50 protein-coding genes, 1 tRNA gene and 1 pseudogene are annotated in these 49847 nt (G+C 72.2%); 18 read left to right on the forward strand and 34 right to left on the reverse strand.

Annotated elements, in window-relative coordinates:
- From Pta02_RS36430 to Pta02_RS36440, 3 genes and pseudogenes are all read right to left on the reverse strand, one after another.
- Positions 1-712, reverse strand: a pseudogene (locus Pta02_RS36430) (cell division protein FtsK); the annotation flags it as partial.
- Positions 713-993: 281 nt separating this feature from the next.
- A complete protein-coding gene (locus tag Pta02_RS36435; RefSeq protein WP_203879576.1) occupies positions 994-1263 on the reverse strand; it encodes a hypothetical protein in 270 nt (89 codons plus the stop codon).
- Positions 1260-1676, reverse strand: a complete 417-nt coding sequence (locus Pta02_RS36440; protein WP_203879577.1) for a plasmid replication, integration and excision activator — start codon at positions 1674-1676, stop codon at positions 1260-1262. Before Pta02_RS36440 ends, Pta02_RS36435 begins: the two co-directional genes overlap by 4 nt.
- A 205-nt stretch (positions 1677-1881) precedes the next feature.
- Here Pta02_RS36440 and Pta02_RS36445 point away from each other — a divergent pair, with 205 nt between their 5' ends.
- Both Pta02_RS36445 and cutA read left to right on the forward strand, forming a co-directional pair.
- Positions 1882-2514 carry a helix-turn-helix domain-containing protein gene (locus Pta02_RS36445; protein ID WP_203879578.1) on the forward strand — a complete coding sequence of 211 codons (633 nt, stop codon included), beginning with the start codon at positions 1882-1884 and terminating at the stop codon, positions 2512-2514.
- The gene (gene cutA, locus Pta02_RS36450) at positions 2511-2834 is read left to right on the forward strand and encodes a divalent-cation tolerance protein CutA (RefSeq protein ID WP_203879579.1); all 324 of its coding nucleotides are present in this window, start codon (positions 2511-2513) and stop codon (positions 2832-2834) included. The genes Pta02_RS36445 and cutA overlap by 4 nt, the downstream gene beginning before the upstream one ends.
- Before the next feature lie 916 nt (positions 2835-3750).
- On the opposite strand, the gene Pta02_RS36455 is transcribed toward cutA, so the two are convergent.
- From Pta02_RS36455 to Pta02_RS36480, 6 genes are all read right to left on the reverse strand, one after another.
- On the reverse strand, positions 3751-4368 hold the full coding sequence (locus Pta02_RS36455; RefSeq protein WP_203879580.1) for a PTS-dependent dihydroxyacetone kinase phosphotransferase subunit DhaM: 618 nt from the start codon (positions 4366-4368) through the stop codon (positions 3751-3753).
- Positions 4365-5006, reverse strand: a complete 642-nt coding sequence (dhaL, locus tag Pta02_RS36460) for a dihydroxyacetone kinase subunit DhaL (RefSeq protein WP_203879581.1) — start codon at positions 5004-5006, stop codon at positions 4365-4367. The genes Pta02_RS36455 and dhaL overlap by 4 nt, the downstream gene beginning before the upstream one ends.
- A gap of 1 nt (position 5007) precedes the next feature.
- Complete coding sequence (gene dhaK, locus Pta02_RS36465; protein WP_203879582.1) at positions 5008-6000, reverse strand: dihydroxyacetone kinase subunit DhaK; 993 nt, start codon at positions 5998-6000, stop codon at positions 5008-5010.
- Positions 5997-6425 (reverse strand): STAS domain-containing protein, encoded by a 429-nt coding sequence (locus Pta02_RS36470; protein WP_203879583.1) that lies wholly within the window; start codon positions 6423-6425, stop codon positions 5997-5999. The genes dhaK and Pta02_RS36470 overlap by 4 nt, the downstream gene beginning before the upstream one ends.
- 263 nt (positions 6426-6688) lie before the next feature.
- On the reverse strand, positions 6689-7111 hold the full coding sequence (locus Pta02_RS36475) for an ATP-binding protein (protein ID WP_203879584.1): 423 nt from the start codon (positions 7109-7111) through the stop codon (positions 6689-6691).
- Between the two features lie 72 nt (positions 7112-7183).
- On the reverse strand, positions 7184-7408 hold the full coding sequence (locus Pta02_RS36480; RefSeq protein WP_203879585.1) for a hypothetical protein: 225 nt from the start codon (positions 7406-7408) through the stop codon (positions 7184-7186).
- A 338-nt stretch (positions 7409-7746) separates the two neighbouring features.
- Here Pta02_RS36480 and Pta02_RS36485 point away from each other — a divergent pair, with 338 nt between their 5' ends.
- Entirely contained in the window at positions 7747-8493 is a 747-nt protein-coding gene (locus tag Pta02_RS36485; protein ID WP_203879586.1) for a GAF and ANTAR domain-containing protein, read from the forward strand.
- 56 nt (positions 8494-8549) lie between these two features.
- Here the strand turns inward: Pta02_RS36485 and Pta02_RS36490 are convergent, their stop codons facing one another.
- On the reverse strand, positions 8550-10409 hold the full coding sequence (locus tag Pta02_RS36490; protein WP_203879587.1) for a CheR family methyltransferase: 1860 nt from the start codon (positions 10407-10409) through the stop codon (positions 8550-8552).
- A 30-nt stretch (positions 10410-10439) separates the two neighbouring features.
- Complete coding sequence (locus Pta02_RS36495) at positions 10440-11450, reverse strand: chemotaxis protein CheB (RefSeq protein WP_203879588.1); 1011 nt, start codon at positions 11448-11450, stop codon at positions 10440-10442.
- Between the two features lie 97 nt (positions 11451-11547).
- On the opposite strand from Pta02_RS36495, the gene Pta02_RS36500 reads away from it, so the two are divergent.
- The 3 genes from Pta02_RS36500 to Pta02_RS36510 all read left to right on the forward strand — a co-directional run bounded on the left by Pta02_RS36500 (position 11548) and on the right by Pta02_RS36510 (position 13746).
- Positions 11548-12261 (forward strand): STAS domain-containing protein, encoded by a 714-nt coding sequence (locus Pta02_RS36500; RefSeq protein WP_203879589.1) that lies wholly within the window; start codon positions 11548-11550, stop codon positions 12259-12261.
- 69 nt (positions 12262-12330) lie between these two features.
- Positions 12331-13074 (forward strand): lysophospholipid acyltransferase family protein, encoded by a 744-nt coding sequence (locus Pta02_RS36505; protein WP_203879590.1) that lies wholly within the window; start codon positions 12331-12333, stop codon positions 13072-13074.
- Between the two features lie 120 nt (positions 13075-13194).
- Positions 13195-13746, forward strand: coding sequence for a hypothetical protein (locus tag Pta02_RS36510; protein ID WP_203879591.1), 552 nt, complete (start codon positions 13195-13197; stop codon positions 13744-13746).
- Positions 13747-13780: 34 nt separating this feature from the next.
- On the opposite strand, the gene Pta02_RS36515 is transcribed toward Pta02_RS36510, so the two are convergent.
- Genes Pta02_RS36515 through Pta02_RS36545 form a run of 7 tightly spaced genes read right to left on the reverse strand, consistent with a single transcriptional unit; the run spans position 13781 to position 23310 of the window.
- Positions 13781-14602 carry a glutamate ABC transporter substrate-binding protein gene (locus tag Pta02_RS36515; RefSeq protein WP_203879592.1) on the reverse strand — a complete coding sequence of 274 codons (822 nt, stop codon included), beginning with the start codon at positions 14600-14602 and terminating at the stop codon, positions 13781-13783.
- 11 nt (positions 14603-14613) lie between these two features.
- Positions 14614-16128: a GlnX family signal transduction membrane protein gene (locus tag Pta02_RS36520; RefSeq protein ID WP_239131508.1), complete on the reverse strand. Its 1515-nt coding sequence runs from the start codon at positions 16126-16128 to the stop codon at positions 14614-14616.
- Positions 16125-17114, reverse strand: a complete 990-nt coding sequence (locus tag Pta02_RS41645) for an FHA domain-containing protein (RefSeq protein ID WP_239131509.1) — start codon at positions 17112-17114, stop codon at positions 16125-16127. The genes Pta02_RS36520 and Pta02_RS41645 overlap by 4 nt, the downstream gene beginning before the upstream one ends.
- 13 nt (positions 17115-17127) lie before the next feature.
- Positions 17128-18447: a vWA domain-containing protein gene (locus Pta02_RS36530; RefSeq protein WP_203879593.1), complete on the reverse strand. Its 1320-nt coding sequence runs from the start codon at positions 18445-18447 to the stop codon at positions 17128-17130.
- Positions 18448-18476: 29 nt separating this feature from the next.
- The gene (locus tag Pta02_RS36535; protein ID WP_239131510.1) at positions 18477-19718 is read right to left on the reverse strand and encodes a PP2C family protein-serine/threonine phosphatase; all 1242 of its coding nucleotides are present in this window, start codon (positions 19716-19718) and stop codon (positions 18477-18479) included.
- Positions 19715-22066 (reverse strand): serine/threonine-protein kinase, encoded by a 2352-nt coding sequence (locus Pta02_RS36540; RefSeq protein ID WP_203879594.1) that lies wholly within the window; start codon positions 22064-22066, stop codon positions 19715-19717. The genes Pta02_RS36535 and Pta02_RS36540 overlap by 4 nt, the downstream gene beginning before the upstream one ends.
- The gene (locus Pta02_RS36545) at positions 22063-23310 is read right to left on the reverse strand and encodes a hypothetical protein (RefSeq protein ID WP_203879595.1); all 1248 of its coding nucleotides are present in this window, start codon (positions 23308-23310) and stop codon (positions 22063-22065) included. The genes Pta02_RS36540 and Pta02_RS36545 overlap by 4 nt, the downstream gene beginning before the upstream one ends.
- A 208-nt stretch (positions 23311-23518) precedes the next feature.
- On the opposite strand from Pta02_RS36545, the gene Pta02_RS36550 reads away from it, so the two are divergent.
- From Pta02_RS36550 to Pta02_RS36560, 3 genes are read left to right on the forward strand one after another with little or no spacing between them, the layout of a single operon-like run.
- Positions 23519-23938, forward strand: a complete 420-nt coding sequence (locus Pta02_RS36550) for a hypothetical protein (protein ID WP_239131511.1) — start codon at positions 23519-23521, stop codon at positions 23936-23938.
- A 2-nt stretch (positions 23939-23940) separates the two neighbouring features.
- Positions 23941-24174, forward strand: coding sequence for a helix-turn-helix transcriptional regulator (locus tag Pta02_RS36555; RefSeq protein WP_203879596.1), 234 nt, complete (start codon positions 23941-23943; stop codon positions 24172-24174).
- Complete coding sequence (locus Pta02_RS36560; protein WP_203879597.1) at positions 24171-25139, forward strand: NAD(P)-dependent alcohol dehydrogenase; 969 nt, start codon at positions 24171-24173, stop codon at positions 25137-25139. Before Pta02_RS36555 ends, Pta02_RS36560 begins: the two co-directional genes overlap by 4 nt.
- A 21-nt stretch (positions 25140-25160) precedes the next feature.
- Here Pta02_RS36560 and Pta02_RS36565 read toward each other — a convergent pair whose 3' ends face one another.
- The 3 genes from Pta02_RS36565 to Pta02_RS36575 form a co-directional block, all read right to left on the reverse strand.
- Complete coding sequence (locus Pta02_RS36565) at positions 25161-26321, reverse strand: hypothetical protein (RefSeq protein WP_203879598.1); 1161 nt, start codon at positions 26319-26321, stop codon at positions 25161-25163.
- A gap of 65 nt (positions 26322-26386) precedes the next feature.
- Positions 26387-28012 (reverse strand): L-glutamate gamma-semialdehyde dehydrogenase, encoded by a 1626-nt coding sequence (pruA, locus tag Pta02_RS36570; RefSeq protein WP_203879599.1) that lies wholly within the window; start codon positions 28010-28012, stop codon positions 26387-26389.
- Between the two features lie 2 nt (positions 28013-28014).
- Complete coding sequence (locus Pta02_RS36575; RefSeq protein WP_203879600.1) at positions 28015-28941, reverse strand: proline dehydrogenase family protein; 927 nt, start codon at positions 28939-28941, stop codon at positions 28015-28017.
- A 93-nt stretch (positions 28942-29034) separates the two neighbouring features.
- On the opposite strand from Pta02_RS36575, the gene Pta02_RS36580 reads away from it, so the two are divergent.
- The gene (locus tag Pta02_RS36580) at positions 29035-30102 is read left to right on the forward strand and encodes a PucR family transcriptional regulator (protein ID WP_239131512.1); all 1068 of its coding nucleotides are present in this window, start codon (positions 29035-29037) and stop codon (positions 30100-30102) included.
- Positions 30103-30181: 79 nt separating this feature from the next.
- On the opposite strand, the gene pdxR is transcribed toward Pta02_RS36580, so the two are convergent.
- Positions 30182-31747: a MocR-like pyridoxine biosynthesis transcription factor PdxR gene (pdxR, locus tag Pta02_RS36585; RefSeq protein ID WP_239131513.1), complete on the reverse strand. Its 1566-nt coding sequence runs from the start codon at positions 31745-31747 to the stop codon at positions 30182-30184.
- Positions 31748-31919: 172 nt separating this feature from the next.
- Here pdxR and Pta02_RS36595 point away from each other — a divergent pair, with 172 nt between their 5' ends.
- A complete protein-coding gene (locus Pta02_RS36595) occupies positions 31920-32840 on the forward strand; it encodes a DMT family transporter (protein ID WP_203879602.1) in 921 nt (306 codons plus the stop codon).
- Between the two features lie 37 nt (positions 32841-32877).
- Here the strand turns inward: Pta02_RS36595 and Pta02_RS42100 are convergent, their stop codons facing one another.
- From Pta02_RS42100 to Pta02_RS36625, 6 genes are all read right to left on the reverse strand, one after another.
- Positions 32878-33609 (reverse strand): glycoside hydrolase family 16 protein, encoded by a 732-nt coding sequence (locus tag Pta02_RS42100; RefSeq protein ID WP_203879603.1) that lies wholly within the window; start codon positions 33607-33609, stop codon positions 32878-32880.
- A gap of 128 nt (positions 33610-33737) precedes the next feature.
- Positions 33738-35255: an AAA family ATPase gene (locus Pta02_RS36605; protein ID WP_203879604.1), complete on the reverse strand. Its 1518-nt coding sequence runs from the start codon at positions 35253-35255 to the stop codon at positions 33738-33740.
- A 149-nt stretch (positions 35256-35404) separates the two neighbouring features.
- Positions 35405-36049 (reverse strand): FMN-binding negative transcriptional regulator, encoded by a 645-nt coding sequence (locus Pta02_RS36610; RefSeq protein WP_203879605.1) that lies wholly within the window; start codon positions 36047-36049, stop codon positions 35405-35407.
- A 115-nt stretch (positions 36050-36164) separates the two neighbouring features.
- On the reverse strand, positions 36165-37307 hold the full coding sequence (locus Pta02_RS36615) for a glycosyltransferase (RefSeq protein WP_239131514.1): 1143 nt from the start codon (positions 37305-37307) through the stop codon (positions 36165-36167).
- Between the two features lie 115 nt (positions 37308-37422).
- Entirely contained in the window at positions 37423-38376 is a 954-nt protein-coding gene (locus Pta02_RS36620) for an anti-sigma factor RsbA family regulatory protein (protein WP_203879606.1), read from the reverse strand.
- A 148-nt stretch (positions 38377-38524) separates the two neighbouring features.
- Positions 38525-40387, reverse strand: coding sequence for a SpoIIE family protein phosphatase (locus tag Pta02_RS36625; protein WP_203879607.1), 1863 nt, complete (start codon positions 40385-40387; stop codon positions 38525-38527).
- Between the two features lie 125 nt (positions 40388-40512).
- On the opposite strand from Pta02_RS36625, the gene Pta02_RS36630 reads away from it, so the two are divergent.
- Positions 40513-41229, forward strand: coding sequence for an ANTAR domain-containing response regulator (locus tag Pta02_RS36630; RefSeq protein WP_203879608.1), 717 nt, complete (start codon positions 40513-40515; stop codon positions 41227-41229).
- Positions 41230-41343: 114 nt separating this feature from the next.
- On the opposite strand, the gene Pta02_RS36635 is transcribed toward Pta02_RS36630, so the two are convergent.
- The gene (locus Pta02_RS36635) at positions 41344-41724 is read right to left on the reverse strand and encodes an STAS domain-containing protein (protein WP_239131515.1); all 381 of its coding nucleotides are present in this window, start codon (positions 41722-41724) and stop codon (positions 41344-41346) included.
- Positions 41725-41925: 201 nt separating this feature from the next.
- Between Pta02_RS36635 and Pta02_RS36640 the strand changes: the two genes are divergently transcribed.
- The 3 genes from Pta02_RS36640 (at position 41926) to Pta02_RS36650 (ending at position 44637) form a co-directional block, all read left to right on the forward strand.
- Entirely contained in the window at positions 41926-42702 is a 777-nt protein-coding gene (locus tag Pta02_RS36640; protein ID WP_203879610.1) for a SigB/SigF/SigG family RNA polymerase sigma factor, read from the forward strand.
- A 119-nt stretch (positions 42703-42821) separates the two neighbouring features.
- Complete coding sequence (locus Pta02_RS36645) at positions 42822-43277, forward strand: ATP-binding protein (protein ID WP_203879611.1); 456 nt, start codon at positions 42822-42824, stop codon at positions 43275-43277.
- A 28-nt stretch (positions 43278-43305) separates the two neighbouring features.
- The gene (locus Pta02_RS36650) at positions 43306-44637 is read left to right on the forward strand and encodes an NAD(P)/FAD-dependent oxidoreductase (RefSeq protein ID WP_203879612.1); all 1332 of its coding nucleotides are present in this window, start codon (positions 43306-43308) and stop codon (positions 44635-44637) included.
- Positions 44638-44796: 159 nt separating this feature from the next.
- Here Pta02_RS36650 and Pta02_RS36655 read toward each other — a convergent pair whose 3' ends face one another.
- The 4 genes from Pta02_RS36655 to Pta02_RS36670 all read right to left on the reverse strand — a co-directional run bounded on the left by Pta02_RS36655 (position 44797) and on the right by Pta02_RS36670 (position 47192).
- The gene (locus tag Pta02_RS36655) at positions 44797-44982 is read right to left on the reverse strand and encodes a hypothetical protein (protein ID WP_203879613.1); all 186 of its coding nucleotides are present in this window, start codon (positions 44980-44982) and stop codon (positions 44797-44799) included.
- A gap of 3 nt (positions 44983-44985) precedes the next feature.
- Entirely contained in the window at positions 44986-45675 is a 690-nt protein-coding gene (locus Pta02_RS36660; RefSeq protein WP_203879614.1) for a hypothetical protein, read from the reverse strand.
- A 5-nt stretch (positions 45676-45680) separates the two neighbouring features.
- Positions 45681-46367 carry a hypothetical protein gene (locus Pta02_RS36665; protein ID WP_239131516.1) on the reverse strand — a complete coding sequence of 229 codons (687 nt, stop codon included), beginning with the start codon at positions 46365-46367 and terminating at the stop codon, positions 45681-45683.
- A 381-nt stretch (positions 46368-46748) separates the two neighbouring features.
- Positions 46749-47192: a helix-turn-helix domain-containing protein gene (locus Pta02_RS36670; protein ID WP_239131517.1), complete on the reverse strand. Its 444-nt coding sequence runs from the start codon at positions 47190-47192 to the stop codon at positions 46749-46751.
- Between the two features lie 111 nt (positions 47193-47303).
- Here Pta02_RS36670 and Pta02_RS36675 point away from each other — a divergent pair.
- Positions 47304-47380, forward strand: a tRNA-Pro gene (locus tag Pta02_RS36675).
- Between the two features lie 82 nt (positions 47381-47462).
- Here Pta02_RS36675 and Pta02_RS36680 read toward each other — a convergent pair.
- Positions 47463-47996 carry a tyrosine-type recombinase/integrase gene (locus tag Pta02_RS36680; protein WP_203879615.1) on the reverse strand — a complete coding sequence of 178 codons (534 nt, stop codon included), beginning with the start codon at positions 47994-47996 and terminating at the stop codon, positions 47463-47465.
- A 42-nt stretch (positions 47997-48038) separates the two neighbouring features.
- Here Pta02_RS36680 and Pta02_RS36685 point away from each other — a divergent pair, with 42 nt between their 5' ends.
- Entirely contained in the window at positions 48039-48878 is an 840-nt protein-coding gene (locus tag Pta02_RS36685; protein WP_203879616.1) for a helix-turn-helix domain-containing protein, read from the forward strand.
- Between the two features lie 66 nt (positions 48879-48944).
- Positions 48945-49526, forward strand: a complete 582-nt coding sequence (locus Pta02_RS36690; RefSeq protein WP_203879617.1) for a dihydrofolate reductase family protein — start codon at positions 48945-48947, stop codon at positions 49524-49526.
- The last annotated feature ends 321 nt before the right edge of the window (positions 49527-49847 follow it).

Genomic DNA, 49847 nt, shown 5'->3' on the forward strand with positions numbered 1-49847 from the left:
GCACCCGCAGCATGAGCGGCCGGCCGTCCTCTCGCAGGCCGGTCTCGGCGAACTCCGGATCAGGGGCACTCTTGATCGGGATGGCGGGCAGCGGGACGGCCAGCGGATCGGTCCGCGGGAAGGTCAGCACCAGCCATCCCGGCTTGCCCACGGTGATGCGGCAGGAGGCAGCGCCGAAGGTGTGCGCCAGGTTCGGAGCCTTCTTCTCCCACTCCTCATGCGACTGACCCGACAGCATCTTGACCCGCACCGCATCGGCCCAGCCGTCACAGGTGACCTTGCGCAGGCGCGGCAGGTACTCCCGGCCGCCCACCGAGCGCCCGAGGCCGGAGATGACCATGGCCGGTTGCCAGTGCCGCCGGTAGATCCACATCCAGCGCCACCAGGCCAGCAGCCGACGGCCGACGATCGGGGAGAAGGTCTCCCGGTCGATCAGTCGCCAGGCGATGAGCCACAGCAGCAGGAAGCCGAGCAGGCCCGCCGCCTGCTGCCAGCCGTACACGCCGCCGGCGACGACGGAGACGATCGCCACCAGGCAGGCGATCGGGTGACGGTAGATCGTGCGGACGGTCCCGACGCCGAAGCGCCACAGCGCGATCATGATCGTGACGATGGCGGGAACCTGCACCACCGAGGGACGGAAGACCACGGCGGTATCCGGTGTCGTGGACACCAGGTCCCGCGAGGGGTCACCGGGCAGTTTACGGAACATAGACTGAACACCTCTTCCTTGATCCGTTGGAGCGGTTGGGGTGGAGATCAGGGGCCACCGGGAGCGGCAACTTCCAGTGGCCCCGCCTGATCGTTACTGCGGACCGATTCCGCGACAGATCGCGGCGTGCTGGTTGGCTTCGGCGCGATCAGCCCTTCCTCGCTGGCCGCAGCCTGCGCACTCCAGCTCACCGAAGCGACATCTAGGGCTGTCCGGAGTCCAGATGACGCGCTGACCGGTGAGCGTCTCAAATCCGTACCTCGTGGCCATGGCAACCGTCCTCACACCGCGTCCCGACGAGCCGGAGCCAGCCCGCGCCAGCGCCGCTCGATCTCCATCGCGAAGTCGGCAGCCGCCTTGGCCAGCTCTCGTGCGAAGTCCACCGACTCGGCGGTGACCGTGTCGGCGTGCAGGCACACGCTGACGATTGAGTTACCGGCCCCCAGCGCCAGGACCGGAGTACGGTCCGGGTAGGTGGTGCAGGTGGCCTGTCCCTTGCCGTCCACATGCAGTGCCGTTCGCTGCCAGGAGCCGCCCTTGCGCGCCATCACGCACCGTCCTTGGGAGCCGGAGCCGGAGCCGTCTTGAAGCCGTTCGGCTTGACCATCCCGGACGCCCGCAGCGAGTACTTCAGCCGCTTGGTCTTCTCTTCGACGTACGCCGTCACCGTCATGTCGGTGAACTCCACCGGCTCGAACATGCCGTTCGTCGGCGGAACCGGCTGGACCTCAGCCAGGATCTTCACGGCCACCTCGCGGGAGCGCGCGCCCAGCTCGGGGTCCAGGTCCATGACCCGGCACTGCCAGACGCGACCCTGCGTGATCTTGTCCTTGGACGGGGACCGCTTGCCCGTCTTCTCGTCGTAGTCCTCCGCCTGGGCGATCGTTCCCGGCACCAGCACGCAGCCAGCCGGGAACACGTCCTCGAAGCGAACCGAGAACCTGTGACCTCCTGAAAGAGCCATTTCGTACCCTCCTTCTTTGCTCTGTCCGGCTTGCACCGGCTACTGTTGAGGACCTATGAGTCCTTCTTGTGGACTTCTATGTCCCCAAGATAGGGACTAATCAACCCTCTGTCAAGGACTTATTAGTCCCTATCTTGGGGACAGACATTGCCCCCGGTGGGGACTAGAGTGTCCTTATAAGGATCAAGGAATCGGGGCCATCGCCATGGAAATGCACGAGATCATCCGACAGCGACGCACAGAGCAAGGGATGTCTCAGGCGGACCTCGCTGCACGAGTCGGCGTAGACAAGCGTCAGATTCGCCGGTACGAGTCAGGCGACACTCAGCCAACCCTCTCGGTCGGAAAGGCCATCGCCCGTGCTCTCGGAATCACTCTCGATCAACTCGCGGGAGAAGAGAGCCACCGCCTCGATCTCTCGGGCCAGTGGTGGGCTTCCTGGCAGACCTCCATGCAGGGCCAGGAGGTCATCACGGCCCAAGAGGTTCTCTTCCGCCAGCAGGGCGAACTCATCCATGTCGAGACCATCACGCGTGGTATCGACGTTGAAGAGGGCGGCTACATGTGGCGCGGAGAACTACGCCTGTGGGACAACGAGATCCTCATGGGGTGGTACGCCGCCGCAGACGGGGCCGTCCGCTCCAAGGGAACGATGTACTTCGTCCTCCACCCGCACGGCGTCAGCATGAAAGGTCGCTGGGTCGGCCTCAGCTATGACGGCGAGATCATGACTGGATGGGGCGCGATAGGCAAGAACGAGGAGGACGCTCGCGCCTTGATCGAAGAGCTGAAGCGCGATCCTGCCGCAGCCAAAGCCCTGGAAACGGCTATGTCATGACGGAAACCTGCGAAGTGATCATCACTGCACCAGATCCCACCTGGTTGGCCGACTTCACTCGCCGCCTTGTCGAGGATCGTCTTTGCGCGTGTGGCCACAACATCCCCGAAATCCGCTCCATCTACCGATGGCAAGGCAAGGTCGAGGACACCTCAGAAGCCCGCGTAGCACTCCACACGCGTACCTCGCTGGTTTCCGCCATCATCGACCGTGTCAAGGCTGAGCATCCCTACGAGGTGCCGTGCGTCATTGCGATGCCCATCGCCGAGGGCAACCCTGATTATCTACGCTGGATCAAAGCTGAGACGCGGACCCCGTAACCGGATCTCTTGCCGAATTGCCATTGTGAGGATCAAGGGCGGCGGCGCGCGCCGCGCCGCCGCCACGGCCCCACGTCGCGGACCCCGGCCGCGCATGCGGCCTGGGGGCCGGTCACGGCCGGGCCGCACTCGGGCCGCCCGCCGCACACCCACCACGCCGTATCCAAGCGATCCGCCGCACTCAGGCCCACGCCGCCGCCCAGGTCGCTTCGACCACCGGCCCCGACCGCTACGCGGCGCCTACGGCGTCCTTCGGATCGGCGCCGGCCGCTCCGCTCCCCCAGACACGCGAAAGCCGCCACGGGCTACCGGACTCGAACCGGCTCATCCCCGCAAAGGGTGTTAGCGCGAAGCTAATACGAACTTTCCCATTCGCCTTTGCCCGTGACGGCACCCGAAGGATAGGCCACCGAAAGCAGTGGTCGAAAAGCCTGCCTCCGGCGGGGGCCTCGGCTCCGGGATGATCGCGATTACCGAGCCGATGGCCGTAGATGGCTGAGGGAGCCTGATCGTCCAGCCTGCCACGTCCCAGGCAGAGCCCAGCAGCCCGACTCCTCCGGCTCAAGCCCGTCCGTACTCGTTGGCATCTAATGATCGAGGAATGGCGATCGGTGAAGGGACACGCGAAGACGGGCTTGATCCTCCGTCGTCGGCCCGCTGCCCTTCGGGTGGGACGAGGCAGACGGGAAGATCAGTCAGGGGAAGGCGTGCGCGTCCGCGCAGGGCACAATCAGGGCACACGAGGCGCGGAATCAGCGAGAAACACTGAGATCCACCAAGGGGCGGAATCCAGCTCAGGGCAACGTCTCAGGATATCGACGCAGGTCTACAGAGTGCCCTGTTTCTTCCGCTACAAGTGATCCGGCCCACGCCCTCCGGGTCAGGCGTGGGCCGGGGTCTGAAAAGGGGGGGCGGGTCAGAGTTTGCGGAAGGTCCGGGCCTCCTGTGCGGCGGCGAGTACGGCCTGCAGGGGCGCGCCCGAGCCCGCCGCGACGGCGGCGGCGATCGCGCCCTCCACGAACGGCACGTCGGCGATCACCGTCCGCGGTCCCTCGAACAGCCGCGCGGTCAGCACCGAGCCGCCCAGGTCGGGGATGAGGACCACCCCGTCGCCCCGGTCGGCCTTCTGCACCGCCGCCGCGACCAGGTCGGCGCTGGTGCCGAGCCCGCCGTCCTCGGTGCCTCCGGCGGGCACCAGCGGGACGTCCAGGCCGCAGATGCCCGCCACCAGCGCCGCCACCTCCACGGCCAGCGGGCCGCTGTGGGAGACGAGCACGATGCCCACCGCCGCGGCGGCCCGCCGGTGCTCCGGCCCCCGTGAGACGGAGCCCGACGGGCCGCCGCGGGGAGGATCCGCCGGGGCGTCGCCGTTCAGGTGGTTCGCAGCGGGAGTGCCGCCGTTCAGATGGTTCGCAGCGGGAGTGCCGCCGTTCAGATGGTGCCCAGGGCCGTCGCCGTTCAGGCGGCCCTTCGGGGCGTTGCCGTTCCGGTGGTGCGCCGGGACGGCGTGGGGGTCGTGGGGACGGCTACTCATCGGGCCACCGCCCGGTGCAGGGCCGAGACGATGAGGGCGGCGGAGGTGGCGCCGGGGTCCTGGTGGCCGACGCTGCGAGGGCCCAGATAGCTGGCCCTGCCCTTGCGCGCCTGCATCGGGATCGTGGCCTCGGCCCCTTCCCCGGCCGCCTCGGCGGCGGCCCGCAGGGCCTCGGCCAGCTCCCGCCCGGTGAGGTCCTCCCGTTGCCGTACGGCCCGCGCCAGCGTCTCGACCGCCGGAGTGAGGGCGTCCACCATGGTCTTGTCGCCCTCGGCGGCCGACCCCAGCTTCACCACCCCCGCCAGCCCGGCCTCCAGCGCCCCGGCCAGATCGGCCGCGGAGACGGAGGGCGCCTCGCCAAGCGCCCTGCCCGCCTCGCGGAAGGCCGTGCCGTACAGCGGCCCGGAGGCCCCGCCGACCTTGCGGATGAGCGTGGTGCCCACCAGGGTCAGCAGTGCCCCGGGGGTCGCCGGAGCCCGGTCCCGCACCGCCTGGAGCGCCGCGTCGAAGCCCCGCTCGAGGTTGGCGCCGTGGTCGGCGTCGCCGATCGCGGAGTCGAGCCGGGTGAGCGTGTCCTTCTCCGCCCGGACGGATCCGGCGATCTCCTCGATCCACACGCGGAAGGGCTCGGTGTCCACCTCAGCGGCCCCAGCGCAGGGCCGGTGTCCGGACGGGGGCGTCCCACAGCCGGGTGAGCTCCTCGGTCAGGTGGCAGACCGTGACCGAGAACCCCTGCATGTCGAGGCTGGTGACGTAGTTGCCCACCAGGCTCCGCACGGCCCGCGCCCCCCTGTCCGCCAGGGCGTCGGCCACCTCGGCGAAGGCGACGTAGAGCTCGATGAGCGGCGTGCCGCCCATGCCGTTCACCATGACCAGGAGGTCCCCGGAGAGGGGCAGGTCCTCGTGCAGGGCGTCCACGGCCAGGCGGACCAGCTCCCGGGCCCCGCGCATGGGGCCGCGGGAGCGGCCGGGCTCGCCGTGGATGCCGACGCCGAGCTCGACCTCGCTCTCGCTCAGCTCGAAGGTGGGCTTGCCGGAGACGGGGGTGGTGCAGGCGCTCAGCGCCACGCCGAAGGACCGGCTGCGGGCGTTGACCTCGCCGGCCACCCGCGCCACCTCGGCCAGCGGCGCGCCGGTCTCGGCCAGGGCGCCGGCGATCTTCTCCACGAAGACCGTGGCGCCGGTCCCGCGGCGGCCCGCCGTGTGGAGCGAGTCGCGGACCGCGACGTCGTCGTCCACGAGCACGCTCGCCACCTGCACGCCCTCCTCGGCGCACAGTTCGGCGGCCATCTGGAAGTTCAGGACGTCGCCGGTGTAGTTCTTCACGATGTGCAGCACTCCGGCCCCGCCGTCCACGGCCGCGCCGGCCTCGATCACCTGGTCGGGGACCGGGGAGGTGAAGATCTCGCCGGGGCAGGCCGCGTCGAGCATGCCGTACCCGACGAAGCCGGCGTGCAGCGGCTCGTGCCCGGAGCCGCCACCGGAGAGCAGGCCGACCTTGCCGGGACGCGGTCCGGAGGCGCGGAAGACGATGCGGTTGCCCGGGTCCACCCGGAGGTCGGGATGCGCGGCGGCGATCCCGCGCAGCGCGTCGGCGACCACCGACTCTGCGCTGTTGATGAGCTTCTTCACAGATTGAACCTGTTTCCGCCGACGATGAGGTACAAGCCGGATCCGCCGGTACCGGTGGAGACGTGTTCGGGCGGAGGGCGGCGCTGGGGCCCGTCGAACGGGGCGGCGGCCTCCGGGGACACGGGGAAGAAAGGCGTCAACCCGGTCATGGAGATGACGGAGGAGACGGCGGATGAGGCGCCGCAGATCGCCAGCCGCGTGCCCCGCTCGGTGGCGTGCCGGCGCAGGATGATGAGCGCGCCCAGGCCGCAGGCGTCCATGAAGGTGACCTCGCTGAGGTCGAGGACGAGCGTGCCGGGGCGGGGCCGGAGCAGGCGATCGACGTAGTCGCAGAGCTCGGGCCTGGTGGCGATGTCGAGCTCGCCTGTGATCGTGACCAGAACAGAGCCGTCCGAGTGCTGCGCCGCCATCCGGAAGGTTTCCATGGGCATGTCCCCGCGTGTTACTGAGGGTGAAGACGCTTGGAGAGAGGACCTCCGGGCACCCATCCCGGATGGCGATCTCGTCTCGCCGCGTCGCTTGCAGGCCGCGGGGTCTGGACGGCTGAGGGGTTGCGATGTCTGGAATGCACTGAAACGCGCAAATTATCGCATTGAGTAATCAACTAGCTCCGGAACGGAGTATAAGGAGTCCAGGTCGGATCGGCCAGCCATTCCACGAAACCTCGCAACGATTTGACGCTTTTCCGTCAGGCCGGAACTCGCAGGTCATCCGGAGGGGGACCGTCCAGCCAGAACGCTATGCGCAGGGTCGTCCCCCCTGGCCCGGTCGTGAAGTCGGCCGAATCGCTCAGGCGGCGGATCAGCCAGATGCCGCGGCCGCCGGGCTCATGGTCGGAGGGCGGGTCGTCGTCGAAGGAGGTGACCGGTATGCCGGGGCCGCTGTCGGCTATGTCGCACACCAGGATGCCGTCGGCCGCCCACATCCGGATCAGGCCCCGGCCGCCGGCGTGTTTGACGGCGTTGGTCATGCCCTCGTAGACGGCCAGGACGAAGTCTCCGCGCCGCACGCCTTTCAGTCCGTGCGCCGAGGCGTAGTCGGTGACGGAGCCGCGCACGGTGTTGATCTGTTCCCGGGTGAACTCCCAGGTCGTGACCGTGTAGGCGATCATGTGTCCACGCTCGTCCGAAGGGGCGGGGCGCCGGGCCGGATGCCCGCCCCCGCGGGGCATCCGGCTGCGCGATCACGCCTGCAGGTCGCCGGTCACGAGCCGTTCGGCGGCGTGGTCGCTCCTACGGAAGACGAAGGGGATCCCGCGCATGCGCGTCGGCGACGTCGCATGGAGGTCGGGATCCGGCGGGAGGGCGTCGTCACGGAGATCGTGGGGGAAGGTGTCGTCGCGGACGGATGTCCTCGATTGTCGTCCGGACGCGTGGTCCTGGACCCGGACGGTCGGCTTGCTGGTCATCGAAGCGCCACTCCTCGCCGGCATTCAGTGGAGGCTCTGAAAGCGGCCATGGAAGGGCTGTGGGATCCGGCACGCCGGGTCCGTCCATGACCGCATCGCCTCGACGCCGCGGGGTCTGGACGGCTCCAAGGGTGCGACCTTCGCAATCATCCAAATGGTGCGAATTGTCGCATAACATCCTGAATTTACTTTGAAAACCCTATTTTATGCGCTGATATTGACATTTGCCACAGATGCCGACGTAGGATCGGCACGTTTCGTGCAAGAGGCTGCTGCATCCGGTTTCATTGAGGGTACATAGAGCGTACCCCTCCAGCCTCAGCTCCCGAGGAGACGAGATGAGATTCTCCGACCGGCGTGCGGGCCGAGTCCTCGTGGAATTGGCCGACACCCTGGTCGATGACTTCGACATCATCGACTTCCTGGACGCCCTCGCCCATCACAGCGTGGACCTGCTCGGCGTCACCGCCTGCGCGGTCCTGCTCGCCGACCCCGAGGGTCCGCTGAGCATGGTGGCCGCCTCCAGCGAGGAGGCCCGGGTCCTGGGGCTGTCCCAGCTGAACCGGAAGGAGGGTCCCACCCTGGAGGCCTACCGCGGCCGCGCCCCGGTGCACTGCCCCGACCTGCCGGCCGCCGGCGGCCGCTGGCCGGTCTTCGCCCCCGCGGCGGCGGAGGCCGGGTTCGCCGCGGTGGACACCCTGCCGATGCGCCTGCGCGACCAGGCCATCGGCGCCATGAGCCTCTTCCGCGCCTCGCCGGGCCCGATGGACCCGGAGGCGGCCGGGTTCGGCCAGATCATGGCCGACATGGCCACCATCGGCATCCTGCACCGCCGCGCCGTACGGCACCACGAGTCGGTCACCGAGCAGCTCCAGCTCGCCCTGAACAGCCGGATAATGATCGAGCAGGCGAAGGGGCTGCTGGCCGGGCGGCTGGACCTGGCGCCGGAGCAGGCCTTCACCGTGCTGCGCGGTTACGCCCGCGCGCACAACCTCAAGCTCACCACCGCCAGCCGGGCCCTCATCCAGGGCGAGCTGTCCATCCCCAGATCCGACGAGGCGGTCGGATCGCGCTCACCCGGCTGACGCAGGGACGGCGGAGGGACGGCGCCGGTCACCCGCGTCGTCCCCACCGCGTCCGGTCACTCCTCGGCGACCAGGTTCATCACCATGATCACCCCGTGCAGGGCAGTTCCCTCGGCGTTCATGCGGGAGAACTCGACGTCGAGCCGGGTGACCCGGCCGCGCCGGTTGACGGCGTTGACCACCGCGCCCCCGACGCGCCCGTTGCCGGCGCTCTGCGCGCTCTCCAGGGCCCGGTGCAGGTGGGGGAGGACGTCCTCGACCGGCATGCCGATGTCGAGACCGGTGAGCTGGCGGCCGATGGCCTCCTCCGGGCGCAGCCCCCACAGGTCCTCGGCCCCCGGGCTCCAGACCAGCACGCGAAGGTCGCTGTCGACCACGACGACCGCGTCGCCGAGGCTGCGCACCACCGAGGAGATGAAGTCGTTGGCCCGATCCAGTTCGGCGCTGCGGGTGTTCAGCACCTCGTTGATCTGCTGGAGCTCGTCGTTGGTGGACTGCAGCTCCTCGTTCATCGTCTCCAGTTCCTCGTTGGTGGACTGCAGCTCCTCGTTGGTGGTCTCCAGTTCCTCGTTGGTGGACTGCAGCTCCTCGTTGGTGGTCTCCAGTTCCTCGTTGAGCGACTGCAGCTCCTCGTAGGCGTGCTCCAGCTCCCTGTTGGCCTGCTCCAGCTCGTCGCGGAGCCTGCTGTAGCGCGTCACGTCGTTGAAGTTGATGCCGATGCCGAGCATCTCCCCGCCGGGAGCCAGGAGCGGGACGACGGAGATGTCGAAGGCGCTGGTCTCGGCGGAGTTGGGGCGGCGCCAGGTGACGTCCTGCAGCTCGGCGGTGCGCAGCTCGGTCTCCACCTGCTCGATCACCGAGCGGAGCTCGACCGGCCGGTAGGAGACCTCCAGGTCCTGGAAGGGGCGCCCGATGTCGCGCGGGTTGAGGCTGAACAGCATCTCGGCCCGGGAGTTCATCATGGCCAGGCTGCCCGACCGGTCGAGCACGATCTGGGCGACCGGTCCCGAGACCAGCGCGGCGCTCTGCAGTTCGGCGTTGCCGGTGTACGGCCCGCTCGTCGGGTTGTCCGTCGTCAGAGGAGCGCGCATGCCGGCCGTGGAGGAGCCGATCTTCCTGAACAGCCGCATGCGCAGGTCCACGGGTTCGAACTTGTCGCCGTGGTTGAGCAGCATCTCGGCCTTGCCCAGGAACAGGTAGCCGGGATCGGCGAGGGCGAAGTGGAACCTGCGGACGATGTTGAGCTGCGTCTCGGTGTTGAAGTACATCAGCGTGTTGCGGGCCAGCAGCAGGTCCACCCGGGAGATGGGGGCGTCGCGGGTGAGGTCGTTGCGACCGAAGATCAGCTGTCGGCGCAGGTCGCGCCGGAAGGCGAAACCGCTCTCCACCGGCTCGAAGTAGCGTTCCCTCAGCTCGGCCGGCATCTCCGCCAGGTGGCGCTCGGTGTAGACGGCGGTGCGCGCGACCTGAAGAGCCTTCTCGTCCAGGTCGGTGGCGTATATCTTCACCCGCTCGCGGAACTCGTTCAGGCCGAGTTCCTCGGCCAGCGCGATCGCCAGGCTGTAGGCCTCCTCGCCGGTGGCGCAGCCCGCGCTCCAGACCCGGATCGGTTTGCCCGGCCCCTTGGCGGCCACCAGAGCGGGAAGGATCGTCTCCCGGAGCGTCTGCCAGGCCGCGGTGTCCCGGAAGAAACTGGTGACGTTGATCAGCAGGCTGTCGAACAGCAGGCCGAACTCCTCCGACTCCAGCTCCAGGTAGTCGCGGTACTCTCCGTAGTCGCGCAGCTTGAGCGCCTCCAGGCGGCGGCTGATGCGGCGCATGAGGGTCGTGCGTTTGTATCCCGTGAAGTCAAAACCGCGAGTCTCCTTCAGCAGGAGAAGAAGATCGTTGAATTCACGTTCCTCACCAGGTGTCACGGCTCCCAAGGATATTCCGATCCCGGCGCCTCATGAAGAAAGACGGTCGTCACTGTCGCGGCCGATGCGCGATTGCAGCATCCGCATCGTCTCCAGCGCCTCACTGATCTGTTCGGCCTGCTCCCGGAAGTGGCGCTCCGAGTGCTGCTGCCCGCGCCGCTGCGCCCCCTCGACCATGCGGTTCAGCACGCGCAGCCGTTCCTCCAGCCGCAGGATCGCCACCCACAACGCCCGCTCCACGGCCTCGGCCTGGCCGTCGGCCATGCTCTGGGCCGACCACGCGTGCCCCACCACGCACTCGTAGCGCGGAGTCGACCCGTTCTCCGTCTCGTACAGCGGGCCGTTGCACTCCGGGCAGGTGAAACCGGTCAGGTCCCCGGCCGGAGGGCCGGGCAGGGTGGTCCGCAGGAAGAGGGAGACCTCGCGCTCGAGCTGGGGATCCGCCACTTGCTCGCCTCCGTTCACCGGGGTACGGGTCTGCCGGACGATCCACCTGGCGATCTCCCTGACCGGCAGCACCTGCGGGCTCCCCGTCGTGCCGATCGTCGCGTTGGGCATCCCGGCGAAGGTGCTCTCCGCCGGATCCTGGACGGCGACGGCGCCTCCATAGCGTTCCACGACGGCGGATCCCGCGGCGCCGTCGTCGAGCATGCCGCTCAGCACCACCGCGATCGTGCGCGGCCCGCCCTCCAGGGCGGCGCTCAGGAACAGCGGGTCGGCCGCGGGGCGGTGCCCGTTGTGCCGGGGTCCCCGCGACAGCCTCACCGCCGCGTCGTGCACGAGCAGATGGTGATCGGGAGGCGCCACGTAGACCCGCCCGTGCCGCAGGGGCTCGCCGTCGACGGCGGGGGCCGCCTTCAGCGGTCCCGCCCGGTCGAGGATCCCCGCCAGGGCGCTTCCCCCGGTGGGGGGCAGATGCAGGACGACCAGGACGGACGCCGCCAGACCGTCGGGAAACTCGGACAGCAGGGCGCGCAGGGCTTCGACGCCTCCCGCGGAGGCGGCGACGACCACGAGGTCCCGTCCGGCGAAGCCGTTCACATAAGCGTCTTAACCAGATCCGGCGGATTCATGCGGACGGCCACCCGGCATTCGGTAAACGCTGGCACGAATCCCTGTGATGGGGTATGGGATGGGTATGGAGTTGACAGCACGCGTGGTTCACCGCGACGTGGCCACGTCCACCGCCGTCGTGATCGTGGTCGGCGAGATGGACGCTTTGAACTGCGGGCACGTGGAGTCCGTCTTGAGATCCCTGCTCGCCGAGGACATATTGCACATCCTCGTCGACGCCGGCGGGGTGCGATTCTGCGACATCAACGCGATGCGGATGCTGAGCCGCGTGCACCGGGAACTGCGCGGCGTGGGCGGGGAGATCGTGATCACCGCCCCCGAGGCCGTGCACAAGCTGGCGGAGCTGATGTGGCCGGGCTCCTCTCCAGACCGTCCCGCCGTCTTCCGCTCCCAGGACCGGCGCGAACCGGAGGCCGCCCCCGTGCCGCCTCCGCCGCGCAGGCACGTGCCCTCCCTGCGGAACCTGCGCCAGTCGTCGCGCTCGCGCCGGGAGCGCGTGCCGGTCGCCTCCCCCCGCGACAGCCATCAGATCCTGGAGAGGGCGGCGCGCCTGAAGTCCGAGCTGGAGGCGGCGCGGGAGAAGATGCTGGCCCAGGCGCGCACGACCTGCGCCGGCCTGGCCGAGGTGCACGAGCGGCTGGCCGCCCTGCACGCCACCCTCGGCGAGCGCCCGGAGCGGACCGTCACCTCCGCCCTGCTGTGTGACGACCACTCCCACCACGAGACGGCCGACCGGATGCGTGACCGCATCACCGCGTTCACCGGCCGGTCCGGCTGACCTGTCCGGCACCGGCCAGGCGCCCGGCGCCGGTCGGGGCGCGACGTCGTCCTGAGGTACGGTTCAGCCATGGCTGAGATCGTGTATCCCCCCGTCATCGGGGCGGCGCTGACCATGTTCCGCGTCCTGGACATGAAGATCCGCATCGAGGGCGCGGAGAACATTCCCCGGACCGGCGGAGCGGTGCTGGTCAGCAACCACATCAGCTATCTCGACTTCATCTTCGCCGGCCTGGCCGCCCGCCCGGCCGGGCGCCTGGTGCGGTTCATGGCCAAGAAGGAGGTCTTCGACCACAGGATCTCCGGTCCCCTCATGCGCGGCATGCACCACATCCCGGTCGACCGGGCCGCGGGCGCCTCGGCGTTCGGCGCGGCGCTGAAGTCGCTCAAGTCCGGCGAGGTCGTCGGCGTCTTCGCCGAGGCCACGATCAGCCGGTCCTTCACCATCAAGGACATCAAGAACGGCGCGGTCCGGATGGCCGTCGCCGCCGGCGTGCCGATGATCCCGATCGCGCTGTGGGGCACCCAGCGCCTGTGGACCAAGGGCCGCCCGAGGAAGCTGACCCAGCGCCACGTGCCGGTCACCATCCTGGTGGGCGAGCCCATGAACCCCAAGCGCGGCGACGACTACGACGCGGCCACCGTCGAGCTGCGCACGCGGATGGCGGAGCTGCTGGACAAGGCCCAGCGCGGCTACCCGCAGATCCCCCAGGGCGTCTGGTGGCAGCCCCGCCACCTGGGCGGCACCGCGCCCACCCCCGAGGAGGCGGCCGAGATGGACGCCGCCGAGGCCGCGGCCCGGCGCAGCTCGTAGGGCGTTCTCCGGATCTTCGCCGTGGCGGGGATCCGGACATCCCCTGACCTGCGCGGGCTTGCGGGCCCGCCGCAAGCCGGCGTCAGGTGGGTCGCAAGTGGCGTGGTGCACCATATGTCCATGAGTGACTCATTCGCCGATGTCGTGGACGCCTTCCAGCCCGGGGTCAAGCCCCAGCCCGGCCGCCTGCCGGGGCCCTTCGCCCGGGTCTTCCTCGTCCTGTGCTGGCTCGCGGTCTGCCTGATGCCGATCCTCTTCGCGGTGGGGGACCTCCGGCTGGCGACGGGCGAGGCCGGCACGCCCGGCACCCTCACGGTCGTCTCGTGTGAGGACCTCGGCCGGGGCCGCTACGACTGCAAGGGCAGCTTCGCCCCCGACGGCGGCGGCGCGGCGGTCGCGGTGGCGGCCTCCCCGGACTCCGAGGCGGGCGACGTCACCCGCGCCCAGCTCGCCCCCGAGGGCGACCGCGCGGTGAAGGCCGGCACGGCGGGCGTGATCGCCGCCCTCGCCCTGCCCTTCCTCGGGATCGGCATGCTGGGCTTCCTGCCGTACGTGATCCTGTACTTCCTGGGCGTACGGCGCGGCCGCCGTACCTCCGTGGTCGCCGGGACCCTGATCACCGTCGCGGGCCTGGCGGGAACGGTCGCCGGAATGGTCGCCGCCTACTCGTGACGGCCGCCGGCCCCGGGATCCCGGGGCCGGCCGCTCAGGCGCAGCCCTCGAACTGGGGGACGGTGAAGGTGAGCGCCAGCCCCGAGGCGGCGAACCACTTCCTCAGCAGCTTCTCGGCGGTGCCGTCCTGGTACATGGCGGTGAGCGCCCGGTTGACGGCCTCGCAGCCGTCCAGGTCGCCCTTGCGCATGCCGATGCCCAGCCGCTCGTCGGTGAAGGGCGCGTTGACGATCCTGAGCGCGGAGCCGGCCTTCGCCGAGAAACCGGCCAGGATCAGGTCGTCGGTGGAGACGGCGTCCACGGCGCCCTGGCGCAGCTTGGCCAGGCACTCGCCGTAGGACGCCGCGGGGACCAGTTCGACGGCGATCTGCCGCTCCTCCTTGACCCTGCGCCAGGAGTTCGACCCGGCGGCCTGGCACAGTTTCCTGCCCTTCAGATCGCGCACGTTCCTGATGTCCCGGTCCGAGGCGCGCACGAGGGTGTCCTGGTGGGCGACGTAGTACGGCCCGGCGAAAGTGATCTTCGACCGGTTCACCGGGGTGATCGAGTAGGTCGCGACGACCATGTCGACCTGCCCGTTCTGGATGAACTGCTGGCGGTTGGAGGACAGGACGGTGACGAACCTGACGTCCTCGATCCCGAGCCGGCGGGCCACCTCGGTGGCGACGTCGACGTCGAAGCCCTCGTAGCGGTCCTCGCCGAGCCGCATGCCCAGCCCCGGCTGGTCGGGTTTCACGCCGACCACCAGGGTCTCGCGGTCCAGGATCGACGGAGGCCCGGCGGTCCCGCACGCCGCGGCGGGCAGGACCGCCAGTCCCGCCGCGACGGCGAGCCCCGCTCTGGTCACAGGTCGCATGACCCTCTCCCTCAACGGTATTCCGACAGCCGGGGCCAGACCCCGGCGACGATCAGCACGGCGGTGGAGATCACGGCCAGCGGCAGCAGGAACCACAGCTCCTCGACCTGCTCCTCGCCGCCGCGCACCGCCCGGTCGAACGCGGTGCGGTGGAGCCCGGCGAGCTCGACCAGCGCCGCGTCGTAGTCCCCGAAGCGCTGCTCCAGGGCGTCCACGCGCTGCTCGACGGCCTGCCGGGGACCCAGCCCGCGCATCGTGCGGTCCGCGCGCTGGAACTCCTCATAGCGCCGCAGCACCTCGACGACCGCGGCCTCATGGCCGGGCAGGCCCGAGCGGGCCGACTCCTGGCCGACGAGGCCGAGGAACGGCTGCCGGCCGGGATAGTCGTCCACCCCCGCGGCCACCGCCTTGTAGTACGCGCCCAGGTTCCCGCTCGGCGCGAAGAGCACAGCCTGGGACTTGTCGAGATAGGTCTGCTCGTAGGTGTCGGCCCGCTCGGGGTCGAGCAGGTAGCGGCTCTGGTCGCCGTGCATGCTGTTGCCGACGGCGCGGGCCCGGGCGAGGGTGAGCACGGAGTCGAAGCCGTCCCGTTTGGCCTCCAGCAGGATGCCGGTCTCGTTGCCCAGGACCGTGAAGCCGGTCAGCGTGTACATCCCGGCGATCACCGTGGCCACCACCAGGGCCGGGTTGAACACCCGGCGGAAGCGCCGGGCCAGGAAGATCTGCAGCCACAGCAGACCGCCGAGCGCCAGGAGCCCCGCCCCGGCCACGAGCACCTGCCCCAGCCGCACCGCCGAGCTCTGGCCCTCGTGGGCGCGGCGCACGATGGTCCCGCTCTCCAGGGTGAGGTTGTAGGCCATGGGCAGCAGTTCCAGCCGCATCAGGTCGGTCGCCTGCCGGTAGATCTCCAGGACCCGCTGCGGCGGCGGGCCCGCCCTGTGGCGCGCCTGCTCGTCCAGGAGCATCGCCCGGGCGGCCAGCCGCTCGTAGCGGCCCAGGCCGTCCAGCACCGCCCGGACGGTCCGCCGCTCGGCGGGGTCGGCGCCGGCCAGCGCCGAGGCCTGCAGCACCGCCCGCCCGGCGTCGCTCCTGCGCTGCTCGTAGACGTCGAGGGCGCGCTGCCGCCCCTTGCCGAGCCCGTGTTCGTCGCCGATCAGCAGGACGTTGGCGACCTGGGTGTCCATGTCGCTGAGCGCGAAGTACAGGTCGGCGGTCGCCACGACCTGCGGGCCGGCGTCGTGGCCGATGACGTCCAGGCCGTCCCTGACGCTCTGGAAGGACGACGACAGCGCGCCGAACAGCAGGGCCAGCGCCACGACGGCGGCGGTGGTGATGACCAGGACCCGGCCCGGCACGCTCTGCAGGCGCCGGGAGAGCCGACCGGCCCGGGGCGGGAACGCCGGGGGAGCGGCCGGCGCGGACGCCGGGACGGGGACGCCGCCCGGCGCGGCCGGGGGCGGTGAGGCGGTGACGGGCGGGGCGGGGGCCTGGGGCGTGGCCGCCTGGTGTGTCGGGACGGGTGTCACGTTTCCCTCCTGCGCCGCAGGGTGATGAGGGTCCACGCGCCGAGGTGGATGCGATCGCCGTCCCCCACCGGCACGGGCTCGTTGACCGCGATCTGCCGGCCGTTGACCAGGGTGCCGTTGGCGGAGCCGGGGTCGATCAGCGTCCACCCGCCCCCGGGCGCGGGCAGCAGGACCGCGTGCAGGTGCGAGACGCCCGGGTCCTCGGGCGGGCCGCTCAGGTCGATCTCCGGCACCAGGTTCCTCGACCGGCTGATCCGGCCGATCCGGGCCTCCGCGCCGGTCAGCGGGACGTCGCGCCGCGGGCAGTACGGCGGGAACAGCACCCGCTCCGCGTCCGGCCCGCCCTGCGCGATCATCCGGTCGTAGTGGGCGCGGTCGGCCTGGATCGTCACCTCCCACTCCCGGGCGGGCGCGGCCCCCGGGCCCGGCTGCGCCGGTCCGCTCGCGTGCGCCGGTCCGGTTCCGTACGGCGGCCCGCTTCCATACGCGGGCCCGCCGGTGTGCGCAGGCCCGGTTCCGTACGGCGGCCCGGTCCCATGAGCCGGTCCGCTCCCGATCGGGGCCCATCCCGTGGGGCCGGGCGCGCCCGGCGATCCCCGGCCCGGCGATCCCCGGCCCGGCGATCCCCGGCCCGCCGGACCCGGCCCTGCGGGCCCGGAGGGTCCGGCGGTCCGGTCGGGGACGGGCGCCGTCTGGTCGTGGCCGCAGTCCTCGCAGAAGCGCCCGCTGATCGGGGCCCGGCAGGCGGCGCACTCGGCGGGGGAGGCCGCCGCTCCGGAGGCGGCCGGGTCCCCGGCGGGGTACGGGGAGGGGGCCGGCGGCGCGGACGTCACCGCGGCGCCGTTCCCGCCGCCCGCGTGGGCGGATCCGGCGGACGGGGGCACGGCCGTCCCGGCCGCGCCGGTCAGGCGGCTGCCGCAGACGTCGCAGTACCCGTCGGCGAGTCCGGCCTCGCCGGGGTCGTGCCCCTGAGGGCAGGTGGCCATCGCGTTCCTCCTCTCAGCCCGCGGGGCTCCGGCCGTCGGAGGAGCCGGGTTCGCCCGGGTCCCTCCGCATGCGCGCCGTACGCACCGATCCGGTGTCCAGCGCGATCTCGTCGGCCTTGTCGACGCTCCGGCGCAACCGGGCGGTGCCGGTCCCCGAGTCGATCTCCACGACCTTGGCCAGCAGCTTGGCGGTGTCGTCGTTGCCGGACTCCTCGGCCAGCCGCCTGGCCCGGCCGAGGCGCGCGGTCGCGGTGTCCAGGTCGCCCGCCGCCCGGGCGCCCAGGCCCTCCTGGATGAGGTCGAACAGCTCGGCCTGCCCGGTGTAGTGGGCCACCCCGGGACTGACGCGGGTGGACAGGGCCAGGTCGTCGGTCCACTGGGCCAGGACGTTGCCGCGGGCGAGGATCTCGCCGGTGTCGGGGCGCACCAGCCGTACCCAGGCGCCGCGGACCTCCTGGCCGACCGCGCCGGCGGGGACCTCGACGCACAGGTGGTAGACCCGGGTCTCCGCGCCCCACGACCCGGTCGGGTAGTCGCCGGTCAGCGGGTCGGCCGCCGCGCGCATGCCGGTCAGGTCCGACAGGGTGGGCGAGACCTGCTTGAGGTGCTTCACCCTGCCGTGCTGCGGCGTCCAGACCCGCAGCGCGACCTCGGCGACCGCCTTGCCCATCATGCTCTCGATCATCATCCGGAAGTTGTCCGTCAGGTCCCTGGCGTCGCGGATGAAGCCGGAGGTGCCCAGCAGCGCGTCGGCGACCTTGCGCAGCTCGGCCGGGGCCCAGTCGGTGCCCACGCCCCGGCTGTCGCAGACGAACGTGCCCGCGCAGTGCGCCAGGGCGGCGTCGAACACCTCCGCGCTCTCGTTGTTCTGGCCGTCGGTGAGCAGGATGGCGTGACGGACCGCCCGGGGGTGGTCGGCCAGCAGCTCGGCGGCCAGTCTCAGCCACTTGCCGATCGCGGTGCCGCCGTCGGCGCGCAGCCCGCGCAGGGCCTGGGCGGCGTCCTTGCGCGTGCGCCCGTCCGCCCGGACCAGCCCGGCCCGGTGGGGGTAGATCTTGGTCGCCTCGTGGGTCCCGGCGACGACGGCGAAGTACGTGCCGTCGCGCAGGGTCTCCACCGCGGCCTGGGCGGCCTGGCGAGCCTCGACGATCTTCGAGCCGCCCATCGAGCCGGACGCGTCGACGATGATCACTTCGGCGGCCTCGACGTCCGCGGCCACCCGTTCCGCCGGGCCGGTGGCCTCGACGGTGAGGATGGCGTGGATCTCCCGGCCGCCCGTGGGCAGGTACTTGTTCTGGTCGATGTCCAGCGTGAACAGGGGCTGGTCGCTCACGCGTTCCTCCTCTGTCGGCGGGTGCCGGTCTACACCGGCGGCGGATGAAACGGGATCACCAGGACGGTGACGTTGTCGCGACCCCCGGCCGCGAGCGCGTGCCGTACCAGCGCGCGGGCCGCCTCCAGCGGCGTGTCCCGCGCGGTGAAGGGGGCCAGGTCGGCGGCCTCCTCCAGATAGCCCCACAGCCCGTCGCTGCAGACCAGGACCACTCCGGGACCCTCGGGCGCGAACTCGCCGACGTGGGCCGTGATCCGGCCCGCGTCGACCCCGAGCCAGGCCGACAGCAGGCCGGGCGAGACGACGTCGTCCTCGGTGAGCAACGCGGGACCGCGCAGGGGAACCGGACCGGGGTCGGATCCGGAGACGGGCGAGAGCATGGGACCGGTGTCGGAGTCGGAGTCGGGGACGGGCATGGGGCCGGTGTCGGAGTCGGTGCCGGGGACGGGCGGTGGCGTGGGGGCCGCGCCGAGCCAGTAGGCGCGGCTGTCACCGGCCCAGCCGATCGTGACGCGGTCCGTTCCCACGAGGGCGGAGACGTAGGTGCAGGCGGGCGCGTCGTCCACCGAGGAGCCCAGCGCGGCCACCGCGGTCGCGGCCCCCGCCAGAGCCGTGCGGGTGGCCGTCACCGGGTCGGCGCCCGAGCGGAGCGCCTCCAGGAGCACGGTGGCGCCCGTCCGCGCGGCGGCCGAGGAGGCGGTCTCCGGCCGCGGGGAGGAGGACACCCCGTCGCAGACCACGCCGATCGTCACGCCGTCCGCGGCCACCAGCGCCATCGCGTCCTCGTTGCGGCTGTGCCGCAGCCCGCGGTCGCTCACCCCGGCGGCGCCGCCCGCCTCGGTCTCGGCGTGGTCGCTCTCGGACGGCTGCCGCAGGCCGCACAGCTCGCAGTAGCCCTCCGGATCCACCGGCGCCGGCCCGCACCGCACGCAGCCGGCCCCGTCCAGCGGCTGCCCGCAGCCCTCACAGAAGAACTCGCCGGGGTGCACGCTCGAACCGCATCTCGGACACGCCTCGCCCGCGCCCGCCTCCACCCCCGAGGCGTCCGAGGCACCCGAGGCGTCCGCCGCGTCCGCCGCGTCCGCCGTGTCCCCGGCTTCCGGCGTCCCGGCGGTGTCCCCCGCGTCCGGGACGTCCCCGGTGTCCGGCGTGCTCTCCCCGGCCTCGGGCGTCGCGGCCGGGCGGCGCGCGGCCACCGGGAGCGTCACCGCGTCGTCCGGCTCGCCCACGCCCGCCTCCGGGGTCGCCACGGCGTCGTCGGGGGCCGTCACAGCAGCGTCCTGGGGCGGGCGGCGTTGGCCCGGTCGATGAGCGCGTGCCGTTCGGTGACGGTGGCCGCCGAGCGCGCGAGCCCGCGGTAGAGGCGCTCCAGTTCCCGGCGGAGATCACGCTCGCTGAACGGCGTCCCGAGCAGGGTTCCGTTCCCCGAGGTCGTGCCGGAGCCGGAGTCGAGCCATTCGAGGGCCCGCTCCAGGATCTCGGCGGCCATCTGCGACCGTCGCCGGGGATCGAGGTCGCCGAGATCGCCGAGCCGCTCTCCGGCCGCGCTCAGCGTGGCGGCGTTCAGCGACGCCGGGGCGCGTTCCCGTACGGCCGCCGCCACGGCCGCCAGCCGCGCCGCCACGAAGTTGCTGGAGCTCGTGGGCACCTCGTCGAGGACCTGCAGCGCGGAGTCCCGGTGCCGCTGGGCCAGCAGCACCCGGGCCAGGCCGAACGCCGCGCTCACGTGGGAGCGGTCGGTGTTCCACACCGACCGGTAGCGCCACTCGGCCATCACCGGGTCGCCGGCGGCCTCCAGGCTGAAGGCCAGCGCCAGCCGGGAGGCGCACTCCCCGGGCATCAGGTCGTAGCAGCGGTCGAAGATCCGCGCAGCCTCCGCGGGATCGCCCGAGACCAGCTGGTGCACGCCCCGGCACCACAGGACCCGCCAGTCCCCGGCCAGCTTCCCGGCCGCCCCGGCGAGCAGGGCCTCGGCCTCCGGCATGCCGTTCTCGGCGGCGATCCGGGCACGGGCGAGCATGGTCTCGGGCGTGTCCGGCGCCGACTCCAGCATGGTGACGAGCTCGCCGGGGGTACGCGCGGTGAGGCCGGACAGGAACGCGGTGGCCGGATCGGCGGGGTCGGCCAGCGGCACGGGCAGGGCGGCCGCCGCGGCGGCGCGGTCGAGCGGCTCCAGGATCCGCCCGCTGCCCTGTCCGGCCAGGGAGGTCCCGGCGGCGATCCGCTCGGGACCGAACAGCGGGGAGGGCGCGGGGTAGGGGATGCCGTCCTCCACCGCCCGCACCTCCCGCAGCACCCCCAGGAGCTGGTCGGCCATCTCCTCCGCGCCGGCGAACCTGGCGGCCGGGGCGGGGGCGGTCGCCCGGCGCAGGAAGCGGTGGAAGGACTCGTACCTGGCCTCCGGCGGCAGCTCGTCGAAGCCGGGGAGCGGGGCCTCGGCATTGCCCCGGACCGGGCTGAACGGGAAGCTCAGCACCGCCAGCGTGCGTCCCACCGTGTAGAGGTCGGAGGCGACCGAGGGCCCCTCCGAGGCGATCTCCGGCGCCTGGTAGCCGACCGTGCCGTAGATGGCGCTGTCCTGGTCGGCGGCCATCCGGACCGCGCCCAGGTCGATGAGCTTGAGCTCGCGGCCGACCTGGATCACGTTGGCGGGCTTGAGGTCGCAGTACAGCATGCCCCGGTCGTGCAGGTATCCCAGGGCGCGCAGGATCTCCAGCGCGTACGGGATCGACTGGCGCAGCGGGAGCGCCCGCGCGCCTCCGCTCTCCCTCAGCTTCCGGCGGAGCTGGTCGTGCAGGGACTCGCCCCCGACGTACTCCATGACGAGGTAGCCGGCCATGTGCCCCGGCTCGCCCCCCGGCTCCCGGTGCCGGACGAAGTTGAAGATCTTGACGATGTTGGCGTGGTCCACGCCCGTCAGGAACCGGCGCTCGGCCTCGGCCACGGCCAGCGCCTCGGCGTCGGCGGTGTTCAGCAGCCCCTTGAGCACCACCCAGCGGCCGTCGAGGTTGCGGTCGGCGGCCAGGTAGATCCAGCCGAGCCCGCCGTGCGCCAGGCAGCCCTTGACCTCGTACTGCCCGGCGACGAGGTCGCCCTCGCGCAGCTTGGGGGTGAAGGAGAAGCGGGTGCCGTCGTGCGGGCAGAACCCCTCGGTACGGCCCGGCCTGCCGTCCCTGCTGCGGCCCACCGGACGGCCGCAGCCCGGCTTCGCGCAGATCCGCTTGTCCTCCGGCACCTGCGGGTCCTCCAGCACCACCTCGACCGGGTCCCGGTAGACCACGGGCGGCACCTCGGCCAGCCCCGAGCCCAGCATCCCGGGACGGCTGCCGCCGGTGCCCCGGGTGCCCCGGCTCGGCGTGGAGCCGCTCCCGCGACCGCCGGAGGGGATCGTGACGGGAACGGAGAAGGAGGTGAAGCCGGGACCTGACCGGGAGGTCCCGGCGGAGACGGCCCCCGGAGAGGAGACCGGCCCGTAGGAGGCGGGCCCGGCAGAGGAGGCGGGAGAGGACGGGGCGGGCGCGGACGGGACGGCGCCCGGGGGCCGGGCGGCGTGGCCGCACAGGTCGCAGTAGCCGTCCTCGACGGTTCCCGTGCAGTCGGGCTGGGCGCAGGCGGTCATCCGGCGGCTCCCTCGGTCGCGCGTTGGTATCCGGTGACGGCCACCGTGGCCCGGCGCAGGTCGCAGGGGGCCGTCCAGAGCAGGTCGTGTGCCCGGCGGTACAGGGAGACGAGCCCGGCGTCCTCGGCCAGGCCGAGCCGGACCGCCTTGGCCCGCAGGGCCTCCAGTCTGCCGCGCAGCTCGTCGCGGCGCGCGATCAGCTCGCGCAGGGCCGTCCCGGCCCGCTCGGCCTGCCGCAGGGCGTCCTCGGTGGCGCGTTCCAGGCCGGAGAGCAGTTCCTCGCGCTCCAGCCACCGCCCGTCCTGCGGCGCGTCCGCGATCCCGCCGACCGCCGCCTCCCGGCCGGGCGCCGGCAGGGCTCTGGCGGGAGGGGAGGGGTCCAGTGCGGCCAGCCGTTCGCCCAGGACGGGGGCGCGGTCGGCGAGGGCGGGCAGAGCCGGTGAGGCGATCTTCGCCAGCACCAGGTCACGCGCCCTGCGGGCCTCCTCCTCGGCGGCGGCCACCCGGCCGACGCGCCGGGTCAGGGCCTCGCGCCGCTCGCCGTAGGCCCGCCGCAGCTCGGCGGCCCGCCGTACCCTCTCGCCCAGGCGGGCGGCCTCGGCGACCACCCGGTCCAGATCCTCGCCGTCCTCGCGATCCGTCTCCCCGAGAGGATCGTGGCGCAGCTCCTCGCGGATGCGCTCGATCTCCCGCCCGCACGCCTCCAGTCCGGGGTCGGGATCGCCGAGTTCGCGCAGCGTCCCACGGGCGGCGGTGATCGCGGCCGAGGCGGCGTCGAGCCGGGGCAGCGCCGCGTTCCAGACCGCGTCGACGTCGGTGATCACATCGATGACGTCACGGAAGGCCTGGTCCATCGTGGCCACCGCCTCGTCCAGGGTGAAGCGCTGCTCCCCGCTGTGCAGCAGCGAGCGCCGCTCCAGCGGCCCGGCGTCGGGCACCAGCCGTACGGCGGGCCCGGTGAGCAGCCCGGTCAGCTCGGCGAGCTCGGCGGACCCGAGACGGCGGTTGTCGGCCCGGATCCGGTCGGCCCGGGCGAGCGTGCCGCGGTAGGCGTCCAGCAGGGCCCACAGCAGGGTCGCGCGGGCCTCGGCCGTCGCCCACCGGCGCGCGGTCTCCCCGCGCAGCGGCGAGCTGCGCAGCAGCCGGAAGATGGTGTGGGCGTCCAGATCCAGGACGTCGTCGGAGATGCGGTCCCGCTCCTCGTGGCGGGCCCGGAGGGCGTACTCGACGCCCTCGGCACTCATCGGCGGCCCCGCCGCCCCTGCGCTCCCCGTCAACGATCCCCGCGCCTCCCCCGTACTCCGCCCCCGTGGAAGTGTGGTCTTTATCCTCGCTTTACCTTTTGACGAAGGGCCGCGAAGGAAAGTTTCCGCCGGATCGAGGGGATCTGCCGCGCGGCCGACGATGTAAAGAAAACTAGACACGGTGTCCGCGATGTTTTACATTCCTGGCATGCCGTTCGAAGAGAAGCTCGCGTGGATCATGGCGGCGGTCTCGGCCGTCGCCTACGCGGTCTACCTGACCCTCCTCCTCGGCCAGGCGGGGCCCACCCCGCTGGCCGAGGTGACCTATGTGCCGATCATGTTGTGGAGCATCGGCGCCGCGATCGTGGTCGCGATCGTCCTGCGCATCGTGGCCGCGGCCCTGGCGCCCGAGGACGCCGGGCAGAAGGACCAGCGCGACCGGGAGATCAACCGCTTCGGCGACCACACCGGCCAGTCCTTCGTCGTCATCGGCGGCATCGCGGCCTGCGTGCTGGCGATGGCCGAGGCGGACCAGTTCTGGATCGCCAACGTGCTCTACCTGGCGTTCGTGCTGTCGGCGGTCCTCGGGTCCTTAACGAAGATCGCCGCCTACCGCAAGGGCTTCTGACCGTGGTGAAGCCGACCAGGGTCACCAACTCGATCCGGTCCCTGCGCTTCGCCTGCGGCGAGATGACCCAGGCGGAGCTGGCCACCCGCATCGGCGTCACGCGCCAGACCGTCATCGCCATCGAGCAGGGCCGCTACTCGCCGTCCCTGGAGATGGCCTTCCAGATCGCGCGGGTGTTCGGCGTCCCGCTCGACGACGTGTTCCAGTACCCCGGCAACGCGGAGGAGACCCCGTGAAAGCGATCGTTCAGGACACCTACGGCCCGGCCGACGTGCTGGAGCTCAGAGACGTCGACCCGCCGGCGCCCGGGGACGACGACGTGCTCGTCCGGGTGCACGCGGCCGGGGTCGACGCGGGCGTCGTGCACCTCATGACGGGCACGCCGTACCTGGTGCGCCTCGGGTTCGGGCTGCGCGCGCCCAGGGTCCGGGTGCGGGGCATGGACGTGGCCGGGCGGGTGGAGGCGGTCGGGCGCAACGTCACCCGCTTCCGCCCCGGGGACGAGGTGTTCGGCAGCTGCCAGGGCTCCTTCGCCGAGTACGCCTGCGGCCGCCAGGACAAGTTCGTTCCCAAGCCGGCCGCCCTCACCTTCGAGCAGGCGGCGGCCGTGCCGATCTCGGCGCAGACGGCCCTGCACGGCCTGCGCGACGCGGGGAAGGTCCAGCAGGGGCACAAGGTGCTGGTCATCGGGGCCGGGGGCGGGGTGGGGACGTTCGCGGTGCAGCTGGCCAAGGTGTTCGGCGCCGAGGTCACCGGTGTGTGCGGCCCGGCCAAGGCGGATCTGGTCCGCTCGATCGGCGCCGACCACGTCCTCGACTACACGCGCGAGGACTTCACCGGGCGGCCCGAACGCTACGACCTCATCCTCGACATCGCGGGCAACCGGCCGCTGTCGCGCATGCGGCGCGCCCTGACCCCCCGCGGCACCCTCGTCATCATGGGCGGCGAGGAGGGCGGCAAGTGGACGGGCGGGCTCGGCCGCCAGTTCCGGGCGATGCTGCCCTCGCCGTTCAGCGGTCACCGGCTGCGCGCGCTGGTCTCGCTCCACCGTGAGAAGGACCTCGCCTTCCTGGCGGAGCTGCTGGAGGCCGGCCGGTTCGCCCCGGTCGTCAGCAGGACCTACCCGCTGGCCGAGGCCCGCGAGGCCGTGCGCTACGTGAGCGGCGGCCACGCGGAGGGCAAGGTCGTCATCACGGTCTGAACCGGCCCGCCACGGTGCATCTCAGTGCCGCGGGGTGTAGGGCGCAAGGGCCGCCGGGTCCACGTCCGCGTCCGGCCACCGGCGCCGCAGCGCCAGCGCCGCCCGGCGCGCCCAGCCCGCCAGGTGGGGCAGCGCCCGGCGGTCCGCGGCGACACCCGCGGCGGACTCCAGGACGGAGACCATCTGGATGCGGCTCGGATCGCCCGCGGGACGGGCGTCGAGCACGGGGAAGCGGACGAGCCGCGCGGCGGCCCAGGTCAGGCACGCGCAGGCCAGTCCGTAGCCGAACAGGCGGTCGTCCTCGGCCTCCCGGACGGATCGCGCCAGCGCACCGCGGTGGGCCGCCTCCAGCCCGGTCGCGACCGGGTCGCCGACCGCCAGCCACGCCGGACCCGGCACGTACAGGCACACCGCCGAGGTCAGAGTGTGCCGGTACCCGGCGAACTCGAAGTCGATGAGCCGCCCGTCGTCCCCCGCCACCAGGAAGTTGTTCGCTTCGGCGTCCCCGTTGGTCAGCGACAGGAAGGGGCCCGGATCGGCGAGCTCGGCCACCACCCCGGCCAGCTCGCCTCCGGCCGGATCCGGCAGGGCGGTCCCGAACGCCGCGGCCTGCTCCACGACCCGCGGCCACACCCCGGCCTCCGGCCACACGCGGTCCGCCCGCGCGTCGACGGGGCCCAGCGCCGAGCGCCGCGCGTAGTACGCCTCCGCGTGCCCGGCCGTGGCCGCGCCCAGCTCGCCCAGGGCGCGTGCGAAGGAGGCCAGCCCGGGCGGCGGCGGCAGGGCACCGCCGTACCGCAGCGCCCGGTCCAGCGGCGTGCGGGGAGCCAGGTCCTCCAGGAGGAGGATCGGCGCCGCCGGGTCGGCCGCCAGCACCCGGGGGGCCAGGCCGAGCCCGAGATCCTCGGAGAGGAAGCGCAGGGCGGCCAGCTCGGTGTGCACCTGCCGCGGGTCGTCGCGCAGGCCGTCCGGGTCGTCGCGCAGCCACTTCACGATCACCGACGCGGGCAGCCCGGCTCCCGGCCCGGCCGTCCGCGCCCGCAGCACCGCCCACGGGGTCAGGCGCTCCAGGTGCTTCAGCCTCACCGGGACGCCGGACGCCTCCGACAGCAGCGCCTCGAGATCGGACCGGGCGGGCGGCCGGGCGGCGGTGACGGGGGGACCGGCGGGCGGGATCGGCACCCCGGCAGGGTCTCAACCGGGAGCCGCGCCTGCCAACAGGTTTGATCGCGGAGGGCTCCGCCCGGTCAGCCCATGTGGGGATAGCGGTGGTCGGTCGGCGGGACGAAGGTCTCCTTGATCGTGCGGGCGTTCACCCAGCGGATCAGGTTGAAGATCGAGCCGGCCTTGTCGTTGGTGCCCGAGGAGCGGGCGCCGCCGAAGGGCTGCTGGCCGACGACCGCGCCGGTGGGCTTGTCGTTGACGTAGAAGTTGCCCGCCGCGAAGCGCAGCTTCTCCGAGGCCGAGGCCACCGCGTAGCGGTCCCGGGCGATCACCGATCCGGTCAGCGCGTACGACGAGGCGCTCTCCATCTGCTTCAGCACCGCCTCGAAGTCGCCGTCGTCGTAGACGTGCACGCCGAGGATCGGGCCGAAGTACTCCTTGGTGAAGATCTCGTCGGCCGGATCGGCGGACTCCAGGACGGTGGGCCTGACGAAGTAGCCGGTGGAGTCGTCGCAGGACCCGGTCAGCACGTCGATCGAGTCGAGCGAGCGGGCCCGGTCGATGGCCGCCTTGTGCTTGGCGAAGGCCCGCCCGTCGATGACCGCGCCCATGAACGCCGACAGGTCGGCGGCCACGTCGCCGACGGTCAGCGACTCGGCGGTGGCCACCAGGTCGTCGCGGATCGCCGTCCAGATCGAGCGCGGGACGTAGGCGCGGGAGGCGGCCGAGCACTTCTGGCCCTGGTACTCGAACGCGCCGCGGATCAGCGCGGTGGACAGCACCGCCGGGTCGGCCGAGGGGTGGGCCAGCACGAAGTCCTTGCCGCCGGTCTCGCCGACCAGGCGCGGGTAGGACCGGTATGCGGCGATGTTCGCGCCCACGGCCGCCCACAGGTGCTGGAAGGTCGCGGTGGAGCCGGTGAAGTGGATGCCCGCCAGCTCCGGGTGGGGCAGGGCGGCCTCGGAGACGCCCCGGCCGTTGCCGGTCACCATGTTGATCACGCCCGGCGGCAGGCCGGCCTCCTCCAGCAGGCGCATGGTGAAGTGCGCGGCGAACTGCTGGGTGGGGGAGGGCTTCCACACGACGACGTTGCCCATCAGGGCGGCCGAGGCCGGCAGGTTGCCCGCGATGGCGGTGAAGTTGAACGGGGTGATCGCCAGGACGAAGCCCTCCAGCGGGCGGTACTCCATCCGGTTCCACACGCCCGGCGACGACACCGGCTGCTCGGCGTACAGCTGCCGCGCGTAGGCCACGTTGAAGCGCAGGAAGTCGATCAGCTCGCAGGCGGCGTCGATCTCGGCCTGCTGGACCGACTTGGACTGGCCGAGGATCGTCGCGCCGTTCAGCGTCTGGCGCCACGGCCCGGCCAGCAGGTCGGCGGCGCGCAGGAAGATCGCGGCCCGCTCGTCGAAGGACAGCGCCCGCCAGGCGGGGGCCGCCGCCAGCGCGGAGTCGATCGCGGCCCGCACGTCATCGGCGGTGGCCTCCGCCGTACGGCCCAGCACCGAGGCGTGGTTGTGCGGCTGCACCACGTCGACGGAGGCGCCGCCGGCCATGCGCTGCTCGCCGCCGACCGTCATGGTCAGGTCGAGCTGGGCCCCGGCCAGTTCCTTGATGCGGTTCTCGAGCGCGGTCCGCTCGGCGCTGCCCGGCGCGTAGCCGAGTACCGGCTCGTTGGCGGGGACGGGGACGTTGGAGATGGCATCCATGGCTACTTGCCTCCAAGGGCACGGAGAAAGAAGGCGACGTTGGCCGGGCGCTCGGCCAGGCGGCGCATGAAGTAGCCGTACCAGTCGTCGCCGTAGGGGATGTAGACGCGCATCGTGTGGCCCGCGCCGGCCAGGGCCTGCTGCTTGTCGGTGCGGATGCCGTACAGCATCTGGTACTCGTAGTCGCCCAGGGCGCGCCCGAAACGGTCGGCCAGGGTCTCGGTGATCGAGATCAGCCGGTCGTCGTGCGTGGCCACCATGGGACGGCCCTTGCCCGCCATGAGGATCCGCAGGCACCGCACGTAGGCCTTGTCGACCTCGTTCTTGTCGCGGTGCGCGACGGAGGCGGGCTCGGCGTAGGCGCCCTTGACCAGGCGGACCCGCGAGCCCTCGTGCGACAGGTCGCGGCAGTCGGCCTCGCTGCGGAACAGGTAGGACTGGATCGCCACGCCGGTGCCCGGGAAGTCGCCGCGCAGCGTGCGCAGGATGCCGAGGGTGGAGTCGACCGTGGTGTGGTCCTCCATGTCGAGGGTGACGCCGGCCCCGGCGTCGTGGGCGGCCTCGCAGATGCGGCGGGCGTTGTCCAGGGCGATCTTGTCGCCGTCGGCGCCGAGCGCCTGGCCCACCGCCGACAGCTTGACCGAGACCTCGGCGCGGTCCCCGAGCTCCAGCTCGCGCAGCGCGGCCAGCATGAGCACGTAGGCGTCGGCGGTCTGGGCGGCGGCCCCGGCGTCCCGGGTCTCCTCGCCCAGATGGTCGATGGTGACGGCCAGGCCCGCACCGGTCAGGCGGCGCACGGCCTCGACGGCGTCCTGAACGGTCTCGCCCGCCACGAAGCGGTCGACGACCTTGCGCGTCAACGGAACGCCGGAGACCGCGCGCCGTACGAACGGCAGCCGCGACCCGGCGAGGAGAACTGAACCGAACATGCCCCCAGCCTAAAACTCCAGCTCAACGGAGCCTCATGTGCATCTGCCACGATCACGGGACGAGGCTTCATACAGATGTATGACAATGGTGGGATGCTCCAGGAGACCGTCGACGAGATCGCCGCCAGGCTGGGCGCCTCCGCGACCCTGGAGGACCGCTCCTTCCAGCTGCTGGCCTACGCCGCGCAGAGCGGCGACATCGACACGGTGCGCCAGGAGTCCATCCTGCGCCGCCGCGCCTCCGACGAGGTCCGGGCCTACTTCGAGGGGTACGGCATCGCCGGCGCGCCCGGCCGGGTCCGCATCCCCGCCGACGCCGAACTGGGCGTGCTCGCCCGCGTCTGCGTCCCGCTGCGGCACCAGGAGGTGACCTACGGCTATCTGTGGCTGCTGGACGACGGGACCCTCACCGAGGAGCGGCTCGACTCCGTGGCCGGGCCGGTCGCGAGGGCGGCCACGGTCCTGGCCCAGGAGGCCCGCCGCCGCAGAGATCTGGGCGGCCACCTGCGGGAGCTGCTGTCGCCGGACGCCGAGGAGCGGGCGTGGGCGCTGTCCCTGCTCGACCTGAGCGGCCCGGTGACGGCGGTCGCCGTGCGTCCCGGCGCCGACCGGGTCGTCCCGCTGTGGACCCTCCCGCGCGAGGTGCTCGCCGACCCCGGCCTGCCCGTCCACGGCGAGCCGCTGGTGGCGCTGCTGGCCCCGGCCGCGCAGGCGTGGGAGGTGGCGGTGCGGGTGCGGGCCATGTACGGCACGGCGGCGGGCGTCGGCGGGGCCAGGACGGAGCCGGGACAGGCCTGGCAGAGCTGGCGGGAGGCGGTGCACGCGCTGCGGGTGGCCGGCCGGGTCCCGCGGCTCGGGCCGGTGGCGGCCTGGACCGACCTCGGGGCCTACCGGATGCTCGCCCGCCTGACCCAGGAGGCGCTGCGCGAGCTGGCGGCCGAGGCGGGGGAACTGGCCGCCGACCCCGAGCTGGCCAGGACCGTGGAGGACTATCTCGACCACGCCGGCCACGTCCAGGAGGCCGCCGCCGCCCTGGGCGTGCACCGCCAGACGCTCTACTACCGGCTGGGCAAGGCCGAACGCCTGATCGGCCGCGACCTGTCCGACGGCGAGGACCGCCTGGTGGTCCACCTGGCCCTCAAGGCCGCCCGCCTGCTGTAGCACCGGCCCGGACAGCGGGCGCAGGAAGGGAGGACGGAGGGCGCCGGAAGGGAGGACGGAGGGCGCGGGCCGGGCGGGTTCAGGCGGGATCGGCGAAGCACCGGGCCAGCCGCCGCAGGCCCTCCTCGATCCCGGCCGGCCGTACCCCGCCGTAGCCGATCACCAGGCCCGCCTGCGCGGGGCTCTCGCCGCAGTAGGCGGCCAGGCTCTCCACGGCGACCCCGGCCCCGCGGGCACGTGCGATCACCCGGTCCACCTCGACCCGCGCGTCCGGCGCGAGCCGCGCGCACAGGTGCAGGCCCGCCGCCGAGGGCACCGGCCGCAGCCAGTCCGCGAAGCGGTCGCGCAGCGCCGCGGTGATCCTCGCGTGGCGTCCGGCGTACTCCCGAGTCGTCCTGCGGACGTGGCGGGCCAGCAGCCCCTCCTCGATGAAGCCCGCCAGCGCCGCCTGCGGCGCCGGGTCGCCGTGCCAGCCGGTGAGCATCCTGGCGGCGTGCAGCGCGGGCCGCAGCGAGGCCGGGGCGATGAGGAAGCCGAGCCGCAGCGCGGGCAGCAGCGTCTTGGAGAAGGACCCGGCGTAGACGACGCGGCCGCACCGGTCCAGGCCCTGCAGCGCGTCGAGCGGGCGGCCGGCGAAGCGGTACTCGCTGTCGTAGTCGTCCTCGATCACCACGGCGTCGTTGCGCTCGGCCCATTCGAGCAGCGCGGCGCGCCGGGCCAGGGACATCGGCGTGCCCAGCGGGAACTGGTGGGACGGGGTGACGTAGACCAGCCGGGCGTCGTCCGGCAGGTCCGCCACCCGCAGCCCCTCGGCGTCGACCGGGACGCCGGTCACGCGGGCGCCCAGGGACCGGAACAGCAGCCGGGCCGGGGGATAGCCCGGCTCCTCGACCGCCACGCGGTCGCCGGGCTCGATCAGCACGCGGCCGACGAGATCGAGCGCCTGCTGCGCCCCCTGGGTGACGATGACGTCGTCCGCGCCCGCCCGCACCGCACGCGAGGCCCCCGTGTGCCGGGCGATCGCCTCACGCAGCCCGGCGTGCCCGGCCGGCCCGGCGTACTCGGCGGAGCCGAGGGCCGAGCGGCGCAGCTCCCGGGTCAGGAGCCGCCGCCAGGTCTCCAGCGGGAACAGGGCCGGGTCGGGGCTGCCGACCCGGAAGTCGTACACCGCCCCGCCCCCGCCCCCGCCCCCGCTCGCGCCTCCGCCCCCGCCCCCGCCCCCGCCGATTCCGGCTTCGCCGTCCCCGGGCTCCGTGCTCCCGGGCCTCGTGCCCGCGGCGTCCCCGGAGCCCGTGCCCCCGGCGCTCCCGCCGGCCGGGACGGGTCCGGCCGCGATGGCCTCCCACACCGCCCGCGGCCGGACCCCCGCGCCCGGCGGGGCGTTCCTGGGCCGGGCGTGGGTGAGCGGCTGCGCGCACACGAAGGTGCCCGAGCCGACCCTGCCGGTGAGGAAGCCCTCGGCCGACAGGCGGTCGTAGGCCGCGGCGACGGTGTTGCGCGCCACCCCCAGCCGCCGGGCCAGCTCGCGCGTGGGCGGCAGCCGCTCCCCGGGCCGCAGGCGGCCGTCGAGGACGGCTTCGCGCAGCTCGCGGTAGATGCGCGCGGTCAGGTCGCCCCGCCCGGTGAGCCCGACGTGGAAGTCCATCCGCCTTCTCCATTGGCCCAATCGATATGAGAGATATTGGACCTTACACGCGGCCAATCCTCTCCCTAGTGTCGTCGATGACGATGGTTGCCCGAGGGAGACGAGGAACGACAGTGGCGACGGCGATGAGCGGCGTGCCGTACGGCCCGGCGGATCCGGGGAGCGTGGTCCGGTGAGCAGGCGGGGCTGGATCCTGTTCGCCCTGATGAGCCTCATCTGGGGCGTCCCGTACCTGATGATCAAGGTGGCGGTGGACGGCGTGTCCGTGCCCGTGCTGGTGTTCGCGCGCACCGCGGTGGGCGCCGCCGTACTGCTGCCGCTGGCGCTGCGCGGCGGCCGGCTGCGGGGGATCATGCGCTACTGGCGGCCGATGGCCGCCTTCGCGGCGCTGGAGATCATCGTGCCGTGGTGGCTGCTGTCGGACGCCGAGCGCCACCTGACCAGCTCGATGACCGGCCTGCTCATCGCGGCCTCGCCGATCATGGCGGTGGTGGTGGGACGGCTGACCGGCGACGCAGAACGCCTCGGCGCCGTCCGCTGGACGGGCCTGGCCCTGGGGCTGGCCGGGGTGGCCGTGCTGGCCGCGCCGGAGCTGCGCGGCGGCGATCCGTGGTCGATCACCGAGGTGCTGCTGACGGCGGCCTGCTACGCCACCGCCCCGCTCATCGCCGCGCGACGGCTCAAGGACGTCCCGGCCCTGCCCATGACCGCCCTCTGCCTCGGCCTGGCGGCCCTGGTCTACGCGCCCCCGGCCGTCATGACCTGGCCGGACGCCCTGCCCTCCGGACGGGTGCTGGCCGCGCTGGCGGGACTGGCCCTCATCTGCACGGCGCTGGCGTTCATCGTGTTCTTCGCGCTCATCCGTGAGGTCGGCGCCTCCCGGGCGCTGGTGTTCACCTACCTCAACCCGGTGGTCGCGGTGGCCGCGGGCGTGGTGGTGCTCGACGAGCCGCTCACCCCCTCGATCCTCGCCTCCTTCGCACTGATCCTGGGCGGATCGGTGCTGGCCACCCTCTCCCGGGGCGGAGCCGGGGACGCCCCCGCCCCGCCCGCCGGGGAGCGGCTCACCGAGGAGTCCCCCGCGCGGCCCTGACCCTCCCGGACCCTCCCGGACCCTCCCGCCGGGGGCCTCAGCCCCGGTAGGGGTAGACGCGCACCCAGTCGACGTACATGCTCACCGTGGCCGGGGTGGAGGCGTTGCGGCACGGGGACCACTCGTTGCACGTCACGTCGTTCTGCAGGGCCAGGTGCATGGAGTGCCCCCGGGGCACGTTGGAGCCGCGGTAGTCCCAGACCTTCCTGCCGTCCAGCCAGAAGGTCAGCCGGTCGGGCAGCCAGTCGACCGCGACCGTGTGCCAGCGGGTGAAGTCGGCCCTGACCGTGCGCTGGGCCTGGCGCCGCTCGCCGCGGTGCACGAAGATGCCGCCGGAGCGGCGGGCCGGATCGATGATCTCGGCGAAGTCGACCTCGGCGTACTCCGGCCGGCCCTGACTGCGCGGCCACAGCAGGGCCAGCGGGGTGTAGCCGGCCCCGCGCTCGGCCCGCATGCGCACCTCCCAGCGGCCGTAGCGCTGCGCCAGATGGGTGGCCACGCCACCGGACAGGTCGGCGCCGCCGTACATCCCGCCCTTGAGCCGCAGCACGCCGCCGCTCACGCTGGTCGCCCTGCGGGTGCGTGGGTTGGTCTCGGCGCCGGGGGAGTGGTAGACGACCCACTTGCGGCCGTCGAGGCGGGTGCCGTCGAAGTGCTCCTCCAGGACGGGCTTGCCCCAGCCGGGAGCGGCCAGCGCGTTCTGGGCGGGCAGGAGGCAGAGGGACAGGGCCACCGCTGCGGCGCCCGATAACGACCTGCGAATCGACATGCGCCTATAAAAGCAATTATTTCCCTCTGATAACGGACTTATCGTAATTTCACACCCGTCTCGCACCCCGGCCCCGCGGGCGGGGTCAGGACCGGGTCCGTCAGGCGGGGAGCGGGCCCGCGAGCGGGTCAGGGACCGTAATCGGCGTACCCGATCACGGCTCCGTCGTCATAGGGGCCGGGACCCACGGCACCGGGAACCATGCCGCCGGGGGGCATCGGCGGCCCGTCCTCCGGGTCGTGCTCGCCGGAGCCGAGCAGGGCCCGGGTCAGCGACTCGCGCTCGCCGAGCATCTCCTCCAGCGCGGCGCCCAGGTGGGCGTCGGTGAGCGCCGAGACGGCCTGCCCGGCGCCGTCCCCTCCGGCACCTCCGCGCAGGGCGACCAGCACCGCGCGGCGCAGCAGCTCCTTGAAGAAGGAGGCGGTCGCCCCCTCGGTCCGGGCGACGACCGGATCGGGATCGGCCTCCAGCCGCAGGTCGCGGGCGTACAGGCGCAGCAGCGCGGCCCGGCCCGCGGCGTCCGGCTTGGGGATCTCCACCGCCAGGTCCACCCGTCCCGGCCGGTCGGCCAGCGCCCGCTCCAGGACCCCCGCCCGGTTCGTGGTCAGCACGAACGCCACGTCCGAGTCGGCGCCCACCCCGTCCATGGCGTCGAGCAGCGCGAACAGCAGGGGGTTGCCCTCCTGGGTGAACGAGCGGTCCATGGCGACCAGGTCCACGTCCTCCAGGACGATCACCGCGGGCTGGAGCCGCCGGGCGAGCCCGGCCGCCTGGCTGACGAACCGGATCGCCGACCCGGTCATCACGATCACCGTGCACCCGTCCATCCGGCCCATCAGATAGCGGACCGTGTGGGTCTTGCCGGTGCCGGGCGGGCCGTGCAGCAGCAGGCCCCGCTTGAGGTGCTGGCCGTGCTCGCGCAGCCGTACGGCCAGCTCGCCGATGCCCACGACGTGCCGCTCGATCGTCTCCAGCACGCCCTCGGGCAGCACCACCTGGTCGGCGGCCATGTCCGGGCGGGGCAGGAAGGTCACCAGGTCGTTGCCCCGGTGCTCGCTCCAGGCGAACGACAGCACCTGGCCCCGGTAGACGTCGTGCTCGCGCATGAGCGCGCCGATCTCGTCGCGGACGGCCACCGCCTCGCGCCGCTCGGCGGCCAGCACGGTGACCTGCGACTGCCGCGGCCCGTGTTCCTGCGGGCCGCGCAGGCCGACCACGACGGGGGAGCCGCCGGGGGAGCGGGTCAGCACCAGCCCGAGTGTGACGACCTCGGTGGTGGCCTCGGGGCCGATCGGCGCCGTGCCGTAGTCGACCGCGCCGATCTCGTAGCGCTCGTAGCCGCGGGCCGCGCCGGCCAGCATGTTCACGTAGTCGTCGTGTTCACGTCCCTGCCCGGCGATGCCGAACCACTCGGCCCGCGGGCTGTAGCGGGCGAGGTAGGCGTCCGCGCCGCGCTGCAGGTTGGCGTGCTCCCAGTTGGGGAAGGTCTCGGTGACCGAGACCACGTGCCTGAAGTCGCAGCCGAGATGGCCGGTGACCCTGACCACCAGTTCGGCGGGTTCCCTGGCCTCCTCCAGGACGTGGTGGGCCTCGCTCATGAGGTCGCTCAGCGCCCTGGACAGATCCTTCGCGTCACCGAGATCCATGTGTCGTCGCCTCCCGTGCCTCCACGATGGCAGAGAGGCTCGGCGGGCGCGCGGTGTTTATCGGCTTATAGCGGGTTTTAGCGGACGGTGTGTTCTCCGTCCCACCGGACGGTGCATCCTCCGTCCTCCCGAACGGTGCGTCCTCCGCCTCAACGGACGGCGCGCTCCCCGGCCGTCTCCCTTTCCAGGCCCCGCAGCAGACGCGCGCGGGCGGCGGCGTCCCCGGGCCCGCCGCGCTCGGCGAGCCGCCCGGCGACGTGGCGCCGGTGCGCCTCGTCGACGTTGCCGCCGTACTTGAACTTGCCGTCCACCCTCCGGATCGTCAGCCGCAGACCCCGGATCCCGGCGAAACGCCGCTCGTGCTCGGCGGGATCCACCAGGGCGTCCCCGCCCTCCAACTGCGCGATCTGCGCCCGGAGGATCTCGGCCTTGCCCGCGGCGTCGGTGACGACCTCGGCGTGGCACAGCAGCTGGACCGCCGCGTAGTAGGTGGTCGGGATGCCCCGGCGCGGGTCGTCCTCGCCGGGCAGGACCTTCCAGCCGCCCTTCACGTAGGCCCAGTCGCCCGCGACGGACAGGACCACGGCCGGGTTCTCCTCGACGGCGGCCCAGACGGGGTTGGGCCGGGCCAGGTGGAGCAGGACCGTGCGGTCGTCGGCGAGCAGGAACTGGGTGGGGACCACGACCGGGACCTCGCGGTCCCGGCCGCCCGCGACCAGATGACCGAACCCGTTGGACCGGACGAAGGCCAGGGCCTCGTCCTCGGGCGCGACATCCCATGGGTGGATCAACATACGGCCACCGTATATCCACCGGTCATATGATCGACGAGGTCCCCGGCGCCGGGGCGCGGGCGCGGGGACCTCGGGGGACCAGGGGAACCCAGCACTGGGCCGGGAGGCCCGGAACTCAGTGCTGAGCGGCCAGAGCGTCCTCGTAGACGCGGACGAGTTCCTGGCTGATCCGCTCCCAGGAGTAACGGGACCGGACCCGGTCGGCGGCGGCGAAGCCCAGGGCCGTACGGCGGGTCGGGTCGGCCAGCAGCTCACGGGTGAGCCTGGCGGTCTGCGCGGGGCGGTCCGGAGCGACCAGCAGGCCGGTCACCCCGTCGACGACGGAGTCCATGTGCGCGCCCACCGCCGAGGCGACGACCGGCACGCCGCAGGCCATGGCCTCCAGCGTCACGACGCCCGCCGCGACCTCGCGCGGCAGCGAGACGACGACGTCGGCGCTGCGCATCAGCTTGGGGACCGAGGCGTGCGGGACCTGCCCCAGGAAGGTGACCCGGTCGTCCACGCCGAGCTCCTTGGCCAGCAGCCGGGCCTGGTAGGCGTCGGCGTCGTGCTCGAGCTCGGCCGCGACCGGGCCGCCGGCGATGAACAGCTCCGCGTCCGGGATGCCGCTCAGCGCCCGGATCGCGGTCTGCACGCCCGCGTTCTCGGCCAGCGAGCCCACGTGCAGCAGGCGGGGCCGGGTGCCGCGCGGGGCCGCCGGTCCCTGACGCCGGAAGCGCTCGATGTCGACGCCGCAGGGCACCACCGCGATGTTGCGGCGCGGCACGCCCATGCGGATCATCTCGGACTCCTCGTCCCCGCACCCGACGATCACCGCGTCGGCCCGGCGGCCGATCGCGCGCTGCAGCCGGGCCTTCTTGGCGTCGGCGCAGGCGGGGCGGGTGAAGGTCTGGGTGACCGGGACGCGCAGGTTGCTCGCACCGGCGATGGCGGCCAGGCCGCCGGTCCAGGAGTGGGCGTGGATGACGTCCGGCCGGTCCTGACCCCAGCGGTTCATCAGCTGGCCGCTCAGGTCGGACAGGTAGGGCAGCACGCCGTCCTCGGGCAGGTCGCGGGCCGGACCGGCGGCGAGGTGTTCCATGGTGACGCCGTGGGCCACGCGGACACGCGCCTTGCCGGAGTCGGAGCCCCTGCGCGTGTAGATGGTGACCTTGTGGTCCCTGCCGAGCTCACGGGCGACGGCCAGCATCTGCGCGCGCTGAGCGGACTGGTCGTTGGCGGCGGACGGAGCGTCGGAAGCGACAAATGCAATATTCACGGCACACCTCTGGGGGAGATAGGCATGGAAAGCCTGGACTTCCAGGGGGTGCCTGCGTCTTAGGCACTCATCTGTATGCACCAAACAATACCCGGATCCTTCCGGGTGGCAAACCTCAGTATTTCCGGCTCTGTCGTAGTTCTTCCGCCCGGGAACTCGGTACGTGCACCTGGACCGTGCACCCGTCCGCGTCGTGGTGGATGTCCAGCCGATCGCAGAGCTGGCGGGCGATCCACAGCCCGTCACCCGGCCCGGCGGTGGGGCTCGGCGGCACGAAGCCGGCCAGCGGGTCGGTCAGGCCCCCTCCGGCCCGGTGGACCTGGCAGACGATCGCCCCGAACCTCTCCCACAGATGGACGGTGACCGGCGGGTCCAGATGCCCGGCCACCTCGTTGACCGCCACCGCGAGCAGGGTGGAGCGGTCCCTGCTCAGCCCGAAGAAGGTCGCCTGGTCGGAGACGAAGGAGCGCAGCGTCGGCAGCGTCTCCACGTATCGGGTGATCGCCTCCTCGGGAGGGGGCGGCAGCGGTACGGCATCGCATTCGAGGACGAAGTCCGCCGGGTCGGTGTACTCCGGGCAGAGGGCCGAGGCCCGGCCGTCCTCCGACAGCGAGGGGTGGGTGCGCCTGGCGGTCGCGATCAGAGCGGGGTCCAGGACGCGGGTGTCGTAGGGGCAGATCATCCAGACGTTGGTGCCCTCCAGCAGCAGGTTCTGGATCGCCTCCATGCGCTGCCAGACGCGCACGTCCCCGGGCGCCCGGCCGGTCCACACCGGTTCGGAGATCACCCGCACGTGCCCCCCGTAGGGGGCCTCCGGGCCCCGCCGGCGCCAGTAGCGGTGGAAGGCGGTGGTGCGCTGGACCGGCCGGCGGCCCAGGAAGGCGGCCTCGGCGTAGTCGACCCGGCGGCCGTCCCGGCCCAGGGCGTCACCGAGGAGTTCCAGGTTGGCCGGGGTGGTGGAGACCAGGACCGGCTCGCCCTTGGCGAGCCCGTCGTAGACGAACGGCAGCGCCACGGTGAGGAACCGCTCGTCGGAGCCGTAGAACGCCGCTTGGTGAATGGAAGTCATGGGAGGTCGTCTCTGTCCGGACGCCGGCCGGGCGCCGCGTCCCGGCCGTGGTCAATGCCGACTCGCCTGTACACCTCGTCTCCGTGGCCCCGGCGCTGGTGCGCGACCCGGTGTGCGCCGGGTCATGGAACGTTAAGTTATACGATCCTCACACAACGCGCAGGGCAAGTATCACGATCTCGTCCCAGACCCGTCCGCCGGAGAACGCGTGCCTGTCCTCCTCCACCGCTTTGACCACGGTGGCCGGGGACTGCGAGACGCACCGCGCCAGGACGTCGGCCAGGCGGCTCTCGCCGTAGGCCTCCCCGTGCTCGTTGCGCGAGGCCACCAGCCCGTCCGAATAGAACAGCAGGGTCTGGCCCGCCGACAGAGTGATCTCCTCGTCGTAGGTCTCGGCCTCGGGGGAGATGCCCAGCGGCACGCCGCCCCCGGCGGTGAAGCGCACCGCTCCGTCGGGCTGCAGCAGCGCGGCGGGGTGGTGCCCGGCGCTGGAGAGCCTGATCCGCCGTCCCTTGACGAACCCGGCCACGGCCATCACGAACATGCCGTTGTTCTGGGCGACCAGCGCCTGGTTGAGCTTGCGCAGGGTCTCACCCGGGTCGCTCTCCCACACGCTGAGCACGCGCAGCCCGTTGCGCACCATGGCGCTGACCGAGGCGGCCTCCTCGCCCTTGCCCGCCGCCCCGCCCAGAGCGAAGCCCCAGCCGCCGGAGAAGGGGAAGACGTCGTAGAACTCGGCCCCGACCTGACTGGAGCCCGCGTGGTAGATCGCGGCGGCCTCGAAGCCGGGGATGTCGGGCAGGGTGCGGGGCACCACGCTGGTGCGCAGCGCGTCGGCCGCCTGCGACCTGTTCTGGAAGCTGCGCCGGGCCCGCAGGGCCAGCCCGAGGTGCGCGCCGATCTCCTCCATCAGGCCCAGGTCGGCCAGGGTGAACGGCTCGCGGTCGCGCAGCCGTACGAGGGTGAGGGTGCCCGCCGCGCCGTCCTGGTCCTGGATCGGCGCGCACAGCACGGAGGCGGCGCCCATCACCCGCAGCAGCGGCGGCCCGTCGGGGACGCCGCCCAGCAGCGTCTCCTCCTCCAGCATCTCGTGCACCACGCCGCCGGAGCCGCTCGTGAGCACGTGGGCGATGAGCGGCGCGCTCAGCGGGTTGAGGTTCTCGACCACGCGCACCAGCTCGGCCACCGGCTTGTCGACCGGGCCGAGCACGCAGGCCCGGCGGGGCGAGCCGTCGCGGACCACGTCGGCGATCACCCAGTCGGCCGCCTCGGAGGCCAGCAGCCGCGAGGCCCGGGTCACCGTCACCGGCTGGCGGAGGCTGTCCTCGTCCAGCAGCAGGCGCGTCATCCGCGACAGCAGCTCCTGGCGGCGCGCGGAGGCCATGACCAGGTCGGAGTCCGACCGGTCGGCCGGTCCCGGCGGCGTCTGGGAGACCTGGGTCTCCAGCGGCAGGACCAGGACCGCGGTCATCTCGTGCGGCTCGCCCGGCATGACCAGACGGGTCAGGGCCAGCTGCACGGTGTGCGCGCGGCCCTGGTGGGTCAGCCGGGTCTGGAAGGTCACCGTCTGGCCGCTCTGCCGTACCGCGGTCAGGTGCGAGCGGAAGGCCGCGCGGCGGGAGACGTCGACGAACAGCGCGAACGAGCGGCCGATCACGTAACCGGCCGGGCTGCCCAGCAGCCGGGAGGTCTCGGAGCTGATGCGCCGCACCGTACCCGAGCCGTCCAGCACCACCAGCGGGACCGGCAGCGTCTTGAACACCTGGCGCAACAGCTTGAGCTCCCGCTGCGAGCCGCTCTCCCGCTCGCCCGATCGCTTGGGCGCCTTGCGCAACTCGCGCAGGGCCGAGTCCAGCAGGTCGCGGGCCGTGTCCAGCTCGGCGAGCGCGGCGTCGAGTGTGGAGCGCGGGTCGCCGGGGTAGGCGGACCGGGTTTCGCGTAGGGAGGACACCCTGGTGGTGAGCGCGTCCAGCGCCTGCTCAAGTGCGGGAAGGCCAAAGGCTTCGGTCAATGCTCGTCCTCGTCTCCGGCCGGGATGAGGCGGGTCCCGCCTAGACGGTACGCCACCCGGTGAAGCTTATCGATGCGATGTCAGATAGTGATTAAGTTATCCATACCGGGAAGGGATCTCACGACATGGACATGGTGACCCCGGTTCTCGCCCGGGACCTCGCCGCCCTCGGCAGGGTCAGCGAGGAGACGTCCAGCGAGAGTGTGCTGCGAGGGCTCACCACCACTCTGGCGGGCGGAGTCCCCGGTTGCGCGGGCGGGACCGCCGAGTTGTGGAGCGGGGAACGCCTGGTGGTCTCGGCCTCGCACAGCGAGCTGGTCGTCCTGGTCGACAGCGAGAACGACCTGGGGGAGGGGCCCTCGGCCGAGGCGCGCGCCACCGGCGGGCATGTGATCGTGCCGGACGTGCTCAGGGACTCCCGCTGGCCGTCCTACACGGCGATGGCGGTGCGCTGCGGAGTGCGTTCGATCCTGACGATGCCGATCACCGTCGAGCGCGCCGTGCTCGTGCTTGGCCTGTACGGCGTGCGCCCCGGCGTCTTCGTCGCCCGCGGCGTGCGCTCCCTGGCCGACATGCTCGCCGAGCAGGTGACCGTGGCGCTGGCGAACATGTGGGACTACGACGAGGTGCGGACCGACGCGGCCCAGATGCAGGAGGCCCTGGCCGGCCGGGCCATCATCGACCAGGCCAAGGGCATCATCATGAAGTCCAGCGGATGCTCGTCCGAGGCGGCCTTCGACGAGCTGCGCCGCATCTCCCAGCACCACCAGGTGAAGGTGGTCGACCTGGCCAGGCTCCTGGTCGACGAGCACCAGCGCAACAGGGGGCGGAAGCGGGACTGAGCCCGCAGGTGCGGTTCCCGGGCCGAGGCGGTTCTCCGGCCGGGTTCAGGTCCCGGGCCGGGTCCGGGCGGGGTGGGCCGGCCCGGTCAGGCCCGGGCGGTTCTCCGGCCGGGTTCAGGCGGGGCGGCCGAAGGCGGCCAGCGCCTCGTCGACCGTGTCGTACAGCGGCAGCCGCTGCGCCAGCCCGGTGATCCACATCACCTTGGTCTTGGAGTATTCCACCCCGGTCAGGGCGAACCTGCCGCCCCGGCCGGTGCTGACCTGCCACTGGTGCACGATGAGCCCGAGGGCGCGCGAGTCCATGAAACTCACGCCGCTGAGGTCGATGACCATGTCGGGACCGTGCTCGGCGGCCTCGGCTGCGAGATAGTCAGCGAACTGATCGCGTGTGGTGGCGTCGAGCAGACCCATCACCCGGATCACGCTGATCTCGCCGACCGTCGCCGACGTCAACGTCAGGGCAGTCGACCCGTCACCGTTCTCCGACACCGTCACCCAGATCCTCCTAGCGGTTCGCATAGCAACCTTACTGTTACCTGGCGGAGAGTAATACTCCCGGAATCCGGGTAATACTCGATTCGAGGTCCAGCAGAGGGCCTCGCCTCGAAAAGTGGTCGAGGCGATGCCGTCTGCCCGGAAACTCCTGTTGCTTCCGCTGGCTCCGGCACCGCCCGACAGTCATATCAGGGAGCAGCAATGTCTGTTCAGGCGATCGAACTCACCGACATGACCGCCGAGGAACTCCTCGCCGAGATGGTCCAGCCTGAGGTCTCCGAATACCGCGCCGAGCGCCTGCGTGAGCGCATCGTCGAGATGCACCGCCCGCTGGCGATGGAGATCGCCCGTCGTTACCGCTACCGGGGCGAACCGCTGGAGGACCTGCTCCAGGCCGCGTACGTCGGGCTGATGAAGGCCATCAACGGCTACGACCCGACCCTCGGCCACGCCTTCCGCGGCTACGCCGTCGTCACCATGACCGGTGAGGTCAAGCGCCACTTCCGCGACCGCACCTGGGCCATCCGGGTACCCCGCGTCTACCAGGAGCGCAGGGCCGAGCTGAACCGCCTGGTCGCCGATCTCAGCCAGGACCTCGGCCGCTCCCCGACAGTCGCGGAGCTCGCCGCGAAGATGAATATCTCCGAAGAGGACGTCCTGCTCACCCTGGACGCCTCGGCCGCCTACAGCGCGCTGTCGCTGGACGCGCCGCTCGGCACCGACGACGACGCCGCCGCGCTGGGCGACGTCATCCCCGACGAGGACGACGCGCTGTCGGTCCTCGTGGACAGGGAGGCCGTCAAGCCGCTCATCGACAAGCTGCCGCCGCGGGAGAAGAACATCCTGCTGCTGCGCTTCTTCGGGAACATGACCCAGGCGGAGATCGCCGCCGAGTTCGACATCTCCCAGATGCACGTCTCGCGGATCCTCCGTAAGGTGCTTGACCAGCTTCGTGAGGAACTCGTCGCCGAATGCTGAATACGCCGCCCGTTACGGGGCAACGAAGTCGGCGGGACCGTGGGTGGCATAGAGTGCGTTCCGGTGAGCCGCGGGGACTCAGGATAATGGCGTTCCGGGACAGAGGAGGCGGATCGCGGGTGAACGAAGACGGTGTTCGTCCCGCTCGCTTCACGGCGGCCGGCGGCCGGCTCTCATCTCCCGCTGCCCGCAACGCCGCCGCCGAGATCGCCTTCTGCCTCCCCGACCTGCCCGACGTGCGCGACTTCGCCGCGGCCCAGGCCCGGCGCGGCGGCATGGCCGCCGACGCCCTGCCCGACTTCCTGGTCGCGGTGAACGAGGTGGCGACCAACGCCGTCACCCACGGGCATCCCAGCGCCAAGGCGGTGCTGCGCATGTGGACCGCCGAGGGCCACCTCGTCGTGCAGATCCGGGACGAGGGACGGTGGGCCCCCACCGGCCCTCCCGGGGAGACGGCTCCCGGCCCCTACGCCACCAGCGGCATGGGGCTGTGGGTCGCCCGGCTGGTCAGCTCCCGCATCGACTTCGAGACCGGGCCGGAGGGGACGGTCGTCACTATGGCCTTCGCGATCTGAAAGCGTTTTTCAGGGTAGGGACCGTCCCATGACCAGACCTCCCCGCATTCTGATCGTCGGCGGCGGTTACGTCGGCATGTACACCGCCCTGCGGTTACAGCGCAGGCTCCGCCGCGGAGAAGCCCGCGTCACCGTCATCGACGCCGACTCGTACATGACCTACCAGCCCTTCCTGCCCGAGGCGGCGGCGGGCAACATCGAGCCCCGGCACGTCGTCGTCCCGCTCCGGCGGGTCCTGAACCGGTGCGAGATCCTCAACGGCTGGGTGGTCGGCATCGACCCGGACGCCCGCACCGTCGAGATGCGCCCGCACAGCGGCCCGCCCCGCATGATCGACTATGACCTGCTCGTCTTCGCTCCCGGCTCCGTCTCACGCCTGCTGCCCGTCCCGGGCCTGGCCGAGTGCGGCATCGGTTTCAAGAGCGTCGAGGAGGCCATCCACCTGCGCAACCACGTGCTGGCTCAGCTCGACCTGGCCGCCTCCACCACCGACGAGGAGATCCGCAGGCGGGCCCTCAGCTTCGTCTTCGTCGGCGGCGGCTACGCCGGGGTCGAGGCCCTGGCCGAGCTGGAGGACATGGCCCGCGACGCCTGCCGCTTCTTCCCGTCGCTGCGCCCCGACGACATGCGCTGGGTGCTGGTCGAGGCCACCGGGCGGATCCTGCCGGAGGTCGGTCCCGAGATGGGACGCTGGACGCTGGAGCAGCTCCGCAGCCGGGGGATCGAGGTGCGCCTCGGCACCCGCGTGGAGTCCGCGGAGAAGGGCCACATCGTCCTCGACGACGGCACCGAGTTCGACTCCTCCACCCTGGTGTGGACCGCCGGCGTCAAGCCGCACCCCCTGGTGAAGGCCAGCGGGCTGCCGCTGGACGACAAGGGCAGGATCAAGGCGACCGCCGCGCTGACCGTCGACGGCTCCTCGACCGTGTTCACGGCCGGGGACTGCGCCGCCGTACCCGACCTGACCAAGCCCGGCCAGATGTGCGCCCCCAACGCCCAGCACGCCGTACGGCAGGCCCGCACGCTGGCCGACAACGTGGTGGCCACGCTCAGGGGCGGGGAGCTGGTGAAGTACCGGCACGCCTACGCCGGCTCCGTCGCGAGCCTGGGCCTGCACAAAGGCGTCGCGCAGATCTACGGCGTGAAGCTGCGCGGCTTCCCCGCCTGGTTCATGCACCGGACCTATCACCTGTCGCGGGTGCCGACGTTCAACCGGAAGGTACGGGTCCTGATCGACTGGACTCTCGCCCTGTTCTTCCGCAGGGAGATCACCTCGCTCGGCCAGCTGGCCCACCCGCGCCAGGAGTTCGAGTTCGCGGCGCGCCCGGAGCAGGCGGCGGAGGCCCGTCCGGCGGGCTGACCGGGATCCGCCCGCCGGGTTGATCGAGGAGCGTGCGGAGAAGCGGAGAAGGGGCGCCGCCCTCGGGCGGCGCCCCTTCTGCCGGGTCCGGGTTCTTCCGTTATCGTCCGGCTGCGGTTCCGGCGGTCTCCCGGCCCCGATCCGGGATCCCGGCGGAGGTCACCTCCTGCGGCGCCAGTTCCCTCCACGCCACCCGGCCGTGCCGACCCCGGCCTGGTGCAGCGCGAGGAGGAGCAGTCCGAGGAGCATGAAGGTGGTCCCGCTGATGCCTCCTCCGAGGCTGGCGTCGATGAGGTCGAGCAGCAGTCCGAGGCCGAAGACGATGGCGGCGGCGATCGCGAGCATCGGTCACCTCGTCCCGGCCGACGTGACGGGCAGGCCCAGCAGCGCCTCGAGCGTCGAGCGGTAGTCGCGCAGAGCCGTACGGAGCTGCTCGGTGTCGTTCTGCTCGACGTCCTTCCAGCGGCCCTGCAGCTCGGAGGACCGGGCCTCCAGCGCCCTGCGGACCGAGGAGGTCACCTCGTCCAGGAGGGAGTCGGCGCGTTCCACCGCCTCACGCGGGTCGTCCACGAAGCCGGCCTGGACCTCCTGCCAGCGCCGCCGGATGTCCTCGGGGTCGTGATCGAACAGGGAGGCCCGGGTGGCGTGCTGGGCCGGCTGCCCGGCCGGGGCGACCACGGCACCGGAGTGCGCGGGGTCCAGATGGGCCGGATCCGGGTGGGCGGGGTCGGGCTGGGCCGCGATGGCCCGGTCGGCGTCGGTCAGCGGCGTCTCCCGCTCCGGCACCTCACCGGTCCGGCCGGCGTCGTCCCGGGTGTGATCGAGAGCGTCGTCCCGCCTGTCGTCTCGCGTGTCGTCATCGAGGGGGGTGACGTCGTGCGCGGGGTGACCGGCCGGGGCGTCGCCGTACGGTGCGGCAGGGCGCGCCGAGGGATCCACGGCCGCGTCCTCGCCGCGCTGCGGCGGAATGTTCGGCTGCGTGTCTTCGTTGGTGTGAACCGGCTGGCCGTAGACCAGCCGGTCGGGTCGGTCGTTCATTCGAGTCACCGTCCTCGGGTGTCGCGGGGGGCGTTCCGCTCGTTCTCGCTGATCCGCTCGTCGTGGCCGTCATGCCCGGGACGCACGGCGTCGTTCCGGGTCTCCTCGCGGCGCGGATCGGCATGCCGCAGGGAGTGGCCGTCATCGGCCGCGTCGGTGTCCGAGGCCTGGAGAAGCTCCTCGAACAGCGCGCGGTAGTGCACCATGGCCTGCCGGAGCTCCTCGGTGGAGGACTCGTTGCGAGCGGCACGGCCACTGATCTCGTGGGCCTTGCGGTAGTGGTCGAGAGTGCGGCCGTGGGCGACCGACAGGTCGGCGATCCGCTGCTCGAAGTCCTCGGTCGGGTAACCCCGGTCGGCCATCACGGAGGTCACCAGATGGTCGGCCTCGGTCACCGCGAACCCGGGGGCGTCCACGAACCGCTCCTGGACCTCGGTCCACTTCTTGGCGTAGGCATTGCGCGCCTCGGCGTCGAGCGAGCGGATGTCGAGGGAGCTGAACCGCTGCTCGCGGGCGAGGAGCTCCTGCTCGGCCTCCTTGCGGCTCTCACGCTCCTGCAGGGTGCGTTCGTACTCGGGGCCGAATTTCTCACGGAGCCGGTGCCGGCGTTGCTGCTGCACGACGAAATAGCCGATTGCGATGATCGCCACCACCGCGACCACGACGACGGCCACCCAGATCACGGTGGACATGTGCGCCTCCGGTTGTGTTAGCGGTTGTCCCGCCAGCTGCCCCGGAGGACCATCTCAAAACCGTCCCTTTGCCGTCGCATTACCCCACAACCGTCCCTGTTGCCGTCTCCCCCCGCGGGGAGGCACCGGGTCACCGGAGGAGGGGACGGCGGTCACCGAAAGGGCGCAGTCACGAGAAAGACCGCAGCCGCCGTAGGGGCCGGAGGCGGGAGAGAGGCCGCAGTCGTAGGGAGCCGGAGGCCTCCAGCCCCACTTCTCGTACGCCCGGCAGCCTTAGCCGACGGCCTCGGTCCCCGTCCAGGGCCTCGGCTCGCGGCCGTGACCTGAGTTTCCGGCCATGGCCTGAGCTCCCGGCCATGGCCTGGGTTTCCAGCCGTGACCTCAGCTTCCGGCCATGGCCTTCCTGGCATCGGAGAGAACCCCGTCGATCAGCGATGCACCACCCGCGGCCGGCACCTCGTGGAACCCCTGCTCGGGGTCGTAGGAGATGTCCATCCCCGCGGCGACCAGCCGTTCGGCCCAGCGCAGCGCGGTGTTGAGCTTCTCGGAGGGGATCGTCCTCCCCTGGGCGACGGCCGACAGGTTGCGCAGGTTCGTGGCCGGACCCGACTGGTTGTGCGCGCGGTCGAGCTTCCACGGGATCGCCCGCGAGTGGTCGAGCATCGGCTTCGAGAGCCCGGCCGCCCGCTTGGCCTGCAAGATCCCCGACTCGCTCACCCCGAACCGCGCGGCCAGCTCCGCATTGGACAACCCCTGCCCGGCCAGCCGCCGCAACTCCTCTTGATCGATCAGCGCCTTGCGCCCCACGTTCCCCTCACCCTTCACCCGATCACGATCACCCGGCGACCACCTCGGCGTGCACACGCCCGCCGGATCTGCGCTAAGGTTATGACGTCCGCCCGCGAGGGGAGGTCCGCAAGGACCACAAGGACAAACCGGGACGTAGCGCAGCTTGGTAGCGCACTTGACTGGGGGTCAAGGGGTCGCAGGTTCAAATCCTGTCGTCCCGACCAGGTAATCACTGGTCGAAGGGGTTTCGGAGGTTCTCCGGAGCCCCTTTTCCGATCTCCGGGAGCCAAACGGGGAGCCACCCGGTTACGCGGACCGGTTCCGCTTCTTGAGGATCTTGTCCATGGCCTGGGCGCCCTTGGTGAGCGCCGGCCGAATCTCGTGCCGGTAGACGGCCTCGGTGACGCCGGTGCCCGCGTGCCCCACCAGATCGGCGATGATCTCCAAGGGCACGCCCTGGTCGCTCATGATGGAGACGAAGGAGTGCCGCAGCTCGCGGGGCACCCGGCCCGGTCCGATCTGCGCTTCCTCGGTGATCTTCCGGAACGCCCGCCGTACGTTCGCGGCATCCGGCGGGGTGCCGACGCCGGTGCAGAACACCAGGCCGTGATCGTGCCAGGCTGCGCCCGCCTTCAGCCGTTGGGCGGCCTGGCGGCTGTGCTGCTGCCGCAGCGCCCCGGCGGCGATCTCGGGTGGTTCCAGGATGCGCCGGGACCTGCGGGTCTCGGTGTCACCTCCTGCTCGCTCGGCCCGCCACGCGTAGACGGCGAACAGCCCACGGCCGGGCGCTCGTCCGGGATCGGCGCCGGCTCGATGCCGGCGGCGGCGAGACTGGAGCATCCCGGCGTGCGATGCCGGCGGGGCGTCGGCGATGCTGTGGGCGTGGAGTACGTGTCCAAAGTGCCGCGACCGCCGCTGGACGGGCTGATCGACGACCTTTACTACCTGGAGGGCGCGCCGCCGTACGCCCGGCTGATGCTGCCGCCGATGCCGGCGGCCCTGCTCGTCGTCAACCTCGGGGCGCCGTTCCGCATCCGCGCCGGCACCGACATCGAGACGGCCGAGTACGCCGACGGCTGCGTGGTCACCATGCCCACCCGCGCCTTCGAGTTCGGCTATCCGCCGGAGACCCGGTCCGTCGGCGTGCACTTCAAGCCGTGGGGGCTGGCGCCGTTCCTGCCGATGCCCGCGGCCGAGCTGTGTGACCGGCCGGTGACGGTGGAGCAGGTTTGGGGCCGGCCCGCCATCGCTGAGCTGCGCGACCGGCTGGCCACGGCGGGCGGACCGCACGAGATGCTGACGCTGCTGGAGCGGGAGCTGATGCGACGGCTGTGCGAGACCGCCGGCCTGGGGCTGGTCCGCCATGCGAGCAGCGTCATCGCGGCGACCAGCGGGGCGGTGGCGATCGGCGACCTGAGCGTGGCAGCCGGTGTCAGCGGCACTCATCTGGCACAGCGGTTCAAGGAGCTCGTCGGCGTCACGCCGAAGCGGCTGGCCCGCACCCACCGCTTCACCGCCACCGTGTTCGCGATCAACCCCGCCGGACCGATCGACTGGGCGGATCTCGCCGGTGGCGCGGGCTACTTCGACCAGGCCCACTTCGGCCACGAGTTCCGGGCGTTCACCGGGCTCACGCCGACCCGGTACCTCGAAGTCCGGCGGCGGTTCCTGCGCGAACATCCCGGCCACGCGCTGGACGGCTGGCCGCTGCCGGCCGATTGATTTCTTACAAGAGCGACGGCTCACGACACGCTAATTTGAGGGCACCCCGAAGCAGAGGAGAGCCCCGTGGGCAAGGTGGTCATGTACAGCTCGGTGTCGGTGGACGGCTTCGTCGCCGACGAGAATGACCAGCCCGGACCGCTGTTCGAGTGGTTGTCCAGCGGTGAGGTCCCGCTGGACGAGAGCGGCGAACTGAAGGTGTCGCAGACGTCCTACGACTACACCCGGGCGTACTGGGACCAGATCGCAGTCACGATCGTCGGCCGCCACGTCTTCGACCTGACGGACGGCTGGGGCGGCAAGCCGCCGAGCGGTATCGACCACGTGGTCGTCGTGTCGCACCGGCCGATGCCCGAGGGCTGGGACCCCGAGGCGCCGTTCCACTTCGTCGACGGCGTCGAGGCAGCCGTCGCCAAGGCGCAGGAGCTTGCGGGCGACCGCGTGGTCGAGGTCGCCGCCGGCGACGTCGGTGGCCAGGTGCTCGCCGCGGGCCTGGTCGACGAGGTGCGCATGGACGTCGTACCCGTCGTGTTCGGGTCCGGCAAGCGCTACTTCGGGTCGGTCCGGGCGCAGCACCTGCTGGAGGATCCTGAGGTGGTGATTCAGGGCAACCGGGTGCTTCACCTGCGCTATCGGGTGCGCCGTTGACCGATCTGAGCGGGTACGCGAAGAAGTCCACTGCGAACGGTGACACAAGATCGGGCCTCCGGCTGCGTTCGCGCATCGCTGTCCCCGGTCGGGCAGCCGACGCCGATCCGCCCCGGCACCTCACCTGCGGCACGTTCAACTCAAGATCACTGGTCGCCGCGACACCACCCGCGTGGACTACAAGACCTGCTGAGCCCTGTACCGCGCCTCCAAGCGTCCCGGTCCGGCCTGTGCAGCACAGGCCGGACCGGGACGCTTTGAAGTAAGAGCTCCTCCGCAGACGGTGAGCCCGACCAGGGCATTGAGAAATCTGCAGGGTGG

This window comes from Paraplanobispora takensis (genome assembly GCF_016863195.1).
GTDB classification, from domain to species: Bacteria; Actinomycetota; Actinomycetes; order Streptosporangiales; family Streptosporangiaceae; genus Planobispora; species Planobispora takensis.

What these genes read in the sequence shown, in the direction of transcription:
- Pta02_RS36605 (WP_203879604.1), bottom strand. Translation starts at nt 35,255, where the DNA reads ATGGATCTCGGTGACGCGAAGGATCTGTCCAGGGCGCTGAGCGACCTC.
- Pta02_RS36540 (WP_203879594.1), bottom strand. Translation starts at nt 22,066, where the DNA reads ATGACCGCCTGCGCCCAGCCCGACTGCACGGGAACCGTCGAGGACGGC.
- Pta02_RS36485 (WP_203879586.1), top strand. Translation starts at nt 7,747, where the DNA reads ATGAGATTCTCCGACCGGCGTGCGGGCCGAGTCCTCGTGGAATTGGCC.
- Pta02_RS36620 (WP_203879606.1), bottom strand. Translation starts at nt 38,376, where the DNA reads ATGACTTCCATTCACCAAGCGGCGTTCTACGGCTCCGACGAGCGGTTC.
- Pta02_RS36515 (WP_203879592.1), bottom strand. Translation starts at nt 14,602, where the DNA reads ATGCGACCTGTGACCAGAGCGGGGCTCGCCGTCGCGGCGGGACTGGCG.
- Pta02_RS36480 (WP_203879585.1), bottom strand. Translation starts at nt 7,408, where the DNA reads ATGACCAGCAAGCCGACCGTCCGGGTCCAGGACCACGCGTCCGGACGA.
- Pta02_RS36655 (WP_203879613.1), bottom strand. Translation starts at nt 44,982, where the DNA reads ATGCTCGCGATCGCCGCCGCCATCGTCTTCGGCCTCGGACTGCTGCTC.
- Pta02_RS36630 (WP_203879608.1), top strand. Translation starts at nt 40,513, where the DNA reads ATGGACATGGTGACCCCGGTTCTCGCCCGGGACCTCGCCGCCCTCGGC.
- Pta02_RS36665 (WP_239131516.1), bottom strand. Translation starts at nt 46,367, where the DNA reads ATGTCCACCGTGATCTGGGTGGCCGTCGTCGTGGTCGCGGTGGTGGCG.
- Pta02_RS36660 (WP_203879614.1), bottom strand. Translation starts at nt 45,675, where the DNA reads ATGAACGACCGACCCGACCGGCTGGTCTACGGCCAGCCGGTTCACACC.
- Pta02_RS36545 (WP_203879595.1), bottom strand. Translation starts at nt 23,310, where the DNA reads ATGAGTGCCGAGGGCGTCGAGTACGCCCTCCGGGCCCGCCACGAGGAG.
- Pta02_RS36550 (WP_239131511.1), top strand. Translation starts at nt 23,519, where the DNA reads ATGCCGTTCGAAGAGAAGCTCGCGTGGATCATGGCGGCGGTCTCGGCC.
- Pta02_RS36650 (WP_203879612.1), top strand. Translation starts at nt 43,306, where the DNA reads ATGACCAGACCTCCCCGCATTCTGATCGTCGGCGGCGGTTACGTCGGC.
- pdxR (WP_239131513.1), bottom strand. Translation starts at nt 31,747, where the DNA reads ATGGACTTCCACGTCGGGCTCACCGGGCGGGGCGACCTGACCGCGCGC.
- Pta02_RS36580 (WP_239131512.1), top strand. Translation starts at nt 29,035, where the DNA reads ATGCTCCAGGAGACCGTCGACGAGATCGCCGCCAGGCTGGGCGCCTCC.
- Pta02_RS36610 (WP_203879605.1), bottom strand. Translation starts at nt 36,049, where the DNA reads ATGTTGATCCACCCATGGGATGTCGCGCCCGAGGACGAGGCCCTGGCC.
- Pta02_RS36575 (WP_203879600.1), bottom strand. Translation starts at nt 28,941, where the DNA reads ATGTTCGGTTCAGTTCTCCTCGCCGGGTCGCGGCTGCCGTTCGTACGG.
- cutA (WP_203879579.1), top strand. Translation starts at nt 2,511, where the DNA reads ATGACGGAAACCTGCGAAGTGATCATCACTGCACCAGATCCCACCTGG.
- Pta02_RS42100 (WP_203879603.1), bottom strand. Translation starts at nt 33,609, where the DNA reads ATGTCGATTCGCAGGTCGTTATCGGGCGCCGCAGCGGTGGCCCTGTCC.
- pruA (WP_203879599.1), bottom strand. Translation starts at nt 28,012, where the DNA reads ATGGATGCCATCTCCAACGTCCCCGTCCCCGCCAACGAGCCGGTACTC.
- Pta02_RS36505 (WP_203879590.1), top strand. Translation starts at nt 12,331, where the DNA reads ATGGCTGAGATCGTGTATCCCCCCGTCATCGGGGCGGCGCTGACCATG.
- Pta02_RS36510 (WP_203879591.1), top strand. Translation starts at nt 13,195, where the DNA reads ATGAGTGACTCATTCGCCGATGTCGTGGACGCCTTCCAGCCCGGGGTC.
- Pta02_RS41645 (WP_239131509.1), bottom strand. Translation starts at nt 17,114, where the DNA reads ATGGCCACCTGCCCTCAGGGGCACGACCCCGGCGAGGCCGGACTCGCC.
- Pta02_RS36475 (WP_203879584.1), bottom strand. Translation starts at nt 7,111, where the DNA reads ATGATCGCCTACACGGTCACGACCTGGGAGTTCACCCGGGAACAGATC.
- Pta02_RS36640 (WP_203879610.1), top strand. Translation starts at nt 41,926, where the DNA reads ATGTCTGTTCAGGCGATCGAACTCACCGACATGACCGCCGAGGAACTC.
- Pta02_RS36680 (WP_203879615.1), bottom strand. Translation starts at nt 47,996, where the DNA reads ATGCTCCAGTCTCGCCGCCGCCGGCATCGAGCCGGCGCCGATCCCGGA.
- Pta02_RS36500 (WP_203879589.1), top strand. Translation starts at nt 11,548, where the DNA reads ATGGAGTTGACAGCACGCGTGGTTCACCGCGACGTGGCCACGTCCACC.
- Pta02_RS36470 (WP_203879583.1), bottom strand. Translation starts at nt 6,425, where the DNA reads ATGGAAACCTTCCGGATGGCGGCGCAGCACTCGGACGGCTCTGTTCTG.
- Pta02_RS36455 (WP_203879580.1), bottom strand. Translation starts at nt 4,368, where the DNA reads ATGAGTAGCCGTCCCCACGACCCCCACGCCGTCCCGGCGCACCACCGG.
- Pta02_RS36440 (WP_203879577.1), bottom strand. Translation starts at nt 1,676, where the DNA reads ATGGCTCTTTCAGGAGGTCACAGGTTCTCGGTTCGCTTCGAGGACGTG.
- Pta02_RS36445 (WP_203879578.1), top strand. Translation starts at nt 1,882, where the DNA reads ATGGAAATGCACGAGATCATCCGACAGCGACGCACAGAGCAAGGGATG.